Here is a 57,671-nt window from a genome sequence, read left to right as displayed (position 1 = left end):
ACGCGCTCCCTGCGCAACATTATGGACAGAGAATGAATGCGTGCGTCGTTAACCGCCTTTAAGCCCTTTCAGCCCGACAGGCCCCTGCGAAACGCTGGCGGAATTTTTATGCTGACCACGCTCTTTTATTTTATCGGGGCAGAGCTGCGGCTGGTGGAAGCTCTCTCGCTCTTCTGGCCGCTCAACGGGGTAATGGCCGGACTCTTTGCCCGTTACCCCTGGCTGAACCGGCTGCGCTATTACGCGGTCTGCTATGTCGCCATGCTGATGTATGACGCGGTCACCACCAGTTGGGGACTGGCCTCGCTGCTGATTAATCTCTCCAATATGGTCTTTATTGTCACGGTGGGGCTGCTGGTGGCGCGCGATCGTCGCGCAGGAAGGAAAAGACCCGACCCGCTTAACGCCTTTCGTCTCTTTAACTACTGTCTGGTGGCCTCCTTGCTTTGTGCTGTGGTGGGGGCGATCGGCTCGGTGGGTATCGACAGTCACTCTTTCTGGCCGCTCTTTGCCGACTGGTTCGGCGAGCAGTTTTCTACAGGGGTGTTGATTGTTCCCTGTATGCTGACGGTGACGATGCCCGTCTTTACCCGCGCCGTGCGTCCTGAAGATCTGATGCCGGTGGCGGCGCTGGCGGTTTCGGTGCTTGCCTCGGTGGTCATTGGCGGCGCGGGGAGCCTGGCGTTTCCGCTGCCGGCGCTGATCTGGTGTGCGGTACGCTATTCGCTGCCGGCGACCTGTCTTTTGACCTTTATCACCGGCGGGGTGGAGATCATTCTGGTGGCGAACTCCATTATCAATATCGCCGTGGCGACGCCCCTCTCCACGCCGCTGATGTTCTCCGCCCGTCTGGGGATTGCCACTATGGCTATCTGCCCGGTGATGGTGTCGGTGAGTATGGTGGCGATCAACTCGCTCATGCATCAGCTCTCGTTGCGCGCCGACTACGATTTTCTTACCCACGTCTACTCCCGCTCCGGTCTGTACGAAGCGCTCCAGCGCGAGAAGGCGCCTCGCCGGCATCGCTTTCTGACGGTTATGCTGCTCGATATTGATTACTTCAAGAGCATCAATGATAACTATGGTCACGAATGCGGGGATACCGTTCTGGCCGCCTTCGCCCGTAAGGTGCAGGAGGAGGTAGGCGAAGAGGGGCTGGTGGCGCGTATGGGGGGCGAGGAGTTTGCGGTGGTGGTGCAGGCGGATAATGCGCTGCAGGGGATAGCGCTGGCCGAGCGGATCCGGCGGGCAATCGAACTCCATCCTTTTTCCTGGCGCAACCAGTCGCTCTTCCTGACGGTGAGTATTGGGCTGGGTAGCAGTAAGCTGGACGCCTCGCCGCTTATCGAGATCGTCAACAGGCTGATGACCGAGGCGGATGACTATCTCTATCGTTCGAAAAAAGCAGGGCGAAACCGCACCACGGCCCGTCATGAGCGCGCGGATATGCCCCAGGGACATGACACCCGTCCTGAAGAAGTATAAGGCGACGCGCAAGGCAAAAACCGTATCTACGCCACTGACATCTCATGCTTTTAGGCTACGCTTTTAAAATGTCTGGCGTCAGGAGTCATTATGAAAACTCCCGCAACTCCCCCTAATGAAGCAGAACGTTTGCTGTCACTCAGGCAATCGGGCTTACTGGAATTTGATAATCGCCAGCCTTATGACCGTCTCACGCGCCTGGCGAAACGGCTTTTTAACGTGTCGGTCGCGATGGTTAACCTGATCGATGAGCGTACCCAGATTGCCAAATCGGTCGACGGGGCGGTGCCGGCGGTGTTGCCCAGGTCGGTCTCTTTTTGTGGACATACCATTCTTCAGCCGGAGCCGCTGGTGGTTAACGACGCCCGGGACGATTCCCGCTTTGCCGATAATCCGCTGGTGGCCCATGAGAACGGCGTTCGCTTTTACGCGGGCATCCCTCTGCGGCTGCCTGACGGGGCGGTAGTGGGATCGCTTTGCGTGGTGGATCAGACGCCGCGTGACTTCAGCGCGCAGGATCTGGCTGCGCTCAGCGATCTGGCGGCGCTGGCGGAAGATGAGTTCGCCGCCTCCTGTGCGGCAACCACCGATGAGTTGACCGGACTGATCAACCGCCGTGGCTTTAACCAGTTTGCCGCCTTCGCCCTCTCCGGCGCGCGGCGGCGCGCGGAACCGCTGACGCTTGCATGGATGGATCTTGACCGTTTCAAACAGATCAACGATCGCTTCGGTCACAGCGAGGGGGATGAAGCGCTGAAGGCGATGGCCCATCTGCTGCGCGGCGCCTTTCGTGAGACCGATCTGCTGGTGCGTTATGGCGGCGACGAGTTTGCCGTGCTGTTTGCGGATACCGACGAGCAGGGCGCTTGGATTGCGATGCAATATCTGACGGAGCAGGTGGCCAAATTCAACCAGACCGGAAGCCATCCCTGGACGCTGACCTTCTCATGGGGGATTTGTGAGTTTGACCATCATCATGGCGACCTGGAAGAGTGGCTGAAGGAAGCCGATCGCAAGATGTTTTCCATGAAGCAAAAAAATAGCGCTGCCCATTAATATAGGAAAAGCCTATGGCGTGGCGCTTGCGTTAACGAAATGTTAAATGCAATGTGAAGGGGTTGACTGATAAAGGAATCATCATGACCCCCTCAAACTCTGTTGAAACTCTCTCCCCGGAAGCGATTATTACCCATCTTGACGCGCTAAGCGCCATTCTTGAGGACTGCGTGACGGGCGGCGCGTCGGTAAGCTTTATGCTGCCGTTCAGCCGCCATACGGCACACCAGTTCTGGCAGGATATGGCTGAAAGCGTCAGTCGTGAGGAGCGCACGGTTCTGGCCTGCCGCGACGCGCAGGGCGACTATGTCGGTACCGTACAGCTGATCACCAGCCAGCCGGAAAACCAGCCGCACCGGGCCGACGTCGCCAAGCTGCTGGTCCATAGCAAGGCGCGTCGGCAGGGTATCGCTATGCAGTTGATGCAGGCGCTGGAAGCGACGGCCCGCACGCAGGGCAAAACGGTGCTGGTACTCGATACCGCCACCGGCAGCGGCGCGGAGAGCTTCTATCAGCAAGCGGGCTGGCAGAAGGCGGGCGAGATCCCGCGCTACGCCCTGATGCCGGACGGAACGATGACGGGTACCTCGCTTTTCTATAAGTTCCTCTGAAATTGTCGCCTCATTTGATCAAAACAGGGGTTCGTGGTCGAAATGTTTGATAAGTTATTAGACCAATCTTATCAGGCTGTATGACTAATTAAAAAGGAACCCACTGTGAACAAACTTAACCGCCAGGATTTCCCTGGCGCACTTTATCCGGAACGTATTATTCAGTTCGGGGAAGGTAACTTTCTGCGTGCGTTTGTTGACTGGCAAATCGATCTGCTCAACGAGCATACCGATCTCAACGCGGGCGTGGTGATTGTCCGTCCGATTGAGAGCGATTTCCCCCCCTCGTTAAGTACCCAGGACGGGCTTTACACAACCATTATTCGCGGCCTGAACGAGAAGGGCGAGCAGGTGAGCGACGCCCGGTTGATTCGTTCCGTGAACCGTGAGATCAGCGTCTACAGCCACTACGATGAGTTCCTGAAACTGGCGCATAATCCGGATATGCGTTTTGTCTTTTCCAATACTACCGAGGCGGGCATTAGCTATCATGCCGGAGATAAATTTGACGACGCCCCGGCGGTTAGTTATCCCGCTAAACTGACGCGCCTGCTCTATGAGCGTTACAGCCATTTCAACGGCGCCGCGGATAAAGGCTGGGTCATCATCCCTTGCGAGCTTATCGATTATAACGGCGACGCGCTGCGTGAGCTGGTACTGCGCTATGCGCAGGAGTGGGCGCTGCCTGCTGAGTTCAGCCAGTGGCTTGCAGAGGCGAATACCTTCTGCTCAACCCTGGTTGACCGGATCGTGACCGGCTACCCGCGTGACGAAGCCGCCGCGCTTGAGGCTGAACTTGGCTACCACGACGCCTTCCTCGATACCGCGGAACACTTCTATCTCTTTGTGATTCAGGGGCCGAAAAGCCTGGCACGGGAGCTGCGTCTGGATAAACTGCCGCTCAACGTTTTAATCGTTGATGACATCAAACCTTATAAAGAGCGTAAGGTGGCCATTCTCAACGGCGCCCATACCGCTCTGGTGCCGGTGGCGTATCAGGCCGGGATTGATACGGTCGGGGAGGCGATGAACGACGAGGCGATTTGTGGTTTTGTTGAAAAGGCGATCCACCAGGAGATTATCCCGGTGCTCGATCTGCCGAAAGACGAGCTGGAATCCTTCGCCAGCGCCGTGACGGGACGTTTCCGTAACCCGTTCATCAGGCATCAGCTGCTGTCGATTGCCCTCAACGGTATGACCAAATACCGCACCCGTATTTTGCCGCAGCTGCTGGCAGGGGTGAGTGCCACCGGGAAACTGCCGGCCCGTCTGACTTTTGCTCTGGCGGCGCTAATCGCCTTTTATCGCGCAGAGCGCAACGGGGAATCTTATCCGGTGCAGGATGATGCCTCCTGGCTGGAGCGCTACCAGCAGCTCTGGGCGCTGCATCACGATAAACAGATCTCCACCCGCCAGCTGGTTGATGGGGTGTTGAGCGTAAGCGAGCACTGGGAACAGGATCTGACCCGGGTTCCGGGCCTGGCCGAACAGGTAACGCAGGATCTCGACGCCATTCTGCAACGTGGCATGCGTGACGCGGTGAAACCGCTCTGCTAATGGTGTAAACCCTTCTCCCGCAACGGGAGAGGGGTCGTTATTCGTGCATGGCTGTTTTAACTTTTCATTAGTTACAACATACAATATACCACGCTCTTAAATTACACATCTCAACCATCGTGCCACACTCGCTAATCAGGAAGAAAATGCAATGTCCCGTTAACAGACTTGCAACCGTGACGACGATCACGTTAAATAGTCGCGCTCTTTACTTTCACGAAGCTGACTATGATTGTTCGTCCTCAACAGCACTGGCTACGCATGATTTTTGTCTGGCATGGCTCGGTGTTACCCAAAATCTTCACCCGGCTGCTGCTCAACTTTTTGCTCTCCATCGCCGTCATTATCATGCTGCCGTGGTACACCTCGCTGGGAATCAAACTTACCGTGGCGCCGTTCAGTATTCTCGGTGTCGCCATCGCCATCTTTCTGGGGTTCCGGAATAACGCCTGTTATGCACGCTATGTAGAGGCTCGCCAGCTTTGGGGGCAACTGATGATAGCGTCGCGCTCGCTGTTTCGCGAGGTAAAAAACACGCTTCCTGATGACCCGCACCTGGGGGAGTTTGTCCGCCTGCAGATCGCTTTCGCCCACTGTCTGCGCATGACGTTGCGCCGTCAGCCGCAGGTCAACCAGCTGGCGCGTTACCTTACCGAGACGCAGCTGCGCGAGACGATGGATTCAGGCTCACCGGCTAACCGGATCCTGCTGATTATGGGAGAGTGGCTGGCGACGAGAAGGCGGGAAGGGCACTTATCCGACATTTTGTTCCATAGCCTCAATAACCGGCTTAACGACATGTCCGTCGTGCTCGCCGGCTGCGAGCGCATCGCTAATACGCCGGTGCCCTTTGCCTATACCTTGATTTTGCACCGTACCGTCTATCTCTTCTGCATTATGCTGCCGTTCGCCCTGGTAGTGGATCTGCATTACATGACGCCGTTTATCTCTGTGCTTATCTCCTATACCTTTATCTCCCTCGACGCGCTGGCGGAGGAACTGGAGGAGCCGTTCGGCGTGGAGAATAACGATCTGCCGCTGGACGCCATCTGTAACGCTATTGAGATCGATCTGCTGCAGATGAATGATGAGAAGGTGCTGCCGTCACGCATCCTGCCGGATAAGTACTACCAGCTTACCTGAGTTCAGGAACGCCGCAGGGCGTTCCACTTCTCCCGGGTGATCTCCCACAGCTCTGAATCGAGTATCCCGCTGACGTACGCTTTTTTCTCCGTTCGGACCAGACGCATGCCGCTGCTAAGGGAGATCTGCCGGGAGCGCGCGTTCACCGCCGCTTTAGGCGCGCGCAGCACCGGTTTATCGAGCGTATTGAACCAGTAATCGGTGACAGCATTGCACGCTTCCCGCATATAGCCCTGGCCCTGAAACTCGGGCGATAACCAGAAACCACGGTTGTTATCCTCGAGGTCGTAGAGGCAGATAAGCCCCATAAGCTCGTCGGGGTTTTCCTTGTGACGGATGGACCAGAACCAGGCGATCCCTTTTTCCATATCCGGCAGCGCCACCTGATTAACATAAAATTCAGCGCCATCTGGCGGATAGGGCCACGGTACGCTCGCTACCATATAGCGCACAATTTCCCACTGCGGATAACGTTTCTGTATCTGTTCAGCATCGGCGGGCTCGAGCGGTTTAAGCAGCAATCTTTCAGTGGTCAGGATCGGAACAGTCATGGCGCCTCCTTTTTAGTCGTCGTTATCTCGCTGAATAACTTCTGCTATTTTCATGCGGGTCACAACCGCTATTTTTTGCACCGGTAGCCTGTTTTGCAGGAAGGCACCTTGATAACGGCACTGGTTTGCAAGATATCTATATGACTGATGTCGCGCGTGGCGCCGGAGCAGGGAAGGCGGGAAGGGTGGTCAAAGTTTATTATCGTAAGGATAACCTGCGTATGACCAGGCTGGCGAGGCGGATGATTACGTGCGTTACGCCTCGCCCTTCATCATTAAGGCAGCCTTCGGGCCACCATAAATAAACGAGGAAACGCCAGCAGTATCTCGCCATTCTCCTGAAGCGGATATTGCTGCGTCAGCAGCTCAAGGTATCGCGCCAGATAACGCCTGCGCTCGTTTTCGTTAAGATCCTCTAACCAGGGGCGCAGACCCGTCGCGCTTACCCAGTCGATAATCGCCTGGTGGGAGGTCATCGTGTGGTAATAGGTGGTACGCCAGATATCCACCTCACAGCCCGCTTCGGTGAGGATATCGAAACAGGCATAGACCCCGGGCAGCGGATCGCGACCGCGGGCGGGATAACCTTGCTCCTCAGCCACTTCGCGCATCAATACATGCGTCGGCTCTTCAAGATTATCAGGCACCTGGGCCGCCAGTATGCCGTTGATTCTGAGCTGTGAAACGAGATGTGGCAGCAGCTGATAGTGATCGGGGATCCATTGTAACGAGGCGTTGGCGTATATCAGGTCGAGCGGCTGCGTCGGGCGAAAACAGCGAATATCGGCCTCGATAAACCGACAGTCCGGCAGATTTTTCCGCGCTTCCTCCAGCATGGAGGGAGAGTTATCCACGCCTGTGATCTGCGCTGTGGGCCAGCGCTGGCGCAGCAGTGCGGTACTGTTACCCGGGCCACAGCCTAAATCCACGATATGGTTGAGATCGTTATCCCGGATCCTGGCCAGCAGATCGGCTGCAGGGCGCGTACGTTCATTCTCGAACTGTAAGTAGAGAGAGGGATCCCAGTCGGCCATTGTGATGCTCCTTTTTACTTTTTTAAAAGTATAGGTGTAAGCACGTTCAGGCTGCAAAACAGTTCCGGAAGTGGTATACTGTATATATTTACAGTACCAGGAGTAGATTATGGCTGTTGAAACACATTATGTTGTTGTAAGAAAAGGTGAAAAGAAAATGACATTTGCCAGTAAGAAAGAGGCTGACAGCTACGACAAAATGCTGGACCTGGCAGAAGCGTTCACCGACTGGCTGTTACAAAGCGGAATGCAGATGGATGAAACGCAGGCAGAGAACCTTGGGCTCTATCTTGCCGAGCAGAAAGAGGCCGTGCAGCATATTCTGCGTACCAGCAAGCTTCCCGATCCTGATGCTATAGCCGCAACAGATAAAGCCGAAGCAGGTGAGGCGGGTAGTAAAAAAATCAGAGCCGTTAAAGCTGCCTGATAGCCAGAACCGGTCGTCACTACTTTTATAGCCGTAAGCGGGAAACTGCTTGCGGCGTTTTTTTCACGTCATGCGCTGATGGTAAAGAAACTTACCCTATATCTACGTTAAGGGACCAGAACGTCGGAAATCCGCTGGCTCGTTAAAAATGTCCTGATGTTGAAAAGTCCGCTTAGTGCCAGAAGCGGACATATGTGCAGGGGTTACGCGTTTTAATTACTTATAGTCCCGAATTGAACAAGTTTACTGGCAGTTTTTGATGCATCTGGCAGAACGAAGCTGAACGTGAGACCAACGTGCTTTCATCAACTTCTTTCAAAATCGAACCCGATAAGGTTATGGTAGAAATTCTCCTTCAACTGGAAACAGGTGTCACGCATGTCGGCTCCACAATCGAATAAAGACTGGGTCAGAGTTGCACACACGCCGGGAAAAATTGAACGCCTGGAGGCTTACTTCAGTGGATATGGTTATGAACCTCATCGGCATGATACTTATGCGATCGGCAGGACACTGTCAGGTGTGCAAAGCTTTCGTTACCGCAATAGTAAACAACACAGTTTACCCGGCGGGACAATAGTCCTGCATCCGGATGAAATTCATGATGGTGAGGCAGGAACGACAGAAGGATTTCAGTACCGGATGCTGTATATCGAGCCGGCGTTAATTCAGAAAATTTTGGGCGGAAAACCACTACCCTTTATTCCAAGTGGATTATCAGCAGATCCCCGGCTTTTTGCCGCTACCGGACCGCTGTTAAAAGCGTCAGAAGATTCTATTGATGTCCTTGAAGAGGAGGACGCACTTTATGATCTTGCCCAGACTTTGGCCGTCGTAGGAGGGCAACGCTTTCGTCGCTGCCTTGTGGATTATCAGTCTGCAGAGCGCGCGCGCGAATATATACAATCTGAATTCAGCCAAAACATTACGCTGGAAACCTTATCCATCGTCTGTGGTAAAGATCGCTGGAGCCTAAGCCGGGATTTTCGGACGCTTTTCGGTACGAGTCCTTATCGCTATGTAACAATGCGCCGTCTTGCATACTGCAGACAGCTGATTCAGACAGGTCTGTCACTTGCAGAATCTGCTTTAGAGGCAGGGTTCTCAGATCAAAGCCATATGACACGGCAGTTTATAAAAGCATACGGTATTTCTCCGGGCCGTTGGCAAACCTTCATTCACCCCCACCGTGTCTGAGTTGCACGATCGTTCAAGACCGTCACAGCCACTTTATTTATCCTCGACGTTTCTTAAACATTAAGGAATGTCATCATGTCTTCACCGGTAAATCTGGAACAAAAATTTTCTCTTTTCGACACCCATTGGCAGCCAAAAGTCATTGCGCAGATGAACGATTACCAGTTCAAAATCGTGAAAATAGCGGGCGACTTCATCTGGCACTCACATCCTGAAACCGACGAGGCCTTTATAGTAGTGGAGGGCATATTGCGTATCGATTTTCGCGACGGCCACGTCCTCGTTAATCCGGGAGAAATCTACGTTGTACCAAAAGGTGTAGAACATAAAACGTCAGCCCAAACGACGGTAAAAATGATGATGATAGAACCCTGTGGTGTGCTGAATACCGGACATGAGGGTGGGGAACGCACCGCTGAAAGCGATGTCTGGATCTAGCTGAGTTGTATCAGACAGCCCGGCTGGCTGGTCTGTCTGATATATCGTTTGATAAATTCAAGTGTACGCCCAAGGCGCTTGTTGTCCACGATAGCACCCTGGTCGATTTCCTGAAGGCGATCATCGGTGGAGTACAAGCTAATCACGAGCACAATCCCTCGAACGTAGGGCTGTCGAAGACAGCAAAGTGAGAGCTTAGCTGGAGACTTCCTCAATCTGAACCTGAGGGCGCAAGACAATCCAACTGTTATGCGAACTAACTACTGCACCAATCTGGCTACAATCCTCGTTATCTGACGTTTGTCAAAGCTCAGTGAAAATGTCTAATTACTGGCTCGTTAGAAATGTCCTGATGTTGAAAAGTCCGCTTAGTGCCAGAAGCGGACAGAGCTGATCAATGGTTAGCTGAAAGCGAACCTGCTAAAATTGGTCTCTATAGAGACCAGTTAAATGATGTTACGGGTGAACTGCTGCTCAGTGATGGTACTGCCCCACTGATCTCCCTGCCACTCTTTCGTTAATTCAAATCCAAATGATTCGTACAACCATCTTGCCGCTGTAAGCTTATTAAATGTCCATAACTGAACCGCGGAGAATTTCTGCTCTTCGCAAAAGCTCATCGCCTTTTGAATAAGCTTTCTGCCTAATCCGCTGCCACGGCAGCCATCATCTAGGATAAACCAGCGTAAATGCGCTTCATTATTCCCCAGATCCTCACCATCTATTGCCACTGAGCCTACAATGCGATCATTCACCGTTGCCAGCCAAATCTGATTACATGGCTTATCAAGACGGTTGGTAAAATCAGCGAGCCCCTGAGCGACTTTACCTTCAAAAAAACCTCCAAAATTATGTTCTCTCGCGTAATAACTGCCATGCATTTCTGTAATGCGGCCAATCATGCCCGCATGGTAACCGGAAATAATTTTTACACAGCTCAGCCCATTGAGTTCCATATCATTGCGGCAGGCTTTCAGAGCGTCGGCATACGAAGAAATACCTTGATAGACAGATTGTTGATGAAAGTGATCCAGTTTTTGTAATGCGGCGACCACTCGTTCGTCACCGTAATTATTGATGGCTATTACAGTCTTTTGGCCTTTTCCTGTAAGGCAAAGACGCTTTACCCTGGCGTCTTCAGAGGAGGGGGTTTCTGCCAGTTCTCCAGCATCGACAAGTTTCGCAAGCATTCGGCTGACGCTCGACTTTTCAAGCCCCAGTATCTGCACCAGTTGGGCTGCAGTCAGTGAACCCTGCGCCTCAATCTCAAGGAGGGCATGGACAGCTGAGGGTGGGTAATCTGTTGCAGCCAGTGTGGTGTTCATAAAGCCCAGTTCTCGTACCATAGCACGAGAGGCGACGCGTATACCTTGAACAACTGATGATTCTGGATTCATAAACAGTCTCCGGCAAAATAGTTGTGCAATACAACCATTTTGCCGACGGCAATGTCAATGACTATTTGCGGTCCGCTCTTCGCTCAAAGCGGACCTTAAGCTCTCTTGCATTGCAGCTCTATGAAGATGGGATTATGTCTGCCATCATCTCCATGTCATTTCCTTGTACCGAAAATCTCGTCAGAACGTGATTGTAATGTCTTCAGCGCATTGAGCATATCGTCTTCGTCCAGAGATCGCTGGGATTTCTTCTCTGTGGGTTTCCTGCGTCGGCGCGAGGGGCCATCTCCGGCAGGGAGAGCCTGTGACCGGTTTTTGTCGCGTTTGTCCTGTACCAGTTTGATAAATTCAAGAGTACGCCCGAGGCGCTTGTTGTCCACGATAGCCCCCTGGTCGATTTCCTGAAGGCGATCATAGGTGGAGTAGGGAAGGACAACCCCGTTTAGCCGGAGCTCTTTCCGGCCATCCGGGTAATGCCAGACCTCAATGTACTTGCCAATAGCCCTTCGGCTTAACTCATTGTCTTCAATCAGATAGAGCACTTTGTCATACTGCACCGTCAGGGATTTTGAAACACGGCGCGGTTCCCGCCATGTGAAAAATGCGGTCAGATCATCATCAGTTTCAAGTGGCCGGTGAACACCAAAGTCATGCCGGGGTGCTTTGCCAAAGCGCCGGTTGTAATCGGTCATAAACTCATCAACAAAATCATTGGCTGCATCCACTGAGGAAATGCCCCTGAGCCGGAGCTCCTTTACCAGGCGATCCTGAAGCGTCAGATGGGCCCGTTCCACACGGCCTTTGGCTGAGCTGGTATTGGCGCAGATAGTCTGGATGTTCAGTTCGTGCATCGCACGGCCAAACTGGGTATAACCATCGCCACCGGTAGCGTTTTTATTGTTGATTCTGAAGACGCTGGCTTTATCGCTGTACAGCGCCAGGGGTTTGCCATGCTTCTCCAGATAGCCCCGCGTGGCTTCAAAATAGGTGAAAGTCGATTCCGATTTCACGAAACGGAGTTGCATCAGGCGGCTCGTCGCATCATCAACGTAGACCAGGGCAGTACAGGCAGGCGCACGGTTCTCGAACCAGTGATGGTCGCAACCATCAATCTGGATCAGTTCGCCGCAGCAAGCCCGGCGATAGCGTGGCTGCTGAATTTTTGGCGCACGTTGCTTGCGGGGAATCCAGAGCCCGGTTTTTATCATAAGCCGTCTGAGCGTTTCCTTACCAAGAACAATACCGTGATTTTCAGCGAGCTTTTCCCGCGCCAGTGTGGGGCCAAAATCGGCATAGCGTTCACGGATGATATTCAGGGCCTGATCAGTCAATGATGCGGGAAGCAGGCGATTTCCGGTGCGACCACGACTCTGGTTATTCATGCCCAGTGGCCCGGACTGACGATAACGTTTCAGCAGACGGCTGCAATGGCGCGGCGTGATACCGAGCATTTCGGCTGCCTGACCAGGACGCAGGTTGCGGTCGATGACATCCTGAAGGATTTTGAGGCGGTTGATTTCTTTCACGGTGAACATCCCGGTGTCATGTATAGCCACAGAAAACTCCTCATCAGGAAAAGTGAGTTGTTGACTAGGCATACAGGTCTGAGAACTATAGCCTGGACATTCCTAATGAGCCACAAATAGACATTATCATTGAGCCCCTACAACGTTAGTACGCATAATGTATATTATGTTAAATTAACTAATATGGCTCACGCAGCACATCCACGAACTGGCGCCTTCACTTCAAGCACAGGTTTATCCATTTCCCGCCCCTCTTCGCCCAGCGTTTTGCAGAATGGCCGCGATGATCTTGTTCTGGTTGATCGCGACATGCTAAAAAAGAACTCATCTCATGGTTAGCGACGTGATTACCCTGCAGACATGCTCGCTATTTTTTGAAAGAAGTGATCTGGCAGTCGATAACGGTTCCCGGGAGATAACAAAGCTAACCTCTTCTCTTCTGATAAACATCATCATGATCGTCATCAGTACAGTGCTAAAACTTTCTGTTGCGGAAACTGGAATACATCATCAGATATCTTTTCAGATTACGCAGTGTCAGCAGCGCGATTAGCGTACGTGAACTCATTCTTTTGTTGCGTATGTAGTACAAGGTAAAAAGCTGGTATTTTCTACTCGATGCGTCCAGTTTGGATTTATGCTTCCGATAGAAATCCAGATACCCTGCAAACTTGCGTCCCGAGCACGTTATTCGGGCTTCACCATGGTTGACATACAGCACTTGCGTGAAGTCATCCAGTTTGAAAGGATCACCATACGTTTCGGCCAGTCGGTAGAATGCATCATAATCCTGAGCAGCACTCAACTTCTCATCGAACAAAATTTTTCGCATCCTGTCCGTTAATGTAAACATCTGATTGCCAACGATATTTCTCTTATCAAACAGACTCTTTTTATACGCTGGCTTTGGGTAGTTCTTTAATTCACTTAAAGAGTCATAACCGCTACTGTCGCAAAGGTAATCATTGGCATACAAAAACGCATGGTGCTCAAGCTTATGTCGGCATGCAAGGAAGGAAGAAAGCCGGGTCGGTAACCATTCATCATCATCATCCAGGCCCGTAATCAAATAACCTCTGGCCATTTGTATTGCCTGATTTCTTACAGCACAGGCACCTGAATTAAATTCATTACGAATGTACGTAATCCTTGGATCATTGAGAACAGTAATAAACGTCTGTAACTGTTGAAAGGAAGACGAAAAATCATCAATGATAATCAGTTCCCAGTTCGTATAATCTTGTTTAAGGACCGACTCTATGGCTCGTATTGTCAGCTTTTCACGGTTCCATGTCGGCATATAGACAGTAACAAGTGGCTGAGAAGACTGCGTAGCTACACCGGCGTACTTATCCTCCATAAGCGCACCAGTAAAACTGGCGGCATCGACATTACTTCCCGAAAAGTCCACGCCCGTACAGACCGCACGATCGAAAACAGCCCCTTCTAATCTGCAATGACTGAGGTTTGCTCCCTGGAGGTTTGCTAAAGAGAAATTAGCGCCCCGCAGATCGCTAAACGAAAGGTCACTTCCGGTTAAATTGATATTTTGCAAATTAAGTCTCCGGAGATCCATGAATCGTAGGTCAGTGCCTGATAGATCCGACTGAAAGCGAGAATTTTTTCGAGAATTACTGTGATGTTTCAGTAGCTTTCTTTGCGCTATTTTTCTGTTCATGTGTTAGCTTTACTAAATGTAAGCATATACAACAAACCTGAGGCGCAGTTAATCACTCTTGCTCTTCTCCAGCAATAACACCCATCAATTTTAAGAAATATGCCATAAGTGCTGATGATAAGTGGCTGCTTTAACTCACCCAGCAAATATTCCTGGCGGGGCAGACGAATGGCACGGTTGTATAATCGACTAATAGCCCGGATAAACTTAAAGCTTAACAGTGACCACAGGCTGAGATGATATCCACCCTCTCATCACCCCAGCCGACATATCCGCCCCCTCGCCTCGTCAAGGTGCCTGCGCAACGCCGCAAGACAGGGTTCAAAGCTCGCGGAAAAGCGGTCGCTATCGCAGGCTAGCGAATAAAAACGCTCCGCCAGCTCCAGCGCTTCCCGCCAGGTTTCCCCGCCTATCGCTTCCGGGAGTATCGCCGGTCGCAGCATATTGACGATTTCCCCTCCTGACTTAGGCGCAAATCCCATCGGCAGAACGTCGTAAGCGGGCGCAAGCTGGTATGGCCGACCATGACTGCTGATGAAAGAGAGATTGCCGTGATGCATATCGGTATTGCCAATGAGCATCCCAAAAGCCCAGCGCCGGGCGGCTTCAGCGGCAGCGTCAGGATGAACATGGCCCTGTTTAATCAACTCGTTAACCAGTATGGGCCAGGTCTCTCTTGCCCGGCCAACAAACTCAGCTTCCAGCGCCCGCAGGGAAAACAGACCGATACGGCCCAGCGGGCCTGTGCGATCGAACCGCGGGATCTCCAGAAAGCGCTGCCCGCCAATGTCAAACACCTCGGTTTCAACGCCCAGCACCTTTAACGCCAGATGTTCCGCCAGCAACAGGTCGCGCCAGCGTTCACTTATGGGGTTATCATCCAGCGCCGAGAATTTAACCAGCACATGGCCCCGCTCTGTAAAGGTACAAAATTTTGGCTGTTCGCCACCGGCTGATGACCCCGGCACTTCCCCGGAGCTGACGGCCAACGCCAGCGCCGGAAACGCAGCGTCGCGTGAAACGGGCGTTGGTAATGGCATCTCAAGGAACTGATTTCTTGCCTGCTCCCCTATAAGCAAATTCCCTACCGCATCGTGCCCGTGGTTCAGCAAGGCCCTGATCACTTCCGCATCACTCCACTCTTCTGGATTAGAGGACAAGCCCAGCCCGGCTGAATAGGTTGATGCATACGCCCGCCCGAGGTACCCCTGCGGGCGCATATCAAATAACCACCACGGCAGCCCGTCGCTATGGAGGCAGACGCTGTCCGCCTGCTCCATCACAAATCCGTCCGGATGAACCGGAATGAGCTGGCCGAGTGGCTTTATCTGGCCCTCTTCGCTGATGCGATAGACAGGCGCAGAATGAAAGCCGCGATATGTATCGCGTAACGCATAGTGAATAGATGGTCCCGAACCAATGCGCACAATATCCTCCCCCAGCGCCTTTAAGGCACGGGAGACTGTAGGCTGGCTAATACCAATACTATCAGCCAGTTGCCTCGCATTTACTGGCCCCTGACGTAGCAGCTGGCGTAGTGTATCAGAGCGGTTGTCCATCTTTATGAATCGCTTTATGAATAGGTAGATGAATAGATAATTTACCATCTGCGTTGCGGCATGTCATCTCTGCAAGCGGCTTCTGTTGACTGTCTGTTATCAGAAAAATCGACATGCGCCATGCAAGGAACCAGGCGTAATGACGCGCTGATTTATGATTTGTATGCATAAGTGCAATCGCATTATCCCCTCTAACCCCGGCGAGGGTTTTATCCTAGAATCAGATCTTTACCGCACGGGAGGAACGCGACAGTGCAATATTCACAATTAAGTAATGGCTTAAAGATGCCGATGGTCGGTTTTGGCGTATTTCAGGTCACCGATAAAGAAGAGTGCAAACAGTCTGTATTGAGCGCGATCCGCACCGGCTATCGTCTTATCGATACCGCGGCGGTCTACGGTAATGAGGATGCCGTGGGCGACGCCGTACGGGAAGCGATCGCCGAAGGTCTGTGTACCCGTGACGAACTGTTTATTACCTCGAAACTGTGGGTGCAGGATATGACCAGCTACGCGACGGCGAAAGCCGGGATAGAGGCGTCGCTGGAAAAATCAGGCCTGGAATACTTTGACCTCTATTTACTGCACCAGGCGATGCGTGACTATTTCAGCGCCTGGCGTGCGCTGGAGGAGGCTTACGAGGCCGACAAGCTGAAGGCGATCGGGGTGTCTAATTTCTATGCTCATGTGCTGACGAACTTCTGCGAAACCGTCAGAATTAAGCCGATGGTCAATCAGGTCGAGCTGCATCCCTGGTTCGCCCAGCCTGCTGCGCTGGAAACCATGAAGCACTATAACGTGCAGCCGGAAGCCTGGGCGCCTCTGGGCGGCGGCAGGCATAAGCCTTATGAAAATGAGATGCTTAAGAAAATTGCCGACGCGCATAACAAAACCGTTGCTCAGGTTATCCTGCGCTGGAACGTGCAGCGTGGCGTCACGGTGATTCCAAAATCAACCCACCAGGCGCGTATCGAAGAGAATTTTGCTGTCTGGGATTTTGCGCTGACGGACGCGGAGATGGCGCAAATCGGCTCGCTTGATTTAGGCTACGTGGGCGATGCGGTAAAACATTTTAATCCTGAGTTTGTTCGCGGCTGTCTTGGGAAAACTATCCACGACTAATCCTCTTCCCTGCCCCTGCTTTCGCGCCGTTTGCTGCCCCTTTACGCGAGCGTGCGTAAAGGGGCATGTGTTTTACGGTCGGGTAAAGAGTGCGATGCTACGGCCCGGCAGTTCAAAATCGACCGGTTCGGTGATAACCGTACCGGTTTCAACATTGCTGGCCGTGATCAGCTCCAGCGCCCAGCCGCCTTCACCAAACTGCGGGATCTGGAACTGAACGCTGCACTCGAACGGGTTGAACAGCATCAGCATATCGTGCCAGATGCCCTCTTCGTGGATCAGATCGGGGCGGCTGATCGCGACGCCGATGGTAGAACCCTCGTCCCACTGCTCCGGCTGCTGATCCCCGCCACCAGCATTGAACCAGCGGATCTCCAGGCCATCGCGCCAGCTCTCGCGACGCAGCAGCGGCTGTTGCGCCCGCAGAGCAATCAGCTGGCGGGTAAATTCCCGCAGCGCCTGCCCTTGCTCTGACTGGCATTCCCCCTCCCAGTCCACCCAGGAGATTTCGCTGTCCTGGCAATAACCGTTGTTATTACCCCCCTGCGTGCGCCCGAACTCATCCCCGGCCAGCAGCATCGGCGTACCGTGGGAGAAAAAGAGCGTCGTCAGGAAGTTGCGCTTCTGCTGTTCGCGAATGGCGATGATATCCGGGTTTTCGGTCGGCCCCTCTTCGCCATAATTATATGACCGGTTATCGTTATGCCCGTCGTTATTATCCTCGCCGTTATCCTCGTTATGTTTCTCGTTATACGAGACCAGATCGTTGAGGGTGAAGCCGTCGTGAGCGGTGATAAAGTTCACGCTGGCCCATGGGCGACGCCCGCGTAAATCATAGAGATCGCCGGAGCCGAGCAGACGGGCGGCAAAATCGGTGGTCACGTTATCGCCCTTCCAGTACTCGCGCACCGTATCGCGGTATTTATCGTTCCACTCGCCCCAGCCCGGCGGGAACCCCCCCACCTGATAGCCACCAGGGCCGATATCCCACGGCTCACCGATAAGCTTCAGCTTAGAGAGAACAGGATCCTGGGTCACGGCGTCGAAAAAGCCGCCGCGCGGATCGAACCCTTTCGGTTCACGTCCGAGAATGGTGCCGAGGTCAAAACGGAAACCGTCGATATGCATCGCTTCCGCCCAGTAGCGCAGGGAGTCCATCACCATCTGCAACACGCGCGGATGGGAGGTGTTGAGCGTGTTACCCGTCCCGGTATCGTTAATATAGTAGCGATGCTGATCGGGCATGGTGCGGTAATAGCTGAAGTTGTCTATTCCCTTAAAGGAGAGCGTCGGGCCGAGTTCATTACCTTCCGCCGTATGGTTATAGACCACATCAAGGATCACTTCGATACCGGCGTCATGATAGGCACGCACCATCTCGCGGAATCCTTTCAGGCCAGCGGGACCATAGTACCGGGAGGCGGGAGCGAAAAAGGCCAGCGAGTTATATCCCCAGAAGTTCTTCAGCCCCCGGTCGAGAAGATGCTGATCGTCCGGGAACCAGTGGACGGGCAGCAGTTCAACGGCGGTAATACCGAGGCTTTTGATGTAATCAACCGACGCCTGATGCCCCATCCCTTCAAAGGTGCCGCGCAGCTCGGGCGGGATCGCCGGATTAAGCTGGGTAAAGCCTTTGACATGGCTCTCATAAACAACCGTGTGCGGCCACGCAATAGCGGGTCGCTGATTGTCATGCCAGTCGTAATTCGGGTCGATTACTTTGCATTTTGGCGTAAAAGGCGCGCTGTCACGTTCATCAAAACTTAAATCTTTCTCCTCATGCAGCAGCTCGTAGCCAAAATGGGCGTCGTTCCACTCGATGTCGCCCACCAGCTCGCGGGCATAGGGATCAATCAGCAGCTTGTTAGGGTTAAAACGGTGACCATTTTCAGGATCGTAAGGGCCATACACCCGATAGCCATAGAGCGCGCCGGGCTTCAGACCGGGCACATAGCCGTGCCAGATTTCATGGGTATATTCCGGCAGTTCCAGACGGGCAATCTCGTGTTGTCCCGTTTCGTCAAACAGGCAGAGCTCTACCCGTTCCGCATGGGCGGAAAAGAGCGCAAAATTCACCCCCTCTCCGTCAAAGTTAGCGCCGAGCTCCTGGTAATTTCCGGGCTTGATTTCGAACGTGTTTTCCTTTGGCATAGACTTTCTCCACATATTATTCGACGGTGAGCAGGATCTTCAGGCATCCTGCTGCGCCTGCCAGTTCAAGCGTTTCATTCAGTTGGGTCTCTTCTGCGCTAAACAGATCGCGCCATGTTCGGCCCGCCAGGCTCTCAGGGAGCGCGACGGTCGTATCTCCCCAGAGCTGGTCATAGCCGGAAGTCAGGCTCTCTGCCGTGATGTCAAAAACCAGGCGCGGAACGGCCACGATCAGCGCCATGTTCTCTTCCACACGGGCATAAACGATAAGGTTATCTTCCCGGTTACCGCTAACCTTCAGCGGCAGCCAGTCGCCATAGCGGAACAGCGTCGGATAGTGCTGGCGCAGGCGTAACAGCGTGGCGGTGACATACTGTTTCACCCTGCCGTTTCGCCAGTGCTGCTCGTCCTGAAAGAGCGTCGGTCCGGCGGTCTGCAGATCCCGGGCAAGGGTGGCAAAATCGGGTTCCCGTCGGTTGTCCGGATCGACCAGACTAAAGTTCAGCCCTTCGCTCCCCTGGTAAATATCAGGTACGCCTGGCGCCGTCAGCTTAATGACCGTCTGGGTAAGACTGTTCATCAGCCCCGCACGCACGAAAGGCTGCAGGTTCTCGTTGAAATCATCCAGAAAGAGCCGGTTATCGGCGGACAGCAGATGGCGGGCATACTTCAGGACTACGCTCTCGTAACTTTCATTACTGTCGATCCAGTCGGTACGCTGCTTGGCCTCGCGCAGCGCCTTCTCGACAAAGCCAAGAAAACGCTCTTCCAGCTCCAGCAGGCCGTCGCGATCGTCGGGGGTTAAGGTCGCCGGCCAGACGCCCGCCAGCGCCTGGTAGAGCATCCAGGTGTCGGCCGCGTCCGGGGCGGTACCGTCATTAAGGAAGCGGACATGGGTCTGATTCACCTGACGCCAGCGGGCAAGCGATTCAGCCCAACGTTCCGGCGCTTCGGTAAGGGTATAGAGGCGCGCCCGGGCATCCTCGCCGCGTTTGGTGTCATGCGTGGAAGTGCCGAGCAGCGCATCGGGCTGGCTGGCAAGACGAATACGCATCTCCTGGTGAAAGCGTGCCAGAGAGAAAGCGCGTGGATTGGGATCTCCCCCCACCTCGTTTAAGGCAAGCCCCATGTTGTGGCGGAAGAAGAGCGTATCCTCTACCGATTTCGCCATCAGCGGCCCGGTAAGCTGCTGGAAGCGCGTCCTGAACAGCCCCGCCTTTTCAAGACTCTCCGCGATCAGTTCGCCGGTCAGAATATGAATGATCAGGTTCAGCGCCGCGGGTTCAGGGGGCGTCTCCTGGGCGTTAACTTTGCCGATAACCCGGTGCAGCAAGGTGATATCCGCCGCGGTCACACCATCCGGCGTACCGTAGGTGCGATAGACAGGAAAGGCGATCAACAGCTCCCGGAGGGCGTGGTGCAGCGCCTCCCTGTCACTCTCCACGCCGTTCTCCCCGGCAAGCTGCTCCGCCAGATTAAGCAGGGTGGTAAATTCGCCCTCGAAATTGCGATCGACCATCAGCCCTTTGGCATCCCGCAGTTCGTTTTGCTTATCTGCCGTGGTGCCGAGCACCTCGTCATGGATGCGCTCCAGGGTGTCGAACCGGTCGTCATCCACCAGTACTTCGGCCAGCGAGGCGATAAATTCATAGCCCGTGGTGCCGGAGATGGGCCACTCTTCCGGGAGCTGTTCCCCCTTCGCGAGGATCTTCTCCACGGTAATGTAGCAGTCCGGCCCGGCAGCCTGGCGCAGCCGTTGCAGATAGCCCAGCGGATCGGCGAGCCCATCAACATGATCGATACGCAGGCCGTCCACCACGCCGCTATGCACCAGCGAGAGGATCAGCCGGTGCGTGGCATCAAATACCGCCTCATCCTCCACCCGCACGCCCACCAGCCCGGTGATCTCAAAGAAACGTCGCCAGGAGAGCTGTTTCGGCGCCTCCCGCCAGGACATCAGCCGCCAGCTTTGCGCCTCGTGCAGTCGGGTCAGGGTATCAACATCGGGATTCGCCAGCAGCGCCTCTTCCTGGCCGGCAACGCTCTCCGGGTTCAGGGGATAGCGCGTCTCATAGTAGTCAAAGACCAGCCCGTCGTCAGGATCCCGGGCGAGCGTGATGGCGCCCTTCTCCAGCTCCGCCTCAAAGGTGTCCCCCAGAAAAGGCAGCGTAAGCGGACGCGACCAGTCGATATCGAAGTAACGCGCGTAAGGGCTTTTCTGCCCGTTCTTGATTACATCCCGCCACCAGCGATTTTCCAGCGAGGTGGACATATGGTTAGGAACAATATCCAGGATCAGCCCGATTCCCGCCTGACGTAGGGCCGCGGACATACGGTCAAACCCTTCCCGGCCGCCTATCGCCGGATCGATTTCGTCGGGGTCGACGACGTCATAGCCGTGCGTGGAGCCCGAGGCCGCCGTAAAGATGGGCGAGGCGTACAGATGGCTGATACCCAATGATTTCATATAGGGCACCAGCGCCGCGGCACGATCGAAGGTCATGCCGTTGCGAAACTGAATACGGTAGGTAGCGGAAGGTATCATGACAATGCTTCTCCATCAGCAAAGCGGACGATAATCGTGTTCGGCGTCAGCGTATCCTGCTGCTCCGGCCAGGCGAAAAGCACCTCGCCGGGCATGGCGGGTAGCGCCTGCGTATCGGTGCCGATATTCAGCGCCAGCGAAAGCGTTCCCGCGGCAAAGCGCCAGCTAACCGCCACCATTCCAGGGGCGGTGTGCAGCACCTGACTCTCCACACGGCTGACCGGGGTCAGCAGCGGCACAATATGACGATGACGCAATTCAATCAGGGTACGTGTAAACCTTAGCCAGGATTTTCCCTCTTCGCTTGCCACCTTTTTCCAGTCCAGCTTCGCGCGGGTAAAGGTGGTCAACGCGTTGGGATCCGGGACAGTTTCATCATGCCCCGCATGACCGGAAAACTCCCGGGCGCGCCCTTCGCGTACCGCTTTCGCCAGCTCGCCATGAAAATCGGTGAAAAAGAGGAAAGGATGCGTCTCGCCATACTCCTCACCCATAAACAGCAGCGGGATATGGGGCGACAGGAGCAGCGCGGCGAGCAGCACGCGCGTTTTTTCCGGTCCGGCGAGGGTAATCAGCCTGTCGCCCTGGGCGCGGTTACCGGTCTGATCGTGATTCTGGATAAAATCGACAAACGCCTGCGGCGGCTGGTCGACGCTGCTCACCCCGCGCGGCTCACCGGTCTGAGGGGAGATCTCTCCCTGATAGGAGAACCCTTCCGCCAGCGCCCGGGCAAAATGTTTCTCCGGCTGGTCAGCGAAATCCTGATAGTAGGCGTGGGTTTCACCGGTTGCCAGCACGTGCGCGGCGTTATGAAAGTCGTCGTTCCACTCGGCGGTAAAAAGCGGCGTGTTACCCGCTTCGTCGCGTGGATGAAGGAAGATGACGTTACGGCTGTCCTCGGTGGTGAGATGAATATGCCGGTCGGGGATCGCGGTACGAATACGCTCCGCGATATCCTCCAGCAGCGGCTTTTCGGCGCTGTCCTCGATCCAGTCGATGGCGTCAAAGCGCAGTCCGTCGAGCCGGTATTCGGTCAGCCAGAAGAGCGGCGCGTCGATAATATACTGCCGGACGGCCGCATTCTCGTAGGCGATGCCGTGTCCCCAGGGGGTCATGCGATCCTTATGGAAGAAATCTGGCGAGAGCAATGGAAGGTAGTTACCTTCCGGGCCGAAGTGGTTCAGTACGATATCCAGCACCACGGAGAGCCCCAGACCGTGAGCGGCATCGATAAAGGCGTGGAAATCTTCCGGCGTACCATAGGCGGAGTGCGGAGCGTAGAGCAGTACGCCATCATAGCCCCAGCCACGCGAGCCGCCAAACTGGGAGACGGGCATAACCTCTATCTGGGTTATCCCCAGCTCCACCAGGTAGGGCAGTTTTTCAATCGCCGCCCGGAAGGTTCCCTCCTCGGTAAAGGTACCGATATGCAGTTCATAAATAACCGTCTCTTCCCAGGGGCGTCCTTTCCAGTCGTTATTTTCATGGTGATAACGACCAGGGTCGATTGTCAGGGAGGGACCGTTCACCTCGCCCTTTTGCGCCCGGGAGCCTGGATCGGGAATACGCATCCCGTCAGCCAGCTCATACTGATATTCGGTGCCGTGAGGTACATCCGGCACCGTAATCTGATACCAGCCATCCTCCGCCTGCTCCATTGGAAGCGCTTTATCACCGAGACGTAACGTGACCGACTGCTGTCCGGTCGCCCAGAGACGAAAGCGGACGCTGTTATCAGAAAGGTATTCCGCACCCCAGTGCTTATGAAAGATTCTGGATTCCATTCATTGCCCTCATCTGTCGTAAAGTTAATGCGATACGAAAAATAGCTTAGACCAGCCTGCAAGGAATGATGTGACACTGTCACGTTTATTCGTTGTCGGCTATGGCTTTGGCCGCGCTGATCAGCGCCAGATGGCTTAGCCCCTGGGGCATATTTCCCCGCCACTCGCCGGTTCGGATATCAAACATCTCGTTAAAGGTCTCCACATTCCCGCGGTTGCAGAGCTTATGAAGAATCTCATCCATGCTCTCGCGGGCCAGCGCGACTTCCCCCAGCGAGGCCCAGGCTTCCACTAGCCAGAAAGAGCAGGCGACAAACGTGCTCTCTTCTTTCTCCACGCCGCTGTAGCGATAGAGCATGGCACTACCCGCCCCCAGCTCCTGACGGATAGCGTGGCAGGTGGATTTCATTCTGGCGGGGTTAACGCGATTACCATAGCGGGAGACCAGCCCCAGAGAGGCGTCCAGATAGTGATCGTCCCCGGCATAAAAGCGGTAAGCCTGACGGCTCTCCGACCAGCAGTGCTCCTCTATCCAGTCGCGGATGCGGTCCCGCTCCCGTACCCAGCGCCCTTTCCATGTGGGCTCGATATGCTTGTCCTCCGCCAGCACGATGGCGCAATCCAGCGCCAGCCAGCAGCACATTTTGGAGTGGGTATAGTGCCGCTCTTCCGGTAGCTCCCAGATGCCGGAGTCCTTCATTCGCCAGCGGTCGGCACACTGGTTAGCCAGCTGGCCCAGCAGCCGGGAGGTATTAAGGTCAAGAATATGACCCGCCTCGATAAACAGCTTCGCCACCCCCAGCATATCGCCATACATGCTGAGCTGGCGCTGGTCCCGGGCGTTATTGCCGATGCGTACCGGGCGCGACCCTTTGTAGCCCTCCAGTTCGGGATAGCGTTCCCGCGGCACCAGCTCTCCGTCCAGGGTGTAACAGGTGCGCATCTCGGTACCATGCTTCATGATAGTTTGCGACAGCCATGAGAAAGCCGCTTTACACTCCTCCAGCACCCCCAGGATCGTAAAGGATTTGATGATAAGGCAGGCATCGCGCACCCAGGCGTAGCGGTAGTCATAGTTTTTCGCACCGCCAATGCCTTCCGGCAGCGAGGTGGTCGCCGCCGCGGCCAGGGCGCCGGTCGGGGAGTACCAGAGAAACTTCAGCGCCAGGGCGGAGCGCACCACATGTTTTTTATAGCAGCCTTCCCACGTCAGCCCGTCCGCCCATTCGGTCCAGGCCTTGTGACTGGTTTCGATGCGCCTGTCAATCGCGGTGATATCGGGTACCGCCAGCGGCTCGTTTTTGGTGATGACCAGTCCCACCACCGCCTGCTCCCCCGCCTGCAGCACCATCTCCGCCTCGATCTTTTCATCACAGGCATGACTGATTGTGACGTTGTCACTGTGGAGCAGTATCGCCATCAAATCGCCGATATGGTAAACGCCCCCCTGCTCTGTTTCTGAACGCCAGGGGGAGAGCGTTTCACCCACCGTCCCGAAAAGGAGATCCAGCCTGACGCTGACCTCTCCCTCTGTGCATTCGACGCGTCTTGCCAGCTCGCTCCAGGGCAACCGGCCCGCCAGCGTACTGTTGATCGACTCGGTTATTCGCACCGTGCCGCGCGCGGTTTCAAAACAGGTTTCCAGCACATTACTCGCGTCCCGGTAGGCGCGACTCACGGTATAGGGCTCCGTGGGGGTTAAAGCGAAATAGCCGCCTGTCCGGGTATCGAGCAGGCGGTCAAAGAGCGGCGGAGAGTCAAGGTTCGGGGCGCACCACCAGTCAATCGCCCCGTCCGGCGCAATCAGCGCCACGGAGCGTCCTTCTCCGATTGCGGCGTACTCTCCCAGCCCCATAAATCCTTTTACCCGTTCGGGCGTATGAACAACGGCGTTTTTCATGGATTTATCCTTGCTGGTTAATAACCTCTCTTCCTGCGGGGCGTCAGAGCGTGCCGTTACCGCCGTCTGAACACCAGACCTGACCCGTGGTATAACTGCTGCTCTGCATGGAGGCGAGCGTGACGTAGAGCGAGGCGATCTCCGCCGGCTGGCCGGGGCGCCCCAGCGGCGTCTGCGCGCCAAGCGAAGTTATCTTCTCCTGCGGCTGTCCGCCGGAGATCTGCAGCGGCGTCCAGTACGGCCCCGGCGCGACGGCGTTGACGCGGATCCCCTTGCTGCCAAGCTGTTTGGCCAGCGATTTGGTGAAGGCGACAATGGCAGCTTTGGTCTGGGCGTAGTCGAGGACGATGGCGTCAGGATCGAACGCCTGCACCGACGAGGTGTTGATAATCGCGCCGCCTTCAGGCAGATGCGGTACCGCCGCGCGGGTGATCCAGAACATCGCGTAGACGTTAGTTTTGAAGGTGGCGTCAAAATCCGCGGTGGTGAGATCGAGAATGGAGTTACAGTACTGCTGACGTCCGGCGTTATTGACCAGAATATCCAGCCCGCCCAGCTCCGCCACCGCGCGCTCCACCAGCGTATCGCAGAACGACTCCACACGAATATCGCCTGGAATGGCGCAGCCTTTACGTCCTTCCGCCTTAATCAGACGGATGACTTCTACCGCGTCCTCCTCCTCTTCGGGGAGGTAGTTGATCGCCACGTCGGCCCCTTCCCGGGCAAAGGCGATCGCGACGGCGCGTCCTATCCCGGAATCGCCGCCGGTAATCAGCGCTTTTTTACCGATCAGCCGGCCGGTCCCCTGATAGGAGGTTTCGCCATGATCCGGCAGCGGTTTCATTTTGCTGGCAAGGCCAGGAAAAGGCTGGAGCTGTTCGGAAAAGGGAGGAAAAACAAACGAACGTTGGGTGATTTCTTGCGTCATGGCGGCTCCTTGCGATGGGTAAGTGAACATTAAGCATGGCACAAATGTGATGAATATCTCGTTTGTCCAAAAATAAAGCCTGCCGTGGTCGTCGCTTGCCACCTGGCCGCCTCGCGCCCTATTATTCTTCACGGATACTTTTACTAATGGACGATATATGACAGCTCACACCTCCAGGGACCCTTTGCACGGCGTAACGCTTGAGATGCAGGTCAATGCCCTGGTTGCCCACTTCGGATGGAATCAGCTGGGCAAACGCATCACCATCAACTGCTTCAATAACGATCCCAGCGTCAAATCGAGCCTGAAGTTTCTGCGCCGGACCCCGTGGGCGCGCGCGCAGGTAGAGGCGCTTTATCTGGAGATGCTGCAAGACCAGGCGGAGCCGGCGCCCGCGTCGCCCTGGTCCACCCACCGCCAGCAGAAGGGGTAGCCGCCCGATGAGATCTTTTACTCGCTCCGGCGCGCTGGTAGCCTGCGCGCTGTTACTCGCCAGCTGCGCCTCAAAGCCGCCAAAATCGCTGGTCACCCCCCTGCCGCCGGTGGCCAGAGAGCCGCAGCCCACTCAGCCTCAGCATCCCGGGGAGCCAATGCGCGGCATCTGGCTGGCCACCGTATCCCGGCTCGACTGGCCGCCCCTGGCCTCGGTTAACGGAGTGGATAGCGCAACCCGCATCGCCATGCAGAAAAAGGCGCTGACCGATAAGCTCGACAAACTCCGCCGTCTGGGGATTAACACGGTTTTCTTCCAGGTCAAACCGGACGGCACGGCGCTCTGGCCTTCGCGCATTTTACCGTGGTCCGATACGCTCACCGGCACCATCGGCCAGGACCCTGGCTATGATCCGCTGCAGTTTATGCTGGATGAGGCCCACCGGCGCGGCATGCAGGTTCATGCCTGGTTTAACCCCTATCGGGTCTCCACCAATATCAAACCCTCTACCGTGGCGGAGCTGAACCGGACGGTTTCTCTCAATCCGGCCAGCGTCTTTGTGTTGCACCGGGAGTGGGTCCGTACCGCCGGGGACCGCTATGTACTTGACCCCGGTATTCCGGAGGTGCGCGACTGGATCACCAGCATCGTGGCGGAAGTGGTTTCCCGTTACCCGGTAGACGGGGTGCAGTTTGACGACTATTTCTATACCGAGACGCCCGGCTCGCGCCTACAGGATGAGCAGACCTTCCGCCGTTACGGGCAGGGCTTTGCCTCCAAAGCGGACTGGCGTCGGCACAATACGCAGCTGCTGATCGAGAATGTCTCCCGCACCATCAAACAGATCAACCCGAACGTGGCGTTTGGCGTCAGCCCCGCCGGGGTGTGGCGTAACCGCTCTCACGATCCGGCGGGTTCGCAGACCTCAGGCGCCGCCGCTTACGACGAATCGTTTGCCGATACCCGCCTGTGGGTGCAGAAAGGCTACCTTGATTACATTGCGCCGCAAATTTACTGGCCCTTTACGCGCAAGGCTGCCCGCTATGATGTGCTGGCCCGCTGGTGGGCCGACGTGGTGAAATCGACGCATACCCGTCTCTATATCGGGGTCGCGCTCTATAAGGTCGGCGAACCGTCGCGTATTGAGCCGGAATGGATGGTCAACGGCGGGGTGCCGGAGCTGAAGAAACAGTTGGATCTGAACGAGTCGGTGCCGCATATCGACGGCACTATTCTCTTCAGGGAAGATTATCTCAATAAACCGCAGGCTCAGCAGGCGGTGAACTACCTGCAACGCCGCTGGGGAAGTTAAGCGGAAAGCGCGGGAGCATGGATGGCGACGGCGTAACCCTGCCGTCGCCAGTGTTCAAGCCGCTGCGCCTGGTCAGGTGAAAGGGGTTTACCGGTCCAGACGATAATCTGCTGTCCCGGGAAAAACTCCGGGTGCAGTTCTTCGAGAGGTTCAGCCAGCACGTCAACGCGCCAGCCCGTATGGGAAAGACGCCACGCCTCCAGCCACAGGCTGGTGCGATCGTCAATTCCCCAGCCAATCAGCAGCGCATCTTTACCCGCTTTACGGCGCACCTCGCCTAAATGGATCACCGCCTGTTCAATCAACGCGCCATCAAGCAGGCTAAGCATCACGCGGGCGGTATTGAGATCCAGACTCAGGCGTTCACGTACTGGCTGATAAACATGATCGATTAATGCATCAACCGGATGTTCCCGCCCCAGCAGGGCAAGGCGGGTACGCAGTCTGGCCGGGCTGACCTGCCGCAGGGTTGACATCATCTCTTCCTGCAGCGCTGTCCAGTCCCCCGCTGCGGGGATTTTACCCTTGTCCAGCAACGCTTTGACCTTTCCCACCGGCACGCCGCTTTCGATCCAGCGCTTAATTTCCTGGATGCGCAGAATATCATCCTCGTCAAACTGCCGGTGCCCCCCCTCACTACGCTGGGGTTTCAGCAAACCATACCGCCGCTGCCATGCGCGCAGCGTGACGGGATTAATTCCACATCGCTCTGCCACATCGCCGATGCTGTAAAAGGTCATTGATATCCTCGTGCTCACAACGGGTACTCAACTGTTACGCTAACCCATCCTGAAAGCCTGTACAACCTTTGAATGTTGTACAATTGTGAAACGTTTGATATCAGTTTTCCAAAATAGCGACAATAAATCAACCCCTTCCCTGCTGTACAACCTCTGCGTCAGGCGGATTACAGCTCCTCTCGCTTTTCCGGCCAGGCGACCGCCGGAATGGCGCCAAAGCCTGGAGGCGCAAAGAGATAGCCCTGAAATTGCGAAATACCCGCCGCTTCCAGCCACATCCACTCTTCCGGCTTTTCAACGCCAACCGCGGAGATCAAGATTTCCAGAGTTGTACAACATTGAATGATCGCCTGGATAATCGCCTGCCTTGGGCCGCTTTTATGCACGTCGGAGATCAGCTCCCGATTGATTTTGATTCGGTCCGGCTGGAACTGTGCCAGCAGCAGCAGCCCGGCGAACCCCGCCCCGAAGTGATCGATAGCGATACCAATCCCGGATGCCTTAAGCTGCCTGGCCGCACCGGTAAACTCATCCAGACGCGAGATAACCTCACTCTCGGTAAATTCGATGACGACCTGCTCAGGAACAAAGCCGTTATCCGCGATAGCCTGCAACAGAAAATCGACCGCATCAGGAACTTTCACCAGCGTCATCGGCAGCAGATTGATCGACAGACTCTGCTCGCGCAGCCCCAGTTTCGCCGCCATCGCCAGGGCAACTTTTTTACTCTGCAGGTCAGCCTGGTAAATGTCGTCGCCGCTGAGTCCGGCAAAGTAATGTTCCGGCGAATGGCCACCCGGGGAGCGGAGCAGCGCCTCGCAGGAGATAATCTCCTGCGCCAGCGGGTCAATAATGGGCTGGAAGGCGAAGTGGCAGTCGGCAGTTTCATCGGGGTGTAAAGGAGGCTCCGACGGCGTATCGGCGTCCGGAACAAAGCTCCAGCTATCTGCAGGAGGAATTTCAAAGTAGTTCTCCTTCTCCCGCTCCTCCACAAACGTGCGAAAAAATTGCAGCGCGCGGTCGTTGTAGAGCAGCTGGTATTTAGTGGTCCCCTTATCCAGCACGGTTTGCAGCACCTCCTCCCTGTCGTGTTCGCGTAAATCGAACAGCTCCATGCCGGTTCTGCCAAAACGGCGCGCGGGCGCGTAATCGCGCAGCAGCTCCACGACGTTGTAGTGACGGCGATCCTCGCAAATATGTTCGTATATCGCCCTGACCTTCTGCTCCGGGCCCTCAAGCAACTGGAAAAAGTGTTTGCCGTTAAACAGCAAAATTCCCGTTACGTCAGCGCGACTGTTGATCTCATTTGCTTTAGCGACCATAGCTTCCAGTTCCTGCGACGGAACGTTGTCAAGAATATGGCTACGGTAAATGATGGTGGTAAGCATATGGGGTCCGAAAGGATATAAGTGAAACGTCACACTATCAGAGACAGGGCAAAGCGTCGCCTTGTTTCTAAAAGGTTAAATCATGTCTGAACGTGCAACTATTTACGCTATGCATAGTAAATATTTAACAAAGTTAGCGAATTGTTATAGCTGATTAACCATTAAGTTATTGAATTAAATGGATAACACTAAAAATTTCAAAATTTATTTGTTAAATTGTACAGTTTTTGTGTACAGTATTTTCAAGCTTGTATAACGTTTTCGCTTATACATAATTAACTTTTACAGGAGCCCCCATGCGCCAGAACAGTTATCTACCGGATGCAGCGAGTGCCATTACCCGCTATTTTAATAAAGCGGCCTTACCCACTCAGCAGGAGACGCTTGGCCAGATTGTGGTGGAAATTCTGCGTGAGGGCAAAATTCTGAATCGTAAGTCACTCTGTACCAAGCTGCTGTCCCGTCTTGAAATGGTGAGTGATAAAGAGGAAGAGACCCACTACCACACGTTGATTGGTCTGCTGTTTGACCGTTGAGATCCTGGCCAGCTACTGAATACCCTTTACGTAGTCAGTTCCGGTGCGTTGCCTTACAAAGAGGTAACTGTTTCGACACCGTACCCGAACTGACTGTATGCCGCGTTTTGCACAGCAGAGTGAGGCAATCAGAGATGCAGTTATGAAGAGAAGTGAACTAGAGCAACTGACCGACGAGCTGATTGGAGAAGCGGTCTTATCTCTTTTAAAAGAGAAAGGTCCGATCAGCATTAAGACACTTATCGCGCGGTTGAGGGTGATGAAAACCCATGAGCAGGATGAAGAGCGGCGCGAAGCGTTGCAGTGCGTGATTACGGAGATCGCCAGCAGCGACGTCGGTTCGTTGAGAAACAACAAGGAAGAGGAAAGAAACGAGCGTGAAAGGAACAGACGCAGCAGTAATGATAACGTTTACCCGTTGTTTGGCGTCAGCCAGCAAGGTACCGACAGCAAAAAACATTAACGCTAACCATCAACTTTACATTTTAACCGGTGTGACATCATGAGCCAGGCTACGCTATCGAAACCCGATCTCTTTGCAGATTTACCCGACCCGGCCCTTTCTAATTATCTTCGTAACGCCGGAGAGCTGCTGGCCGACGAGTCTGCCCTGCTTAAAGCAGTGACTGGCGAAATCCTCGCCGCGCAAGGCCATTTGACCCACAAAGCGATCATTCTGCGCCTGATCCAGGAGCTGGAGTGCACCCGCGACGTGGTTAAAGCTGATGTGATTCGCAAAGCGCTGGAGATTATTGTCGACCATACCATGGACGATCTTTAATTCTGGCCGCTGGCGGTTACCCGCCGCCAGCCCCCCTTCCTTTTTCTCCTCCTGTGCTACCCTTTCTTTTCCCTCTCTCTGACAGGATGATTCATGCTGATAAGAAAAGGCACTGCTGCAGATCTTCTCCCGCTGGAAAAATGCGATTTCTCCTTTAATGTTAACCATATCGCCCGCGGCCCGTTTATCGACAGCGAATTGCGCATCGAGTCGCTCTCCGAACCCTTTATCAAAACCTATGAACTCGATCTCCAGACCCTGGAGGATCACTGCGTTAAGCCGGACGCCCTTTTCCTGCTGGCCGAAACCGGGGAGCGCGACATCGCCGGGTTTATCACCGCCTCGCTGCACAACAGCCATATTGTCTCTATTGACTATCTTGCAACCGACAGCGCCCTGCGCAGGCATGGCGCCGCCCGCAAGCTCATGAGCGCCGTTCACCGCTGGGCAGAGGAGAAAAAGGCCGCCGGGCTGCGTCTGGAGACACAAAACGTCAACGTTCCCGCCTGTCTCTTCTATCGTCAGTACGGCTTTGAGCTGGCCGGCTACGATCGCTATCTCTACGATGCCCTGCCGCAACCGGAAAAAGATGAAGTGGCGCTCTTCTGGTACTACCGCATGAACAATTAACGCGCTTTCCGCCGGATATATCTGACATTGCCCCCGCTTTCTGTAGTGCTTTCTATACTGTTAGCCGGAGGTAATTGATGAAAAAGATGATTCGCGCGTTATTCGCCAGTCCCGATGCCCTGCTACAGGTTATGAGCCACAGTGAAATCCAGGATGCCATCGACGATGGCGAGCGCATTGTAATTGATGCCGACGGCAACCCCTCGGTGAACATCCATTGCAAACATGTACAGGATGATTTCCGTCGCCATGTCGATGCGCTGAAGAGGGCCTGAGATGGGAACGGCAATCTTTATGGTCCTGATGGTCTGCGGCTACTGGTACACCAGCCACGACCTTTCCACCCGCTTTAAATTCAAACGCAGCTTCGGCTGGGATGTCTATTTTCTCGTGGCGCTCTACGGCTGCGTCTTTGTGTTGCAGGGGATCCTGGCCACCGCGCTGCTCTGGATTGTGCTTTTTGTTATATCCGCGGCGTTAAACGCCTTTCCTGAACTTTCCGGGGCAGATCATTACCACTATCAGATGAGCTTTATGAACTGGACCTTTCTTGGCATCCAGGCTCCGGTGGTTATTATGCTGGCCTTCGCCGTGCTCTTCTGTCTTTGGCGCTCCAACTGGGCGCGGAGCGCGCGGCTGGATATCAACGGGCGACGGGAGCTCTATAAGCATCTGTCGCGGGCTAACGGCGTGGAGGGGTTACTTTATCAGTGCATGGAGAAAGGCGACCTCGCCTGGGTCACCCTTAAATCACAGCGCATCTACATTGGAATGGTCCACACCGCCACCTTCGACGGCGGCGAAGCGAACAATATCGTTATCGTGCCGATGCTGAGCGGCTATCGCGATAAAAAAACGCTGGATCTGCATATCGAGCATAACTACAGCGCCTGGTATGACGCGAAAGGGATCGATCTGATCTCGGAGCCGCAGTCGGCGCTCGATTTTCGTAAGGTCATTCTCCTCTCCCAGGTCGAAAGTCTCTCCCTCTTCGATCCGGCACAGGTAATCGCCATGGGTATTCACCGCTCGCAGGAGGCGGAGTAGCCTCCCTTCGTTCGCCCGGCGGGCGAGCGGGTGAAGTGGAAACTGAATCTGGACACCTGAACAGAGTTGATATGCTCACCTCAAAAAAACTCAGGTGCTCCAATGAAAAAAAGAAATTTTGGTAGTTTATCGGTACTGAACACCGGCACTACAGCTTCAGGATGTGCTCCGGGAATGGATGTCATTCCCGATAAGGTCAGTGGCGCGATGGCGTAAGTCTGCTGTCGAAGCGGAACGGAATGGTCTGCGCTTTCTGGATGATGCTGAAGAAGTCCGGGTGCTCCGGGTTCAGGAGGAAATTATACTCGACGGGTGACAGGGCGCTGGGTACGCGTAACGCAACGGAACCAGCTGAAAAGCACCAGGCATCACCATATGCAGCCAGTTCCGGGGGAGCGTCTTCATCAGCCCAATTATCCGGCAGTTCATCCATACTGGCGGTCTGAATCTGCTCATCTGGAACATCGATACGCAGCAGCGTGAAAGAATCCAGAATATGTGCAGCATGCAGATGCACGAGCGTCTCCAGCATTGTCAGTGAGGCCGTTTCTGAGACATAAACCATCGAGACGCCCGGGCTGTTCCAGCGGCCTCCGGCCTGCCGGGCGCCAAATCCTGTCCAGGCTGTGGAAAGGTATTTGGTTTTGGTCAGCCGGTAGAGGATCACGAGTAAACCCCATGTTCAAGACGCGTGATCAGCTTCATGACCTCATATGCACCGGTTTCGGATGCCATGAGCTCCGCAGGCACTTTCCAGCTGAGCGCCCTGTTCGGCTCATTCAGCCATTTCTGGGCCTCGTCCTTGTTACCTTCAAAGAGGTCTACCGCCCGGTCGATGACGCGAATGACGCGCACCAGCCGTTCGCTCTGCTCGGCAGTAAAACGTGCTTTCCGGCTGCGGCTGAATGTCGTGGAGGGGATACCGGACATCTTCCGCAGGTCGTTTTGGGTTATTTTTGCCCAGTCGATAATGACATCTGCAACGTTGCCATCGAGACCTTCGTGAATCTGGCCCAGCAACGCCACACCATCGGAACTATTTAACCCGGCAACCTGCCATAAGCGCGGCGGCCGGGCTTGGGTTGACGACAAGCTAAAAGTTTTCATAACTGACCTCCCATTTGGTGTTTTAATTATACCCAAATGGTTATAAAACGGCAAATAAACCCCTTGTGCCGCAAGCGGGCTGTTTGGATATCGAAATACACAGCAGGTATAATCTCACCATTGAAAGTACGGGTAATCTCGATCAATAGCAAAAGCCACACATCCCAATATGGACATAATAACTGCCGCAACATCCACTTTTATCTCAATTTTCAGATCGATAAAGACAGGACTGCCATTAACCACACTTAATTTCTGAAAATGCCCTTTATCACTACCACCCCTTTGGATAGCACAGCCAGGCATCTATCATACGGGTTTCGCTGACAGCCGCTGCTTATATACCGGTTTCCGGAAAAAAAGACGGAGTGAGCACTGTTCACATGCTTTTACCCACCGGCCAGAGAGTCGATCACCTCTGTTCAGGTAGTCAAATTCATTATTCCACTTCAGGGCAAGGCTGGTATGAAGGCATACCAGGAAAGTTTTAAAGAGGGGAAAATAAAACCGGGCAGCTATGCTGCCCGGCGGGAGAGTTAGTTCAGCGTATAATCCAGCGTGATTTCAGCGTTAAGCAGCTGCGAAACTGGGCAGCCCGCTTTGGCTTTCTGAATAACACCGTCAAACTGCTGCGGATCGATGCCCGGGACGGTCACTTTGCTCTGCAGAGCGACTTTAGTGATGGCAAAACCTCCCTCTTTTTTATCCAGCGACACGTCAGCAGTGGTGTCGATGGAATCGGCGGTATACCCCGCTTCGCCGAGCATGAGGGATAGCGCCATAGAGAAGCAGGCCGCATGTGCAGCGCCAATCAGCTCCTCGGGATTGGTCCCCTTTTCACCCTCAAAACGGGTATTAAAGCCGTAGGGTTGCTGGTTCAGCACACCACTTTCTGTCGAAACCGTACCTTTGCCCTTTTTGATATCACCTGACCAGTGTGCAGAACCGTGTTTATGAATTGTCATTGTTGCTCTCCTTTTGGCTTGCAAAGGGATAAGTATAGAACGTTCGACACATTCTGCAGGGGAAGCAGGAGAACTCTTAAAAGACCCGACGCGAGGAGCGGCTGCTATAGTTGCCTTAAAACAGAGGAGAAAAAGATGACTTCACCGGTACGCGGAATAGACCATATTGGCATTACGGTGCCTGATATCGAGCAGGCAACCTATTTTTTTGAAAATGCACTGGGGGCAAAAGTGCTTTACCGGTCAGCAGAAAAGGGAGATGGAAATATCGATAATAAATCCCAGAGAGAGACGCTACGTTTATATCCGGGGACAGAAATAACCGCTATTCGGATGCTGATATTACCCCGCGGACCGGGAATAGAATTATTTGAAATGCACGCTCCAGAACAGCAACAGGCCGCCCGCGCCAGCGATTTTGGCTTACAGCATTTCGCGGTCTATGTGGATGATTTCGCGGAAACTATCTCCCGCTTCACCGCCGCTGGTGGAGAGATGTTTACTGAACCTAAGCCTTTATCCTTTCCCGCTGAACGCGGCGAAGGCAATGCGTTTTGTTACGGTAAAACCCCCTGGGGCAGCGTAGTGGAATTGATATCCTGGCCCTCGCCCATGCCCTATGAAAAATATTCTTCAGCGCGTCGCTGGAAGCCGTAATTAATTAATACAGGATATATCCTCGTGAATATTTTGTTTCCAGGACGAATCTGAGCCACAGCGGCAAGAATATTTGCCATTCTGAATGTGAATTAAGTTTTGCGAGCCGTACCATTAAACAGATAACGACACGGAGGCACCATGTTTACTTATTACTCAGCAAATACTTCATCTGCACAGCCGGAACTGGTCAACGCCATTGCGCAGGGTCTGCGCGCCGAAATGGGGGCGGTCACTGAAGATGACATTTTAATGGAGCTGACCAAATGGGTCGAAGCGTCCGACAATGACATCCTCAGTGATATTTACCAGCAGACGATCAACTACGTCGTTAGCGGCCAACACGCCCCGCTCTGAAAACCTGCTATGCTGGATCTGCAACCTAAGGGGTTACATTTCGTTCGCTACAGCGAACCTGTCCTTAAAACTATCAACAGGATTGAGGAGTAAGCATGAAATCGAACCGTCAGGCACGCCACATTCTTGGGCTGAACTACAAACTCTCTAACCACAAAAAAGTGGTAATTGAAGAGAACAATGAGACCGTCGTTAACAACGGTAGCGGCAGAAAACGCCACTCAGAGAAGTAAGCCAGGCCTTTAACAGCCAGCAGACACCATCGGTCACCCCGATGGTGTTTTTGTTTTCAGGGGCGGAAATTCCGCCCCGGCTCCTTTATACTACCCGCCGACCGCAGCCCTGATGACCAACACCGCGACAAGAAATGGCACGACCAGGGACGTATATTCAAACAGCGAGTGAGAAATATGGACAACAAAGCCACAAAACATCGTTCCCTCTACATTCCCTATGCAGGCCCGGTGTTGCTGGAGTTTCCCCTGCTGAACAAAGGCAGCGCCTTCAGCATGGAGGAGCGCAGCAGCTTTAACCTCCTCGGCCTGCTGCCAGAGGTCGTGGAAACCATCGAAGAGCAGGCAGAGCGCGCCTGGATCCAGTATCAAGGCTTCAAAACCGAAATCGATAAACATATCTACCTGCGCAACATTCAGGACACCAACGAAACGCTTTTCTACCGCCTGGTTCAGAACCACCTCGATGAGATGATGCCAGTGATCTACACCCCGACGGTGGGAGCGGCCTGCGAACGTTTCTCTGAAATTTACCGCCGCTCCCGCGGAGTCTTTATCTCCTGGCCGAACCGGCACAACATGGACGATATCCTGCAGAACGTGCCGAACCACAATATTAAAGTAATCGTGGTCACCGACGGCGAACGTATTCTGGGGCTGGGCGATCAGGGGATCGGCGGGATGGGGATCCCGATCGGTAAGCTCTCGCTCTATACCGCCTGCGGCGGTATCAGCCCGGCCTATACCCTGCCGGTGGTGCTGGATGTGGGCACCAACAACCAGCAGTTGCTTAACGACCCGCTCTATATGGGCTGGCGCCATTCGCGTATCACCGATGACGAGTACTATCAGTTTGTGGATGACTTTATCCAGGCGGTCAAACAGCGCTGGCCGAACGTGCTGCTGCAGTTTGAAGATTTCGCCCAGAAAAACGCCATGCCGCTGCTTAACCGCTACCGGGATGAGATCTGTTCTTTCAATGACGATATTCAGGGTACGGCGGCGGTCACCGTCGGCACGCTGATCGCTGCCAGCCGTGCGGCGGGCAGCCAGCTCAGCGAGCAAAAAATCGTTTTCCTCGGGGCGGGCTCCGCCGGTTGCGGTATCGCCGAGCAGATCATCGCCCAGACCCAGCGCGAGGGGTTAAGCGAAGAGCTGGCGCGCTCCCGTGTCTTTATGGTGGATCGCTTCGGCCTCTTAACCGACGGGATGCCAAATCTGCTGCCGTTCCAGACGAAGCTGGTACAGAAGCGCGATAACCTCCGCAGCTGGGATACCGATAACGAGGTGCTCTCCCTGCTCGACGTGGTGCGCAACGTCAAGCCCGATATCCTGATCGGCGTCTCCGGCCAGACGGGACTGTTCACGGAAGAGATCATCCGGGAGATGCACAAGCACTGCCCGCGTCCGATCGTGATGCCGCTCTCTAACCCGACCTCCCGCGTTGAGGCGACGCCGCAGGACATTATCGCCTGGACCGAAGGCAACGCGCTGGTCGCCACCGGCAGCCCGTTCGCGCCGGTGGTCTGGAAGGATACGACCTACCCCATCGCCCAGTGCAATAACTCCTATATCTTCCCGGGGATCGGTCTGGGGGTGATCGCCTCCGGCGCGTCGCGCATCACCGACGAGATGCTGATGTCCGCGAGCGAAACGCTGGCCAAGCACTCGCCGCTGGTCAATAACGGCGAGGGGCTGGTGCTGCCGGAGCTGAAGGATATTCACACCGTCTCCCGTGCCATCGCCTTTGCTGTCGGCAAAATGGCCCAGCAGCAGGGCGTGGCGGTTAAAACCTCTGCCGATGCGCTGCAGCAGGCCATTGACGAAAACTTCTGGCAACCGGAATACCGCAGCTATCGCCGCACCTCCATCTGATGTCAAACTGCCCTCTCCTTTTTACTGTGAGAGGGCAATTTTACTTGTCCATTCTTTTCTCCCGCGCCCCGCTTTGTTAAGCGAAATTAATCGATACCGCACGCATTTATCGCGCATATCCCCCTCAAAGTATTACCGCATGTTTCATGGCCCTTGCATCCATGTGGCTAAAACATTAATCCTTAGGGGGTAGAGCACTTTTTTTCCTGCTACGCAGAAACTCATCATGCAAAGGAGAAACACATGAAGGCTGCTGTTGTTACTCACGATCATCAGGTAGAAGTGACTGAAAAAACGTTACGCCCGCTGCGTCACGGTGAAGCGTTGCTGAAAATGGAGTGCTGTGGCGTCTGCCACACCGATTTGCACGTTAAAAACGGCGATTTTGGCGATAAAACCGGGGTGACGCTGGGGCATGAAGGGATCGGTGTCGTCACAGAGATTGGGCCGGGCGTTACCTCCCTGAAGCCGGGCGATCGCGCCAGCGTGGCGTGGTTCTTTGAAGGCTGCGGCCACTGCGAATATTGTAACAGCGGCAACGAAACCCTCTGCCGCAACGTGAAGAACGCCGGCTACTCGGTGGATGGCGGCATGGCGGAAGAGTGCATCGTCACCGCCGACTACGCGGTCAAAGTGCCGGACGGCCTCGACTCCGCCGCTGCCAGCAGCATTACCTGTGCGGGGGTCACCACCTATAAAGCGGTGAAAGTCTCGGAGATCAAACCGGGCCAGTGGGTTGCCATCTATGGCCTTGGCGGGCTGGGTAACCTGGCGCTGCAGTATGCGAAAAACGTCTTTAACGCCAAAGTCATCGCGGTTGATGTGAATGACGAGCAGCTGAAGCTGGCCGCCAGCATGGGCGCCGATCTGACGGTTAACTCCCGCAGCGATGACGCGGCGAAGTTTATTCAGGAGAAAACCGGCGGCGCGCATACGGCAGTGGTGACAGCCGTGGCGAAAGCGGCCTTCAACTCCGCCGTTGACGCCGTGCGCGCGGGCGGGCGCGTGGTGGCGGTGGGTCTGCCGCCGGAAGCGATGAGCCTCGATATTCCGCGCCTGGTGCTAGACGGCATTCAGGTAGTCGGCTCCCTGGTGGGCACCCGTCAGGATCTGACCGAAGCGTTCCAGTTTGCCGCCGAGGGCAAAGTGGTGCCGAAAGTGGCGCTGCGTCCTATCGAGGATATCAACGCTATTTTTAAAGAGATGGAACAGGGGCAAATTCGCGGACGTATGGTGATCGACCTGCGCTCCTGATTTAAATCTTTTTCTCCGCCCTCTTCAACCGGAGGGTGTTATCTACGGGGCGCGCTTTCGCCCCGTACTCCTGTATCAGGCTAACGCCGTCTGGGCCCGTTTTGCTTTGGTATGCCCGTAGAACAACAGCGAAGACATCGCGGCGAACGACAGCAGCGCCGCAGGCAGCGTAACGTAGCTCCAGCTAAAGCCCAGCGTAATCATCATCCCGCCGAAGTACGCGCCGATGGCGCTGCCGAGATTAAACGCCATCTGCCCGCCTGCGGCCCCCAGCATTTCCCCGCCCTTCGCATTCTGCAGCAGCAGAATCTGCAATGGCGCTGAAAGGGCAAACAGCCCGGCACAGCAGATAAAGCCCATCGCCAGCGACGCTCCCTGATGCTCGCCAAAGGCAAAGAGCAATAACAGGGACAAGACGATCACCAGATCGGTGGTCGCCGCAATACGCAGCGGGCTGAAGCGCCCGGAAAGCCGCCCGCTGACGATGTTGCCCAGCACCATCCCGAGCCCCATCAGCATCATGATGGCGGTCATAAACCCTTCGGAAAAGCCGGAGACGTTCAGCATAAACGGCTTAACAAAGCTGAACCAGGCAAATACCCCGGCGTTGCCAAACATGGTGGCGGCGAAGATAAGCCACGGCTCGGGCTTTTTCAGGAAATGGAACTGCTCGGCGAGACGGGTCTCGCTTCTGTCAGACAGGGGCGGCACCCAGAGCAGCACCGAGAGGATTACCAGCGCGTCAAAGGCGGCAATCAGGAAAAAGGTGTAGCGCCAGCTGTAAGTATGCCCCAACCAGGTGCCCAGCGGCACGCCGATGAGGTTCGCCACCGTCATGCCGGAGACCATCCCCGCCACCGCCAGGGTGACTTTACCCGGCGGGGCGATTTTCGAGAGGATAATCGCCCCGACGCCAAAAAAAGCGCCGTGCGGAAAGCCTGATATCAGCCGGGCAAGCGCCAGCATCGGATAGGAGGAGGAGAAAGTAAAAAGCGCGTTGCCAGTCACACAGAGCGTGACCAGAAACAGCAGGATATGCTTAAGGGAAAACCTACCGGAGAAGAGCGCCATAATGGGCGCGCCAATCACCACCCCGAAGGCATAGAACGAGATCATGTTTCCGGCGGAGGGGATAGAGATGCCGGTGTCATGCGCCAGCTCGGTCAGAACACCCATGATGCCAAACTCGGCCATCCCGAGCCCGAAGGTGCCCAGCGCCAGCGAGAAAACGGTTTTTTTCATACAGCAAACCTGTTTCAAAGTGGAATGGCAGGCATTATTGATGATTCTGTCAGGGTGAGCCAGCGCAAAGCCTGCGCCTGACACGTTCATCCATTAAAACAGGTTGGGTTGTGAATATGAGAGGAAATAACGGGCGACATTGCGCCGCCCGTGTTGACGTTTACTTCAGGCCCTGCGCGTTTTCCTGCTTCGCTTCCATGCGCTCGACATCCTGATACCAGCGCGGGTGGTGTTTCTTCGCCCAGCGGCGGCTCACCTTCCCTTCGATCATGCCCTTAATCGACCCTTTCACCCAGAAAGCCATATACATATGGATCAGGATGGCGTGGATCAGAATAATGGCCGCCGTCGCGTGGATCAGCAGGCTGTAGCGAATCACCTGGATCGGGAAGTACTGCGCAAAGTAAGGACGCCAGATAATGACGCCGGTCACCAGCAGAACAAAGATCATGCTCATAATCGACCAGAACATCATCTTCTGTCCGGCATTGTACTTGCCCACCCGGGCGACCTTGTGTTCGTTGCCCTTCAGTACTTCGACAATCCCTTTCACCCACGGAATGTCTTGCTTATCCGGAATGTTATGGTGCACGAAGCGCACGAACATAAACATCAGCGCCACGAAAATCAGCACGCCGAAGAACGGGTGCAGGATGCGTCCCATCTGCGGCGTCCCGAAGGTTTCAGTGAGCCATTGCAGAGTCGGGAAGAAGAACGAAATCCCCGACAGCGCCACCAGGAAGAAGCAGATCACCACCGTCCAGTGACAGGCGCGGTCGATGAACTTTGTACGCACGATCATCTTACTCATGATGCTCCTCCTCGTCCTCATCCACCTCTTTGTTGGGACCAATGCCGATATAGTGATAAATCAGCCCGGCGAAGGTGGCGATAAAGCCCGCCGCCGAGAGCGGCTTCAGCACCCCTTTCCACAGGTTGACGGAGGTGTCGATCGCCGGATCTTTCGGCAGATTGTGATACAGCTCCGGCTGGTCGTTGTGGTGCAGCACGTACATCACGTGCGTACCGCCCACCCCCGGCGGGTTGTAGATGCCCGCATTCTGATAGCCTCGCGCTTTGAGCTTGTCCACCCGCTGCTGCGCCACCTCCAGCATCTCTTTCTTGGTGCCAAAGTGAATCGCCCCGGTTGGGCAGGTCTTAACGCAGGCAGGCTCCTGGCCGACGCTGACGCGGTCGACGCAAAGCGTGCATTTGTAGACCCGGTTATCCTCTTTGTTGAGACGCGGGATGTTAAACGGACAGCCTGCGATGCAGTAGCCGCAGCCGATGCAGTTATCCTGCTGAAAATCGACAATACCGTTAGCGTACTGAATAATTGCCCCGGCAGAGGGGCATGCCTTCAGGCAGCCCGGATCTTCGCAGTGCATACAGCCATCTTTACGAATCAGCCACTCCAGCTTGCCGTTCTGCTCGGTTTCGCTAAAACGCATCACCGTCCAGGATTTAGCGCTCAGATCCGCCGGGTTATCGTAAACCCCCACGCAGTGCCCCACCTCATCGCGGATATCGTTCCACTCCGAGCAGGCCACCTGGCAGGCTTTACAGCCCACGCAGGAGGAGACATCGATAAGCTTGGCCACTTCCGCTTTGTAGTCCCGCGCGCGCGGCGCGGGAGTAATCGGGTTGGTGGCGGAGCGTTTAATAATGTCCTGTGTTTCCATTGCCATTTAATCGCCCCTTACGCTTTCTCGATGTTAACTAAAAACGCTTTATATTCCGGCGTCTGCGAGTTGGAGTCGCCGACGTTAGGGGTCAGGGTGTTGGCGATATAGCCCTTCTGCGCCACCCCTTCAAAGCCCCAGTGCAGCGGGATACCGACGGTTTCCACCTGCTGGCCGTGGACGTTCAGCGTCTGCAGACGGCGGGTCACCACCGCCACCGCGCGAATAAAGCCGCGCTTGCTGCTCACCTTCACGCGATCGCCGTTAGCAATCCCTTTCGCCTTCGCCAGCGTTTCGCTTATCTCCACAAACTGTTCCGGCTGGGCGATGGCGTTAAGCCGCGCGTGCTTGGTCCAGGTGTGGAAATGTTCGGTCAGGCGGTAGGTGGTCCCCACGTAAGGGAACTTGTCCTTCTTGCCTAAGCGCAGCACATCGTCCTCGTAGATACGCACCACCGGACTGGAGACCACGTTCGGGTGCAGCGGGTTGGTGCCCAGCGGCGTTTCCATCGGCTCGTAGTGTTCCGGGAAAGGCCCTTCCGCCAGCTTGTCGAGGGCGAAGAGGCGTCCCATCCCTTCCGGCTGCATGATAAACGGCCCGGTTTCGCTGCCCGGCGGGGCGGTATTGAAGTCAGGGATATCGTTACCTGTCCACTTCGCGCCGTTCCACTGGATTAACATCCGCTTCGGATCCCACGGCTTACCGTTGATATCCGCCGAAGCGCGGTTATAGAGCACGCGGCGGTTCAGCGGCCACGCCCACGCCCAGCCGAGCGTATTGCCAAGGCCCGACGGATCGGCGTTGTCGCGGTTCGCCATCTGGTTGCCCTGCTCGGTCCAGCTCCCAGCGTAGATCCAGCAGGCGGAGGAGGTGGTGCCGTCATCGCGCAGCAGCGCAAAGCTGTTCAGCAGCTGGCCCTTCTTCGCCACCAGGTTGCCGTCGGCGTCATAGAGATCCGCCAGCGCGTAGCCGTTGTTCTCTTTCGCCACCTCTTCCGATTCCGGACGATCGGGCTGTTTGTAGCTCCAGCGCATTTTCAGCAGCGGCTCGGCCCCCTTGCCGCCTTCGCTGCGGTACATCTCCCGCAGGCGGTGGTAGATACCGGCCAGGATCTCGCCGTCGTTGAGCGCTTCGCCCGGCGCGTCCTGCCCTTTCCAGTGCCACTGCAGCCAGCGGCCGGAGTTGGAAATAGAGCCATCCTCTTCGGCAAAGCAGGTGGAGGGCAGACGGAACACTTCAGTCTGAATGGATGCCGGATCGACATCGTTCGATTCGCCGTGGTTCTGCCAGAAGGTGGAGGTCTCAGTCACCAGAGGATCGATAACCACCATGTACTTCAGCTTGCTCAGGCTGCGCACTACCTTGTTCTTATCCGGGAAGGAGGCGACCGGGTTAAAGCCCTGGCAGATATAGCCCGTAACCTCGCCCTTATCCATCATGTTGAAATACTTGATGACGTCGTAGGCCTGGTCCCATTTCGGCAGCCAGTCGAAACCCCAGTTGTTCTCTTTTTGCGCCGCGTCGCCATAGAACGCTTTCATCAGGCTGACGGCAAATTTCGGATAGTTACTCCAGTAGTTCACCTGCCCGTCCCGCAGCGCCTTCGGCGTATTAGCGGCAAGCCAGCTTTGCAGATCGCTCTGCTGCTCTGAGGGCAGCGTCAGATAGCCCGGCAGGCTGGTGGAGAGCAGCCCAAGATCGGTCAGCCCCTGGATATTGGAGTGACCGCGCAGGGCGTTGACGCCGCCGCCCGCCATGCCCATGTTGCCCAGCAGCAGCTGGATCATCGCCATGGTGCGGATGTTCTGGGCACCGACGGTGTGCTGGGTCCAGCCGAGCGCATAGAGGAAGGTGGTGGTCCGATCGGCGGCGCTGGTAGAGGCCAGCACGTCGCAGACCCGCAGGAAGTCCGCCTTCGGCGTACCGCAGATATTTTCCACCACGTCCGGCGTATAGCGGGAGACGTGCTGTTTCAGCAGGTTCCAGACGCAGCGCGGATGGCTCAGGGTTTCGTCACGACGGGCGTAGCCATTCTCATCCAGCTGGTAGTGCCAGGAGGATTTATCGTACTGGCGTTTTTCAGCGTCATAGCCGCTGAACAGCCCGTCTTCAAAGGCGAAATCGTCCCGCACCAGCAGGCTGGCGTTGGTGTAGTGTTTTACATATTCCGCGTTGATTTTGTTGTTTTCGATCAGGTAAAGCAGCACGCCGGAGAGGAACGTAATATCCGTCCCGGAGCGAATCGGCGCATAGATATCCGCCACCGATGCCGTACGCGTAAAGCGCGGATCGACCACGATCAGCGTGGCGTCGTTATTGTTCTTCGCCTCCATCGCCCAGCGGAATCCGACCGGGTGGGCTTCTGCGGCGTTGCCGCCCATCACCATCACGACGTTGGCGTTTTTAATATCCACCCAGTGGTTGGTCATCGCACCGCGACCAAATGTTGGAGCAAGACTTGCTACCGTTGGTCCGTGTCAGACGCGCGCCTGGTTGTCTACCGCCAGCATGCCGAGGGAGCGCGCAAATTTTTGCGTCAGCATGCCGGTCTCATTGCTTGCCGCCGAGGCGCAGAGCATACCGGTGGAGATCCAGCGGTTGACCGTCACACCCTGCTCGTTCTTCTCAATAAAGTTGGCATCGCGGTCGGTTTTCATCAGCTGGGCGATACGGGTGAACGCCTCGTTCCAGCTGATGCGCTGCCATTTGTCCGAACCCGGTGCCCGGTATTCCGGGTAGCGCAGGCGGTTGTCGCTGTGTACGTAGTCCAGCAGGCCTGCCCCTTTCGGGCAGAGAGCGCCGCGGCTCACCGGATGATCCGGGTCCCCTTCAATATGGTAAATCGCTTCTTTCGCGTTTTTAGCACCATCCCCCAGGCTATACATCAATAGCCCGCAACCCACGGAGCAGTATGTGCAGGTGTTACGGATCTCTTTCGCGCGCAGCAGTTTGAAGTTACGCGCCTGAGCCAGCGCCATTTTCGGGGCGAACCCTAAAACAGCCGCTGTTGTTCCTGCCATACCGCCCGCGCAGATTTTAAAAAATTGTCTGCGACTGACGTCCATCGTTGTCCTCATTATTCAATGGCGATTTCGGCGCGCAAACTAACAGTTCATCCCCAGGGACTTTTTGAGTCAAATCAATAACGCCCGTGGTGACCTCCTTAATTGTTATCACTGGCGATCAAATTAATCCTTTCGGATTAGGAAAGCTGACCGTAACTGCCCCGGCCCCGCTATTTAATGCTATAACTCTCCCCCCGGCATTTTTAAGTCAGTGAAAAGATAATGGATAAAAAAAGAGCAACCCTGACAGGCCTTGTCGCCATTCTCTTATGGAGCACGATGGTGGGCTTAATTCGCGGCGTCAGCGAGGGATTAGGCCCGGTTGGCGGAGCGGCGATGATCTACACCCTGAGCGGGCTGCTCTGCCTGGTTACCGTCGGCTTCCCTGCGATACGGCGCTTTTCGCCGCGCTATCTGATAGCCGGCAGTATCCTTTTCGTCAGCTATGAGATCTGTCTCGCCCTTTCGCTTGGCTATGCCCATACCCGCCACCAGGCGATCGAGGTGGGGATGGTCAACTATCTCTGGCCAAGCCTGACTATCCTGTTTGCTATTTTTTTCACCCGCCAGAAAGCGAACCTTTGGGTGGTGCCGGGGCTGCTGCTGGCGCTGACGGGCGTGGGATGGGTGCTCGGCGGCGAGCGCGGCCTGCACGTGGCGGAGATCGCAGCTAATGTGGTTTCAAACCCGCTCAGCTACGGGCTGGCCTTTGCCGGTGCCTTTATCTGGGCCGGTTACTGTACGGTCACCCGCCTTTACGCCAACGGCCAGAATGGAATTACGCTCTTTGTCCTGCTGACGGCGCTGAGCCTGTGGGTGAAATATCTCACCGGCGATCGGGCAGAGATGCATTTCAGCGTGCCGGTGGTAACGCAGCTGCTGCTCTGCAGCGCGGCGCTGGGGCTGGGCTATGCCGCCTGGAACGTCGGCATCCTGCACGGCAACGTCACCCTGCTGGCGACCGTCTCCTACTTCACGCCGGTTCTCTCCTCGGCGCTGGCGGCGTTTTTGCTGGCCGCCCCGCTCTCCTTCGCCTTCTGGCAGGGGGCGCTGATGGTCTGCGCCGGATCGCTGCTCTGCTGGTATGCGACCCGGCCATAACAGCTATCGCTGCCGGTCGACCTGCGCCAGGCTAACCCCGATGCCTGCGGCGAGGAGCAGTAACATCACCCCCGCGCTGCTCAGCGCGACGCTGTGGGAGGTAAGAAAGGCCTCCCTCGCGGCTTCCACCACCTGGCCTGCCAGCCGGGGAGGCAGCGACTCCGCGACCTTCATCGCCTCGCCTGGCGAAGAGGCTGCCAGCTGGCCGAGCGGCGCGCTCAGCTCTTTCGGCAATACGATGGCGCTGGAGAAACTGCGGGTCAGCAGCAGGCCGAAAATGGCAATTCCCAGACCCGCCCCCAGTTCGTAGGAGAGGGTTTCAATCGCCCCCGCGGCGGCAGCTTTCTTCTTCGGCGCGGCGGCCATGATCGCGGCGGTAGAGGCCAGCAGCGCGCTGGCGGCGCTAAAGCCGAGCAGCGCCATAAGCCCCCAGGCCTGCCACTGCTGGGTGCTGAAATCGAGGGTGGAGAGACCCAGAAAGCTGATACCGCTTAACGCCATCCCGCCCGCCGCCACTGCGCGCAACCCCAGACGACTCACCAGCAGCCCGGCAACCGGCCCGCTACAGCCGCTGGCGACCATCACCGGCAGCATAAAAACGCCCGCCTCGAACGGGCTAAAACCATGCACAAACTGCAGCTCCTGGGCCATCAGCAGCTCGAAGCCCACCAGCGCGATCATGGCGGTCATCGCCATGATCACCCCGCTTAAAATCACCCGGTGACTGAAAAGGCGCAGATCGATCATCGGCCTGCTGGCCTGAAGCTGAATACGAATAAAGAGCAGTAACAGCAGCGCACCGGTGAGAAAAGCGCCCCCCACCATCCAGGAAGAAAGGCTCTCCTTGAGGGCGGTTTTAGCGCCATAAACCAGCAGCAGAATGGCGGCAATCAGCATCAGCGCATGACGCAGGGTCAGCGGCTGGTCTGTCCGTCCCTGCTGGGGCGGGATCGCTTTTGCGGCCAGAGCGACCACCACGATGACAATCGGCACGTTGATCAAAAAAATCGAGCCCCAGTAGTAGTGCTCCAGCAGCATGCCGCCGATAAGCGGGCCGCAGGCGGCGCCGCCTGACCCCACCGCCGCCCAGACGCCGAGGGCGATATGCCGCTGGCGGGCTTCGGTAAACAAGGTACGGATACCCGCGAGCGTCGCCGGAATTATCATCGCCGCGCCGATGGCGAGCGACGCCCGGGCGGCGATAAGCCACCCTGCGGTGGGGGCAAACGCCGCCGCCAGGGAGGAGAGACCAAACAGCATACTCCCCGTCAGCAGCAGTCGCTTAAAGCCGATGCGATCGCCAAGCGCTCCCATCGGCAGCACCATCCCGGCCATCACCAGGGAGTAGATATCCATAATCCAGAGCAGCGCATTGCCGCTGGCGCCAAGCGTCGTACTCAGCGTCGGCGCAGCCACGTGCAGCACCGTGGCGTCAATCGCGACCGGTATATAGACCAGCACGATAATCACTAAGGCTAACCACTGACGAAACATAACTTCCCTCAATTTGAACGCACGTCCAGTTTGCGATCCTACTTAAAGTTGAACGAATGTCCAACTTTTTGTTAAGCTGTATCTCCTTTCTTAGGAGTGAAAAAAGATGAGTTATCTAAGCCGGGATGAACGGCGGGAAGCGATCCTGCAGGCCGCCATGCGCGTCGCCCTGGACGAAGGCTTTACCGCCATGACGGTAAGACGCATCGCTACCGAGGCGAGCGTGGCAACCGGGCAGGTTCACCACCATTTCAGCAGCGCCGGTGAACTGAAGGCGCAGGCGTTTATCCGCCTTATCCGCACGCTGCTTGATGCGGAACCGGTGCCGGCAGGCGCAAGCTGGCGGGAGCGGCTGCGGGCCATGCTGGGCAGCGATGAGGGGAGCTTTGAACCCTATCTCCGTCTGTGGCGCGAAGCACAAATACTGGCCTGGCGCGACGACGACATAAAAGCGGCGTTTTTACTGACCATGGAGATGTGGCATCTGAAAACGGTCGCAATGATTAATGACGGTGCGGCGGCGCAGGAATTTATTTTGCGCGACAGCGCAGAGAATATCGCCTGGCGGTTAATTGCCCTTGTCTGCGGACTGGATGGCATGTATTTGTTAACGATGCCGGGAATGGATAATGATGTTTTTTATCGCCATCTGGATCATCAGATTACCCTTGAACTTAGTGATTACTCCTGAATGAGTACGCTTTTTCTTTCCGTTACAATTAGTAACACTTAAAGCGAACCCCCGTTACCCTCCTCTCCGCAGGGGTTCATTTTTTTATCTATCCTTCAGATATATCCCAATAAACTCATATAAATTCCAGCACAGGCAAGTTGTTAACAGCCTGTATTTTCTACGCATTTCTCTTTACTGGTGCATACGAGGGCGATATGTCACAACAAAATGAGAAGGGTAATCATTATCTTTTAAATAACTGGAAACCGGAGAATCCGGCCTTTTGGGAAAATAAAGGAAAACACATTGCGCGGAGGAATTTGTGGATCTCAGTCGCCTGTCTGTTACTGGCTTTCTGCGTCTGGATGTTATTTAGCGCTGTTGCGGTAAATCTTAATAAGGTGGGTTTTCATTTTACCACTGACCAGCTTTTTTTATTAACTGCCCTGCCATCGCTCTCCGGTGCGATTTTACGCGTGCCCTACTCGTTTATGGTGCCAATATTTGGCGGCCGCCTCTGGACGGTATTAAGCACGGTGATCCTTATCGTTCCCTGCGTCTGGCTCGGTATCGCGGTACAAAACCCCGCCACCTCTTTTACCACCTTTATCATCATCGCCCTGCTGTGCGGTTTTGCCGGAGCTAACTTCGCCTCCAGCATGGGCAATATCAGCTTCTTCTTTCCTAAATCCCGGCAGGGCAGCGCCCTGGGGATAAACGGCGGATTAGGCAACCTGGGCGTCAGCGTAATGCAGATGGCCGCCCCGGTGGTTATCTTTCTGCCGATGTTTACCTTCCTCGGCGTCCATGGCGTGCCGCAGGAGGATGGCTCTGCCCTTTATCTGGCGAACGCCGCCTGGATCTGGGCGCCGCTGCTGCTGCTGGCGACGCTGGCCGCCTTTTTCGGCATGAACGATATCGCCAGCTCTAAAGCGTCGATTGCTGAACAGCTGCCGGTGCTGAAGCGCTTTCACCTCTGGCTGTTAAGTCTGCTTTACCTCGCCACTTTCGGCTCGTTTATCGGCTTCTCGGCGGGCTTTGCGATGCTCTCCAAAACCCAGTTCCCTGACGTCAATATTCTCCATCTCGCCTTTTTCGGCCCGCTGATCGGCGCCCTGGCGCGTTCGGCAGGCGGCGCCATCTCCGACAGGCTGGGCGGCATACGGGTAACGTTGCTGAACTTTGTCTTTATGGCGCTCTTTACCGCGCTGCTCTTTCTTACCCTCCCCGGCTCGGGTGCGGGCAGCTTTATCGCCTTCTATATCGTCTTTATGGGGCTTTTTCTCACCGCCGGGCTGGGCAGCGGCTCCACGTTCCAGATGATTGCCGTCATCTTCCGCCAGATCACCCTCGAGCGGGTGAAGCTGCGCGGCGGCAGCGATGAAGAGGCGCAGCGGGAAGCGGTGACCGACACCGCGGCGGCGCTCGGCTTTATCTCCGCTATCGGCGCGGTGGGCGGTTTTTTTATCCCGAAAGCTTTCGGTACCTCCCTGGCGATGACCGGCTCCCCCGTCGGGGCGATGAAGGTGTTTCTGGTCTTCTATATCGCCTGCGTCTTTATCACCTGGCTGGTTTATGGCCGAAAATCACAACAAAAATAATAACTTATACGCCGTCACGCGAACGGAAAAATTACTGAAGCAGGAGAAACGTCATGAGTAAACTGTTGGATCGCTTTCGGTATTTTAAATATAAAGGCGACAGCTTCGCCAACGGCCACGGTCAGGTCATGCACACCAACCGCGACTGGGAGGACAGCTACCGGCAGCGCTGGCAGTTCGACAAAATTGTCCGCTCCACCCACGGCGTAAACTGCACCGGCTCGTGCAGCTGGAAGATTTACGTCAAAAATGGGCTGGTGACCTGGGAGACGCAGCAGACCGACTATCCCCGCACCCGCCCTGACCTGCCAAACCACGAGCCGCGCGGCTGCCCGCGCGGGGCGAGCTACTCCTGGTATCTCTACAGCGCTAACCGCCTGAAATATCCGCTGGTGCGCAAGGCGCTGATCGAACTCTGGCGCGAAGCGCTCGCCACCCACAGCGATCCGGTTCTGGCCTGGGACGCCATCATGAGCGATCCGCAGAAAAGCAAACGCTATAAGCAGGTGCGCGGGAAAGGCGGCTTTATCCGCTCGAACTGGCAGGAGCTGAATCAGCTGATTGCGGCCGCCAACGTCTGGACCATCAAAAAGTATGGCCCGGACCGCGTGGCGGGCTTTTCCCCTATTCCGGCGATGTCGATGGTCTCCTATGCCGCCGGGACGCGCTACCTCTCCCTGATAGGTGGCACCTGCCTGAGCTTTTACGACTGGTATTGCGACCTGCCGCCCGCCTCGCCAATGACCTGGGGGGAGCAGACCGACGTGCCGGAGTCCGCCGACTGGTATAACTCCGCCTATATTATCGCCTGGGGCTCTAACGTACCGCAAACCCGCACCCCGGATGCCCACTTCTTTACCGAGGTGCGCTATAAGGGAACCAAAACTATCGCCATCACCCCCGACTTCTCGGAGGTCGCCAAGCTGAGCGACCAGTGGCTGGCGCCCAAACAGGGCACCGACAGCGCGCTGGCCATGGCGATGGGCCACGTCATCTTGAAAGAGTTTCACCTCGATAACCCCAGCGATTACTTCCTCAACTACTGTCGCCGCTATACCGATATGCCGATGCTGGTATTGCTCGAACCGCGTGAGGATGGCAGCTTCGCCCCCGGCAGAATGGTGCGCGCCTCCGATCTGGCGGACGGGCTGGGAGAGGCCAATAACCCGGAGTGGAAAACCGTCGCCTTTAACCTCGCCGGAGATCTGGTGGTGCCGAACGGCTCTATCGGCTTTCGCTGGGGTGAAAAAGGTAAATGGAACCTTGAACCGCTGGCGGCAGGCCAGGAGACCGAATTGACTCTCTCCCTGCTGGGGATGCATGACGATCTTGCCAGCGTGGCTTTCCCCTACTTTGGCGGCAACGAAAATCCCCATTTCCGCAGCGTGAAGCAGGAGCCGCTGCTGATCCATACCCTTCCCGCCAGAACCCTGACGCTGGCCGACGGCACGCAGCGACAGGTGGTGAGCGTCTACGATCTGGTACTGGCGAATTACGGGCTGGATCGCGGGCTGGACGATGTTAACGTCGCGAAAGATTATGGGGATATCAAGGCTTATACCCCGGCCTGGGGGGAGCAGATCACCGGCGTGCCGCGCCAGCATATCGAGCAGATCGCCCGGGAGTTTGCCGACACGGCGCATAAAACCCACGGCCGCTCGATGATTATCCTCGGCGCGGGGGTCAACCACTGGTATCACATGGATATGAACTACCGGGGGATGATTAACATGCTGGTCTTCTGCGGCTGCGTTGGCCAGAGCGGCGGCGGCTGGTCGCACTATGTGGGTCAGGAGAAGCTGCGCCCGCAGACCGGCTGGCTGCCGCTGGCCTTCGCGCTGGACTGGAACCGCCCGCCGCGCCAGATGAACAGCACCTCTTTCTTCTATAACCACGCCAGCCAGTGGCGCTACGAAAAGCTCACCGCGCAGGAGCTGCTCTCGCCGCTCGCCGACCCGGCCCGGTTCAGCGGCCACCTGATCGACTTTAACGTTCGCGCCGAGCGGATGGGCTGGCTCCCCTCCGCCCCGCAGCTTAATCTCAACCCGCTGCACATTAAGGCGCAGGCCGACGCCGCCGGCGCGTCACCGCAGGAGTACACTGCGCAGGCGCTGAAGGCGGGCGATATCCGCTTTGCCTGCGAACAGCCGGACAGCGGTAACAACCATCCGCGTAACCTCTTTGTCTGGCGCTCCAATCTGCTTGGCTCCTCGGGCAAGGGCCACGAGTATATGCTGAAATATCTGCTCGGCACCGAGAGCGGCATTCAGGGGGAGGATCTCGGCTCCACCGATGACGTGAAGCCGGAAGAGGTGGAGTGGCAAACCGCCGCCATCGAGGGCAAGCTCGACCTGCTGGTGACGCTCGATTTCCGCATGTCCAGCACCTGCCTCTTCTCAGACATCGTACTGCCGACGGCCACCTGGTACGAGAAAGACGATATGAATACGTCGGATATGCATCCGTTTATTCATCCGCTTTCCGCCGCGGTCGATCCGGCGTGGGAGTCGCGCAGCGACTGGGAGATCTATAAAGGGATCGCCAAAGCCTTCTCTCAGGTCTGCGTGGGGCACCTCGGTAACGAAACCGACGTGGTACTGACGCCGCTCCAGCATGACTCCCCTTCTGAGCTGGCCCAGCCGTTTGAGATCCAGGACTGGCGCAAAGGAGAATGCGATCTTATTCCCGGCAAAACCGCCCCCGGCATCGCCGTGGTGGAGCGCCGCTACCCGGAGACTTACGAACGCTTTACCTCCCTCGGCCCGCTGCTCGATAAGCTCGGTAACGGCGGCAAGGGAATTAACTGGAAAACGGAAAGCGAGGTCGAATTTCTCGGCAAGCTCAACTACGTCAAGCTCGACGGCCCGGCGAAAGGTCGACCGCGTATCGAGACCGCCATTGATGCCTCGGAGGTGATCCTGGCGCTGGCCCCGGAAACCAACGGCCAGGTGGCGGTAAAAGCCTGGGAAGCGCTGGGCGAGATAACCGGGCGCGATCACACCCATCTGGCGATCAATAAAGAGGATGAGAAGATCCGCTTTCGCGATATCCAGGCGCAGCCGCGCAAGATTATCTCCAGCCCCACCTGGTCCGGCATCGAGAGCGAGCATGTCTCCTATAACGCCGGGTATACCAACGTCCACGAGCTGATCCCGTGGCGCACCCTCTCGGGTCGCCAGCAGCTTTATCAGGATCATCTCTGGATGCGCGCCTTTGGCGAAAGTCTGGTGGTCTACCGCCCGCCGGTGGATACCCGCAGCGTCAGCCATATGCGCGAGATTCCCCCCAACGGCTTCCCGGAAAAAGCGCTCAACTTCCTGACGCCGCACCAGAAATGGGGCATCCACTCCACCTACAGCGAAAACCTGCTGATGCAAACCCTCTCGCGCGGCGGGCCAATCGTCTGGATGAGCGAAACCGACGCCCGGGAGCTCGGTATTGAGGATAACGACTGGATCGAGGCGTTCAATGCCAACGGCGCCCTCACCGCCCGCGCGGTAGTCAGCCAGCGCGTGCCGCCGGGCATGACCATGATGTACCACGCTCAGGAGCGCATTCTGAATATTCCCGGCTCAGAAGTGACCGGGCGGCGCGGCGGTATCCATAACTCCGTTACCCGCGTCTGCCCGAAACCAACCCACATGATTGGCGGCTACGCCCAGCTCGCTTACGGCTTCAACTACTACGGCACCGTCGGCTCTAACCGCGACGAGTTCATTATGATCCGCAAAATGAAAAACATTAACTGGCTGGATGGCGAAGGTACCGACCAGGTACAGGAGGCGAAAAAATGAAAATACGCTCACAGGTCGGGATGGTTTTAAACCTCGATAAATGTATTGGCTGTCATACCTGCTCGGTCACCTGCAAGAACGTCTGGACCGGACGCGAAGGGATGGAGTACGCCTGGTTTAACAACGTGGAGACCAAGCCGGGTATCGGCTACCCGAAAAACTGGGAGGATCAGGATGAGTGGCAAGGGGGCTGGATCCGCGGTATCTCCGGCAAGCTAACGCCCCGCCTCGGCGGCAAGCTCGGCGTGCTGTCGAAAATTTTCGCCAACCCCGTAGTGCCGCAGATTGACGACTATTACGAGCCGTTTACCTTCGACTACCAGGATCTGCACCGCGCCAAAGAGGGGGAACATCTCCCCACCGCCCGTCCGCGCTCCCTGATTGACGGCAAGCGGATGGATAAGATCAAGTGGGGGCCGAACTGGGAGGAGCTACTCGGCGGCGAGTTTGAGAAGCGCGCCCGCGATCGCAACTTTGACCGGATGCAGAAAGAGATGTACGGCCAGTTCGAGAACACCTTTATGATGTATCTCCCGCGCCTGTGCGAACACTGCCTCAACCCGAGCTGCGTCGCCACCTGCCCGAGCGGCGCTATCTACAAGCGCGAAGAGGATGGCATCGTCCTCATCGACCAGGACAAATGCCGCGGCTGGCGCTTATGCATCAGCGGTTGTCCGTACAAAAAAATCTACTTCAACTGGAAGAGCGGTAAGTCGGAAAAATGCATTTTCTGCTATCCGCGCATCGAATCTGGCCAGCCCACCGTCTGCTCAGAAACATGCGTCGGCCGTATCCGCTATCTCGGGGTGCTGCTCTACGACGCGGACCGCATTGAAGAGGCGGCCAGCACCGAGCATGAAACCGATCTCTACGAGCGTCAGTGTGACGTTTTCCTCAACCCGCACGATCCGGCGGTCATCGAAGAGGCGCTGAAACAGGGTATTCCGCAGAACGTTATCGACGCCGCCCAGCGCTCCCCGGTCTATAAAATGGCGATGGACTGGAAGCTGGCGCTGCCGCTGCACCCGGAATACCGCACCCTGCCGATGGTCTGGTATGTACCGCCCCTGTCGCCGATCCAGTCCTATGCCGACGCGGGCGGTCTGCCGAAAAGCGACGGCGTACTGCCTGCGGTGGAGAGCCTGCGCATTCCGGTGCAATACCTGGCGAATATGCTGAGCGCGGGCGATACCGGCCCGGTGCTGCGCGCCCTCAAACGTATGATGGCGATGCGCCACTACAAACGCTCTCAGACCGTTGAAGGGGTGACCGACACCCGCGCGATTGAAGAGGTAGGGCTCACCGTAGAGCAGGTGGAGGAGATGTATCGCTATCTCGCTATCGCCAACTACGAGGATCGCTTCGTCATCCCGACCAGCCACCGTGAAATGGCCCGCGACGCCTTCCCGGAGCGCAACGGCTGCGGCTTTACCTTTGGTGACGGCTGCCACGGCTCCGACACCAAATTCAACCTCTTCAACAGCAGCCGCATCGACGCCATTAACATCACCGAGGTGCGCGATCACGGGGAGGGAGAGTAATGCAGATCCTGAAAATCATCGCGCTGCTGATCGAATACCCTGACGAGACGCTGTGGGAGAGCAGCGAGGAGGCGCTCTCCCTGGTTGAGCGGGACGCGCCGATGCTGCTCCCCTTCGCCCGCCAGCATCTCGGCGCCCCGCTGCTGGAGAGGCAGGCGGAGTGGTGCGAGGTGTTCGAGCGCGGGCGCGCCACCTCCCTGCTGCTCTTTGAACATGTCCACGCCGAGTCGCGCGATCGCGGTCAGGCGATGGTCGATTTGATGAGCCAGTATGAAAAGGCGGGGTTGCAGCTCGACTGCCGAGAGCTGCCGGACTATCTGCCGCTCTATCTGGAGTATCTGAGCATCCTCTCTGCTGAGGAGGCGCGAGAGGGATTACAGAACGTCGCGCCAATCCTGGCGCTGATTGGCGGGCGGCTCAAACAGCGCGATGTCGCCCACTATCAGCTCTTTGACGCCCTGCTCACCCTGGCGGGGAGTCGCCTGACAAGTGACAGTGTCACGATGCAGGTTTCAAAGGAGAAGCGCGACGACACCCGCCAGGCGCTTGACGCGGTGTGGGAAGAGGAGCAGGTGAAGTTTATTGAAGATAACGCAACGGCGTGCGACAGCTCACCGATGCAGCAATATCAACGACGCTTTAGCCAGGACGTCGCCCCGCAGTATGTCGACGTCGGCGCGGGAGGCCCTAAATGACACATTATCTGAGCGTGATCTTTTTCGACATCTATCCCTACATCTGCGCCACGGTCTTTTTTATCGGCAGCTGGCTGCGCTACGACTATGGCCAGTACACCTGGCGTGCCTCCTCCAGTCAGATGCTGAGCAAACGCGGCATGAACTGGGCCTCCAACCTCTTCCACATCGGGATTCTGGGGATCTTCTTCGGACATCTTTTCGGGATGCTGACGCCGCACTGGGTCTACGCCTGGTTCCTGCCCATCGCCGTGAAGCAGCAGCTGGCGATGGTACTGGGAGGCGTTTGCGGCATACTGACCCTGATCGGCGGCGCCATGCTGCTCTACCGCCGCCTCTTCAACCAGCGTGTACGGGCCACCTCCACCACGCCTGACATCATTATCATGAGCATACTGCTGATCCAGTGCATTCTTGGGCTGTCGACCATTCCCTTCTCGGCCCGCTACCCGGACGGTAGCGAAATGATGAAGCTGGTCGGCTGGGCGCAGGGTATCGTCACCTTCCGCGGCGGCTCGTCAGAGATGCTGCGCGGCGTGGATCCGATTTTCCGCCTCCATCTGGTGCTGGGGATGACCATCTTCCTCATCTTCCCCTTTACCCGTCTGGTGCATGTCTGGAGCGCACCGTTCGAGTACTTCACCCGCCGCTATCAGCTGGTACGCTCGCGCCGCTGAATAAAAGCAGAACGGCAGCGTCCGGCTGCCGTTCTCTTCTCCCGTATCAACAATGTTGACACCTTCTCTCTTCTCCGCCATCATGGATAAACATTGTATCAACACCCGGAGCTGTTTTATGCCGCAGGTCACCGTTAAAAAATGGGGCAATAGCCCATCCGTCAGGCTTCCCGTTGCTGTAATGCGAGACGCCGGGCTACACGTTGACGATGTGGTCAATGTCAACGTGGACGAAGAAGGACGTATTATTTTGTCACCTGTCAGGAAAGAGGAACCGTCGCTGGAGACGCTGCTCTCAGCGATCACCGACGACAATCTGCACCACGAAATCACCTTTGGCGAGCCGCAGGGCAAGGAGCAACTTTAATGGATTACATACCGGAATCCGGAGATATTGTCTGGCTGGATTTTGATCCGCAGTCGGGGCATGAACAGGCCGGGCACCGGCCCGCACTGGTGCTCTCGCCCGCTGCCTACAACGGGCGCACCGGCCTGATGCTCTGCTGCCCGCTTACCACGCAAAGCAAAGGCTATCCTTTCGAAGTCAACATCAGTGACGCAAGGCGCAGCGTGGCCCTCGCCGACCAGATTAAAAGCCTGGACTGGCGGGCGCGCAACGCCGTGAAAAAGGGAAACGCCACAGCCGACGAGCTGAACGCCGTGAGAGCGCGCGCAAAAGTTCTGCTCGGTTAACGAAAGGGG

At 56.1% G+C, this 57,671-nt stretch carries 52 protein-coding genes and 1 pseudogene; 31 read left to right on the top strand and 22 right to left on the bottom strand.

Annotation, left to right across the window (positions count from 1 at the left end):
• The first annotated feature begins 36 nt into the window (after positions 1–36).
• The 5 genes from BN3796_RS14995 (at position 37) to BN3796_RS14975 (ending at position 5,852) form a co-directional block, all read left to right on the top strand.
• Entirely contained in the window at positions 37–1,485 is a 1,449-nt protein-coding gene (locus BN3796_RS14995) for a GGDEF domain-containing protein (protein WP_061709154.1), read from the top strand.
• A gap of 90 nt (positions 1,486–1,575) precedes the next feature.
• Positions 1,576–2,541 (top strand): sensor domain-containing diguanylate cyclase, encoded by a 966-nt coding sequence (locus tag BN3796_RS14990; RefSeq protein ID WP_061709153.1) that lies wholly within the window; start codon positions 1,576–1,578, stop codon positions 2,539–2,541.
• A gap of 83 nt (positions 2,542–2,624) precedes the next feature.
• Positions 2,625–3,152: a GNAT family N-acetyltransferase gene (locus BN3796_RS14985; protein ID WP_061709152.1), complete on the top strand. Its 528-nt coding sequence runs from the start codon at positions 2,625–2,627 to the stop codon at positions 3,150–3,152.
• Positions 3,153–3,257: 105 nt separating this feature from the next.
• A complete protein-coding gene (locus BN3796_RS14980) occupies positions 3,258–4,709 on the top strand; it encodes a tagaturonate reductase (protein WP_061709151.1) in 1,452 nt (483 codons plus the stop codon).
• Between the two features lie 228 nt (positions 4,710–4,937).
• Complete coding sequence (locus BN3796_RS14975; RefSeq protein WP_061709150.1) at positions 4,938–5,852, top strand: bestrophin family protein; 915 nt, start codon at positions 4,938–4,940, stop codon at positions 5,850–5,852.
• Positions 5,853–5,854: 2 nt separating this feature from the next.
• Here the strand turns inward: BN3796_RS14975 and BN3796_RS14970 are convergent, their stop codons facing one another.
• Positions 5,855–6,403, bottom strand: a complete 549-nt coding sequence (locus BN3796_RS14970) for a GNAT family N-acetyltransferase (RefSeq protein WP_061709149.1) — start codon at positions 6,401–6,403, stop codon at positions 5,855–5,857.
• Positions 6,404–6,678: 275 nt separating this feature from the next.
• Complete coding sequence (tam, locus tag BN3796_RS14965) at positions 6,679–7,437, bottom strand: trans-aconitate 2-methyltransferase (protein ID WP_061709148.1); 759 nt, start codon at positions 7,435–7,437, stop codon at positions 6,679–6,681.
• Positions 7,438–7,546: 109 nt separating this feature from the next.
• Here tam and BN3796_RS14960 point away from each other — a divergent pair, with 109 nt between their 5' ends.
• From BN3796_RS14960 to BN3796_RS14955, 3 genes are all read left to right on the top strand, one after another.
• The gene (locus tag BN3796_RS14960; protein WP_061709147.1) at positions 7,547–7,864 is read left to right on the top strand and encodes a YebG family protein; all 318 of its coding nucleotides are present in this window, start codon (positions 7,547–7,549) and stop codon (positions 7,862–7,864) included.
• A 378-nt stretch (positions 7,865–8,242) separates the two neighbouring features.
• A complete protein-coding gene (locus BN3796_RS20290; RefSeq protein ID WP_073885237.1) occupies positions 8,243–9,061 on the top strand; it encodes an AraC family transcriptional regulator in 819 nt (272 codons plus the stop codon).
• Between the two features lie 75 nt (positions 9,062–9,136).
• Positions 9,137–9,499, top strand: a complete 363-nt coding sequence (locus BN3796_RS14955; RefSeq protein ID WP_061709146.1) for a cupin domain-containing protein — start codon at positions 9,137–9,139, stop codon at positions 9,497–9,499.
• A gap of 446 nt (positions 9,500–9,945) precedes the next feature.
• On the opposite strand, the gene BN3796_RS14950 is transcribed toward BN3796_RS14955, so the two are convergent.
• From BN3796_RS14950 to yjjJ, 5 genes and pseudogenes are all read right to left on the bottom strand, one after another.
• Positions 9,946–10,896: a bifunctional helix-turn-helix transcriptional regulator/GNAT family N-acetyltransferase gene (locus BN3796_RS14950; protein WP_061709145.1), complete on the bottom strand. Its 951-nt coding sequence runs from the start codon at positions 10,894–10,896 to the stop codon at positions 9,946–9,948.
• Positions 10,897–11,051: 155 nt separating this feature from the next.
• On the bottom strand, positions 11,052–12,431 hold the full coding sequence (locus BN3796_RS14945; protein ID WP_407681208.1) for an ISNCY family transposase: 1,380 nt from the start codon (positions 12,429–12,431) through the stop codon (positions 11,052–11,054).
• 466 nt (positions 12,432–12,897) lie between these two features.
• Entirely contained in the window at positions 12,898–13,782 is an 885-nt protein-coding gene (gene wcaA, locus BN3796_RS14940) for a colanic acid biosynthesis glycosyltransferase WcaA (protein WP_061709250.1), read from the bottom strand.
• Positions 13,783–13,824: 42 nt separating this feature from the next.
• Positions 13,825–14,100, bottom strand: a pseudogene (locus BN3796_RS21090) (pentapeptide repeat-containing protein); the annotation flags it as partial.
• A gap of 254 nt (positions 14,101–14,354) precedes the next feature.
• Positions 14,355–15,659, bottom strand: coding sequence for a type II toxin-antitoxin system HipA family toxin YjjJ (yjjJ, locus tag BN3796_RS14935; RefSeq protein ID WP_061709249.1), 1,305 nt, complete (start codon positions 15,657–15,659; stop codon positions 14,355–14,357).
• Between the two features lie 252 nt (positions 15,660–15,911).
• Here yjjJ and BN3796_RS14930 point away from each other — a divergent pair, with 252 nt between their 5' ends.
• Positions 15,912–16,781 carry an aldo/keto reductase gene (locus BN3796_RS14930; RefSeq protein ID WP_061709143.1) on the top strand — a complete coding sequence of 290 codons (870 nt, stop codon included), beginning with the start codon at positions 15,912–15,914 and terminating at the stop codon, positions 16,779–16,781.
• Between the two features lie 72 nt (positions 16,782–16,853).
• Here BN3796_RS14930 and glgX read toward each other — a convergent pair whose 3' ends face one another.
• From glgX to BN3796_RS14905, 5 genes are all read right to left on the bottom strand, one after another.
• A complete protein-coding gene (gene glgX / locus BN3796_RS14925; protein ID WP_061709142.1) occupies positions 16,854–18,932 on the bottom strand; it encodes a glycogen debranching protein GlgX in 2,079 nt (692 codons plus the stop codon).
• Positions 18,933–18,948: 16 nt separating this feature from the next.
• Positions 18,949–21,477: a malto-oligosyltrehalose synthase gene (treY, locus tag BN3796_RS14920; RefSeq protein ID WP_061709141.1), complete on the bottom strand. Its 2,529-nt coding sequence runs from the start codon at positions 21,475–21,477 to the stop codon at positions 18,949–18,951.
• Complete coding sequence (gene treZ, locus BN3796_RS14915) at positions 21,474–23,261, bottom strand: malto-oligosyltrehalose trehalohydrolase (protein ID WP_061709140.1); 1,788 nt, start codon at positions 23,259–23,261, stop codon at positions 21,474–21,476. Before treZ ends, treY begins: the two co-directional genes overlap by 4 nt.
• Before the next feature lie 85 nt (positions 23,262–23,346).
• The gene (locus BN3796_RS14910; protein ID WP_061709139.1) at positions 23,347–25,161 is read right to left on the bottom strand and encodes a glycoside hydrolase family 15 protein; all 1,815 of its coding nucleotides are present in this window, start codon (positions 25,159–25,161) and stop codon (positions 23,347–23,349) included.
• Positions 25,162–25,204: 43 nt separating this feature from the next.
• Positions 25,205–26,089, bottom strand: coding sequence for an SDR family oxidoreductase (locus tag BN3796_RS14905; protein WP_061709138.1), 885 nt, complete (start codon positions 26,087–26,089; stop codon positions 25,205–25,207).
• Between the two features lie 157 nt (positions 26,090–26,246).
• Between BN3796_RS14905 and BN3796_RS14900 the strand changes: the two genes are divergently transcribed.
• Together BN3796_RS14900 and BN3796_RS14895 are read left to right on the top strand one after the other, a co-directional pair.
• Complete coding sequence (locus tag BN3796_RS14900) at positions 26,247–26,522, top strand: VF530 family protein (protein ID WP_061709137.1); 276 nt, start codon at positions 26,247–26,249, stop codon at positions 26,520–26,522.
• A gap of 7 nt (positions 26,523–26,529) precedes the next feature.
• A complete protein-coding gene (locus BN3796_RS14895) occupies positions 26,530–27,834 on the top strand; it encodes a glycoside hydrolase family 10 protein (protein WP_061709136.1) in 1,305 nt (434 codons plus the stop codon).
• On the opposite strand, the gene BN3796_RS14890 is transcribed toward BN3796_RS14895, so the two are convergent.
• Positions 27,831–28,574: a MerR family transcriptional regulator gene (locus BN3796_RS14890; protein WP_061709135.1), complete on the bottom strand. Its 744-nt coding sequence runs from the start codon at positions 28,572–28,574 to the stop codon at positions 27,831–27,833. The two genes, BN3796_RS14895 and BN3796_RS14890, sit on opposite strands and share 4 nt — an antisense overlap.
• A 167-nt stretch (positions 28,575–28,741) precedes the next feature.
• Positions 28,742–29,962: a diguanylate phosphodiesterase gene (locus tag BN3796_RS14885; protein WP_061709134.1), complete on the bottom strand. Its 1,221-nt coding sequence runs from the start codon at positions 29,960–29,962 to the stop codon at positions 28,742–28,744.
• Positions 29,963–30,258: 296 nt separating this feature from the next.
• Between BN3796_RS14885 and ycgZ the strand changes: the two genes are divergently transcribed.
• From ycgZ to BN3796_RS14855, 6 genes are all read left to right on the top strand, one after another.
• The gene (gene ycgZ / locus BN3796_RS14880; protein WP_061709133.1) at positions 30,259–30,498 is read left to right on the top strand and encodes a regulatory protein YcgZ; all 240 of its coding nucleotides are present in this window, start codon (positions 30,259–30,261) and stop codon (positions 30,496–30,498) included.
• 97 nt (positions 30,499–30,595) lie between these two features.
• A complete protein-coding gene (locus tag BN3796_RS14875; protein WP_407681206.1) occupies positions 30,596–30,961 on the top strand; it encodes a hypothetical protein in 366 nt (121 codons plus the stop codon).
• A 39-nt stretch (positions 30,962–31,000) separates the two neighbouring features.
• Complete coding sequence (locus tag BN3796_RS14870; protein ID WP_061709132.1) at positions 31,001–31,279, top strand: biofilm development regulator YmgB/AriR family protein; 279 nt, start codon at positions 31,001–31,003, stop codon at positions 31,277–31,279.
• Positions 31,280–31,372: 93 nt separating this feature from the next.
• Positions 31,373–31,909, top strand: coding sequence for a GNAT family N-acetyltransferase (locus BN3796_RS14865; protein WP_061709131.1), 537 nt, complete (start codon positions 31,373–31,375; stop codon positions 31,907–31,909).
• 77 nt (positions 31,910–31,986) lie between these two features.
• Positions 31,987–32,184: a hypothetical protein gene (locus BN3796_RS14860; protein WP_061709130.1), complete on the top strand. Its 198-nt coding sequence runs from the start codon at positions 31,987–31,989 to the stop codon at positions 32,182–32,184.
• A gap of 1 nt (position 32,185) precedes the next feature.
• A complete protein-coding gene (locus tag BN3796_RS14855) occupies positions 32,186–32,956 on the top strand; it encodes a hypothetical protein (RefSeq protein WP_061709129.1) in 771 nt (256 codons plus the stop codon).
• Between the two features lie 196 nt (positions 32,957–33,152).
• On the opposite strand, the gene BN3796_RS14850 is transcribed toward BN3796_RS14855, so the two are convergent.
• The 3 genes from BN3796_RS14850 to BN3796_RS14840 form a co-directional block, all read right to left on the bottom strand.
• Positions 33,153–33,623 (bottom strand): RES family NAD+ phosphorylase, encoded by a 471-nt coding sequence (locus tag BN3796_RS14850; protein ID WP_061709128.1) that lies wholly within the window; start codon positions 33,621–33,623, stop codon positions 33,153–33,155.
• Positions 33,620–34,063 (bottom strand): type II RES/Xre toxin-antitoxin system antitoxin, encoded by a 444-nt coding sequence (parS, locus tag BN3796_RS14845; RefSeq protein ID WP_061709127.1) that lies wholly within the window; start codon positions 34,061–34,063, stop codon positions 33,620–33,622. The genes BN3796_RS14850 and parS overlap by 4 nt, the downstream gene beginning before the upstream one ends.
• 536 nt (positions 34,064–34,599) lie before the next feature.
• On the bottom strand, positions 34,600–35,028 hold the full coding sequence (locus tag BN3796_RS14840; protein ID WP_061709126.1) for an OsmC family protein: 429 nt from the start codon (positions 35,026–35,028) through the stop codon (positions 34,600–34,602).
• A gap of 135 nt (positions 35,029–35,163) precedes the next feature.
• Between BN3796_RS14840 and BN3796_RS14835 the strand changes: the two genes are divergently transcribed.
• The 5 genes from BN3796_RS14835 to adhP all read left to right on the top strand — a co-directional run bounded on the left by BN3796_RS14835 (position 35,164) and on the right by adhP (position 39,404).
• Positions 35,164–35,685: a VOC family protein gene (locus tag BN3796_RS14835; RefSeq protein WP_061709125.1), complete on the top strand. Its 522-nt coding sequence runs from the start codon at positions 35,164–35,166 to the stop codon at positions 35,683–35,685.
• Positions 35,686–35,826: 141 nt separating this feature from the next.
• Positions 35,827–36,042, top strand: a complete 216-nt coding sequence (gene bdm, locus BN3796_RS14830) for a biofilm-dependent modulation protein (protein WP_061709124.1) — start codon at positions 35,827–35,829, stop codon at positions 36,040–36,042.
• A 95-nt stretch (positions 36,043–36,137) separates the two neighbouring features.
• The gene (gene sra / locus BN3796_RS14825; protein ID WP_061709123.1) at positions 36,138–36,275 is read left to right on the top strand and encodes a stationary-phase-induced ribosome-associated protein; all 138 of its coding nucleotides are present in this window, start codon (positions 36,138–36,140) and stop codon (positions 36,273–36,275) included.
• 177 nt (positions 36,276–36,452) lie between these two features.
• The gene (locus BN3796_RS14820) at positions 36,453–38,150 is read left to right on the top strand and encodes an NAD-dependent malic enzyme (protein ID WP_061709122.1); all 1,698 of its coding nucleotides are present in this window, start codon (positions 36,453–36,455) and stop codon (positions 38,148–38,150) included.
• Between the two features lie 243 nt (positions 38,151–38,393).
• On the top strand, positions 38,394–39,404 hold the full coding sequence (gene adhP, locus BN3796_RS14815; RefSeq protein WP_061709121.1) for an alcohol dehydrogenase AdhP: 1,011 nt from the start codon (positions 38,394–38,396) through the stop codon (positions 39,402–39,404).
• A 75-nt stretch (positions 39,405–39,479) separates the two neighbouring features.
• Here adhP and araJ read toward each other — a convergent pair whose 3' ends face one another.
• From araJ to fdnG, 4 genes are all read right to left on the bottom strand, one after another.
• On the bottom strand, positions 39,480–40,646 hold the full coding sequence (gene araJ, locus BN3796_RS14810; protein ID WP_061709120.1) for an MFS transporter AraJ: 1,167 nt from the start codon (positions 40,644–40,646) through the stop codon (positions 39,480–39,482).
• A 160-nt stretch (positions 40,647–40,806) separates the two neighbouring features.
• Positions 40,807–41,457: a formate dehydrogenase-N subunit gamma gene (fdnI, locus tag BN3796_RS14805; protein ID WP_061709119.1), complete on the bottom strand. Its 651-nt coding sequence runs from the start codon at positions 41,455–41,457 to the stop codon at positions 40,807–40,809.
• On the bottom strand, positions 41,450–42,334 hold the full coding sequence (fdxH, locus tag BN3796_RS14800) for a formate dehydrogenase subunit beta (RefSeq protein ID WP_061709118.1): 885 nt from the start codon (positions 42,332–42,334) through the stop codon (positions 41,450–41,452). Before fdxH ends, fdnI begins: the two co-directional genes overlap by 8 nt.
• A gap of 11 nt (positions 42,335–42,345) precedes the next feature.
• Entirely contained in the window at positions 42,346–45,393 is a 3,048-nt protein-coding gene (fdnG, locus tag BN3796_RS14795) for a formate dehydrogenase-N subunit alpha (RefSeq protein WP_148381808.1), read from the bottom strand.
• Between the two features lie 222 nt (positions 45,394–45,615).
• On the opposite strand from fdnG, the gene yddG reads away from it, so the two are divergent.
• Positions 45,616–46,494 (top strand): aromatic amino acid DMT transporter YddG, encoded by an 879-nt coding sequence (yddG, locus tag BN3796_RS14785; protein WP_061709115.1) that lies wholly within the window; start codon positions 45,616–45,618, stop codon positions 46,492–46,494.
• A 3-nt stretch (positions 46,495–46,497) separates the two neighbouring features.
• Here the strand turns inward: yddG and BN3796_RS14780 are convergent, their stop codons facing one another.
• Positions 46,498–47,988, bottom strand: coding sequence for a SmvA family efflux MFS transporter (locus BN3796_RS14780; RefSeq protein WP_061709114.1), 1,491 nt, complete (start codon positions 47,986–47,988; stop codon positions 46,498–46,500).
• Between the two features lie 106 nt (positions 47,989–48,094).
• Between BN3796_RS14780 and BN3796_RS14775 the strand changes: the two genes are divergently transcribed.
• From BN3796_RS14775 to mazF, 8 genes are all read left to right on the top strand, one after another.
• On the top strand, positions 48,095–48,679 hold the full coding sequence (locus BN3796_RS14775) for a TetR family transcriptional regulator (RefSeq protein ID WP_061709113.1): 585 nt from the start codon (positions 48,095–48,097) through the stop codon (positions 48,677–48,679).
• Positions 48,680–48,876: 197 nt separating this feature from the next.
• On the top strand, positions 48,877–50,262 hold the full coding sequence (locus tag BN3796_RS14770) for a NarK family nitrate/nitrite MFS transporter (protein WP_061709112.1): 1,386 nt from the start codon (positions 48,877–48,879) through the stop codon (positions 50,260–50,262).
• 53 nt (positions 50,263–50,315) lie between these two features.
• Positions 50,316–54,056 (top strand): nitrate reductase subunit alpha, encoded by a 3,741-nt coding sequence (locus BN3796_RS14765; protein WP_061709111.1) that lies wholly within the window; start codon positions 50,316–50,318, stop codon positions 54,054–54,056.
• Positions 54,053–55,597 (top strand): nitrate reductase subunit beta, encoded by a 1,545-nt coding sequence (narH, locus tag BN3796_RS14760; RefSeq protein WP_061709110.1) that lies wholly within the window; start codon positions 54,053–54,055, stop codon positions 55,595–55,597. Before BN3796_RS14765 ends, narH begins: the two co-directional genes overlap by 4 nt.
• The gene (gene narW, locus BN3796_RS14755) at positions 55,597–56,292 is read left to right on the top strand and encodes a nitrate reductase molybdenum cofactor assembly chaperone (protein ID WP_061709109.1); all 696 of its coding nucleotides are present in this window, start codon (positions 55,597–55,599) and stop codon (positions 56,290–56,292) included. Before narH ends, narW begins: the two co-directional genes overlap by 1 nt.
• Positions 56,289–56,969 (top strand): respiratory nitrate reductase subunit gamma, encoded by a 681-nt coding sequence (gene narI, locus BN3796_RS14750; RefSeq protein WP_061709108.1) that lies wholly within the window; start codon positions 56,289–56,291, stop codon positions 56,967–56,969. The genes narW and narI overlap by 4 nt, the downstream gene beginning before the upstream one ends.
• A 52-nt stretch (positions 56,970–57,021) precedes the next feature.
• Positions 57,022–57,336, top strand: coding sequence for an AbrB/MazE/SpoVT family DNA-binding domain-containing protein (locus tag BN3796_RS14745; RefSeq protein ID WP_321572443.1), 315 nt, complete (start codon positions 57,022–57,024; stop codon positions 57,334–57,336).
• Positions 57,336–57,662: an endoribonuclease MazF gene (mazF, locus tag BN3796_RS14740; RefSeq protein ID WP_061709106.1), complete on the top strand. Its 327-nt coding sequence runs from the start codon at positions 57,336–57,338 to the stop codon at positions 57,660–57,662. The genes BN3796_RS14745 and mazF overlap by 1 nt, the downstream gene beginning before the upstream one ends.
• Positions 57,663–57,671 lie beyond the last annotated feature (9 nt).

Origin of the sequence: Pseudenterobacter timonensis (genome assembly GCF_900021175.1) — a bacterium.
Taxonomy (GTDB): Bacteria; Pseudomonadota; Gammaproteobacteria; order Enterobacterales; family Enterobacteriaceae; genus Enterobacter; species Enterobacter timonensis.
The sequence above is the reverse complement of the archived record's forward strand: the minus strand, read 5'-3'. Positions and strand labels throughout refer to the sequence as shown.

What these genes read in the sequence shown, in the direction of transcription:
- BN3796_RS14995 (WP_061709154.1), top strand. Translation starts at nt 37, where the DNA reads ATGCGTGCGTCGTTAACCGCCTTTAAGCCCTTTCAGCCCGACAGGCCC.
- BN3796_RS14990 (WP_061709153.1), top strand. Translation starts at nt 1,576, where the DNA reads ATGAAAACTCCCGCAACTCCCCCTAATGAAGCAGAACGTTTGCTGTCA.
- BN3796_RS14985 (WP_061709152.1), top strand. Translation starts at nt 2,625, where the DNA reads ATGACCCCCTCAAACTCTGTTGAAACTCTCTCCCCGGAAGCGATTATT.
- BN3796_RS14975 (WP_061709150.1), top strand. Translation starts at nt 4,938, where the DNA reads ATGATTGTTCGTCCTCAACAGCACTGGCTACGCATGATTTTTGTCTGG.
- BN3796_RS14970 (WP_061709149.1), bottom strand. Translation starts at nt 6,403, where the DNA reads ATGACTGTTCCGATCCTGACCACTGAAAGATTGCTGCTTAAACCGCTC.
- tam (WP_061709148.1), bottom strand. Translation starts at nt 7,437, where the DNA reads ATGGCCGACTGGGATCCCTCTCTCTACTTACAGTTCGAGAATGAACGT.
- BN3796_RS14960 (WP_061709147.1), top strand. Translation starts at nt 7,547, where the DNA reads ATGGCTGTTGAAACACATTATGTTGTTGTAAGAAAAGGTGAAAAGAAA.
- BN3796_RS20290 (WP_073885237.1), top strand. Translation starts at nt 8,243, where the DNA reads ATGTCGGCTCCACAATCGAATAAAGACTGGGTCAGAGTTGCACACACG.
- BN3796_RS14955 (WP_061709146.1), top strand. Translation starts at nt 9,137, where the DNA reads ATGTCTTCACCGGTAAATCTGGAACAAAAATTTTCTCTTTTCGACACC.
- BN3796_RS14950 (WP_061709145.1), bottom strand. Translation starts at nt 10,896, where the DNA reads ATGAATCCAGAATCATCAGTTGTTCAAGGTATACGCGTCGCCTCTCGT.
- BN3796_RS14945 (WP_407681208.1), bottom strand. Translation starts at nt 12,431, where the DNA reads ATGTTCACCGTGAAAGAAATCAACCGCCTCAAAATCCTTCAGGATGTC.
- wcaA (WP_061709250.1), bottom strand. Translation starts at nt 13,782, where the DNA reads ATGGAGGATAAGTACGCCGGTGTAGCTACGCAGTCTTCTCAGCCACTT.
- yjjJ (WP_061709249.1), bottom strand. Translation starts at nt 15,659, where the DNA reads ATGGACAACCGCTCTGATACACTACGCCAGCTGCTACGTCAGGGGCCA.
- glgX (WP_061709142.1), bottom strand. Translation starts at nt 18,932, where the DNA reads ATGCCAAAGGAAAACACGTTCGAAATCAAGCCCGGAAATTACCAGGAG.
- treY (WP_061709141.1), bottom strand. Translation starts at nt 21,477, where the DNA reads ATGATACCTTCCGCTACCTACCGTATTCAGTTTCGCAACGGCATGACC.
- treZ (WP_061709140.1), bottom strand. Translation starts at nt 23,261, where the DNA reads ATGGAATCCAGAATCTTTCATAAGCACTGGGGTGCGGAATACCTTTCT.
- BN3796_RS14910 (WP_061709139.1), bottom strand. Translation starts at nt 25,161, where the DNA reads ATGAAAAACGCCGTTGTTCATACGCCCGAACGGGTAAAAGGATTTATG.
- BN3796_RS14905 (WP_061709138.1), bottom strand. Translation starts at nt 26,089, where the DNA reads ATGACGCAAGAAATCACCCAACGTTCGTTTGTTTTTCCTCCCTTTTCC.
- BN3796_RS14900 (WP_061709137.1), top strand. Translation starts at nt 26,247, where the DNA reads ATGACAGCTCACACCTCCAGGGACCCTTTGCACGGCGTAACGCTTGAG.
- BN3796_RS14895 (WP_061709136.1), top strand. Translation starts at nt 26,530, where the DNA reads ATGAGATCTTTTACTCGCTCCGGCGCGCTGGTAGCCTGCGCGCTGTTA.
- BN3796_RS14890 (WP_061709135.1), bottom strand. Translation starts at nt 28,574, where the DNA reads ATGACCTTTTACAGCATCGGCGATGTGGCAGAGCGATGTGGAATTAAT.
- BN3796_RS14885 (WP_061709134.1), bottom strand. Translation starts at nt 29,962, where the DNA reads ATGCTTACCACCATCATTTACCGTAGCCATATTCTTGACAACGTTCCG.
- ycgZ (WP_061709133.1), top strand. Translation starts at nt 30,259, where the DNA reads ATGCGCCAGAACAGTTATCTACCGGATGCAGCGAGTGCCATTACCCGC.
- BN3796_RS14875 (WP_407681206.1), top strand. Translation starts at nt 30,596, where the DNA reads ATGCCGCGTTTTGCACAGCAGAGTGAGGCAATCAGAGATGCAGTTATG.
- BN3796_RS14870 (WP_061709132.1), top strand. Translation starts at nt 31,001, where the DNA reads ATGAGCCAGGCTACGCTATCGAAACCCGATCTCTTTGCAGATTTACCC.
- BN3796_RS14865 (WP_061709131.1), top strand. Translation starts at nt 31,373, where the DNA reads ATGCTGATAAGAAAAGGCACTGCTGCAGATCTTCTCCCGCTGGAAAAA.
- BN3796_RS14860 (WP_061709130.1), top strand. Translation starts at nt 31,987, where the DNA reads ATGAAAAAGATGATTCGCGCGTTATTCGCCAGTCCCGATGCCCTGCTA.
- BN3796_RS14855 (WP_061709129.1), top strand. Translation starts at nt 32,186, where the DNA reads ATGGGAACGGCAATCTTTATGGTCCTGATGGTCTGCGGCTACTGGTAC.
- parS (WP_061709127.1), bottom strand. Translation starts at nt 34,063, where the DNA reads ATGAAAACTTTTAGCTTGTCGTCAACCCAAGCCCGGCCGCCGCGCTTA.
- BN3796_RS14840 (WP_061709126.1), bottom strand. Translation starts at nt 35,028, where the DNA reads ATGACAATTCATAAACACGGTTCTGCACACTGGTCAGGTGATATCAAA.
- BN3796_RS14835 (WP_061709125.1), top strand. Translation starts at nt 35,164, where the DNA reads ATGACTTCACCGGTACGCGGAATAGACCATATTGGCATTACGGTGCCT.
- bdm (WP_061709124.1), top strand. Translation starts at nt 35,827, where the DNA reads ATGTTTACTTATTACTCAGCAAATACTTCATCTGCACAGCCGGAACTG.
- sra (WP_061709123.1), top strand. Translation starts at nt 36,138, where the DNA reads ATGAAATCGAACCGTCAGGCACGCCACATTCTTGGGCTGAACTACAAA.
- BN3796_RS14820 (WP_061709122.1), top strand. Translation starts at nt 36,453, where the DNA reads ATGGACAACAAAGCCACAAAACATCGTTCCCTCTACATTCCCTATGCA.
- adhP (WP_061709121.1), top strand. Translation starts at nt 38,394, where the DNA reads ATGAAGGCTGCTGTTGTTACTCACGATCATCAGGTAGAAGTGACTGAA.
- araJ (WP_061709120.1), bottom strand. Translation starts at nt 40,646, where the DNA reads ATGAAAAAAACCGTTTTCTCGCTGGCGCTGGGCACCTTCGGGCTCGGG.
- fdnI (WP_061709119.1), bottom strand. Translation starts at nt 41,457, where the DNA reads ATGAGTAAGATGATCGTGCGTACAAAGTTCATCGACCGCGCCTGTCAC.
- fdxH (WP_061709118.1), bottom strand. Translation starts at nt 42,334, where the DNA reads ATGGCAATGGAAACACAGGACATTATTAAACGCTCCGCCACCAACCCG.
- yddG (WP_061709115.1), top strand. Translation starts at nt 45,616, where the DNA reads ATGGATAAAAAAAGAGCAACCCTGACAGGCCTTGTCGCCATTCTCTTA.
- BN3796_RS14780 (WP_061709114.1), bottom strand. Translation starts at nt 47,988, where the DNA reads ATGTTTCGTCAGTGGTTAGCCTTAGTGATTATCGTGCTGGTCTATATA.
- BN3796_RS14775 (WP_061709113.1), top strand. Translation starts at nt 48,095, where the DNA reads ATGAGTTATCTAAGCCGGGATGAACGGCGGGAAGCGATCCTGCAGGCC.
- BN3796_RS14770 (WP_061709112.1), top strand. Translation starts at nt 48,877, where the DNA reads ATGTCACAACAAAATGAGAAGGGTAATCATTATCTTTTAAATAACTGG.
- BN3796_RS14765 (WP_061709111.1), top strand. Translation starts at nt 50,316, where the DNA reads ATGAGTAAACTGTTGGATCGCTTTCGGTATTTTAAATATAAAGGCGAC.
- narH (WP_061709110.1), top strand. Translation starts at nt 54,053, where the DNA reads ATGAAAATACGCTCACAGGTCGGGATGGTTTTAAACCTCGATAAATGT.
- narW (WP_061709109.1), top strand. Translation starts at nt 55,597, where the DNA reads ATGCAGATCCTGAAAATCATCGCGCTGCTGATCGAATACCCTGACGAG.
- narI (WP_061709108.1), top strand. Translation starts at nt 56,289, where the DNA reads ATGACACATTATCTGAGCGTGATCTTTTTCGACATCTATCCCTACATC.
- BN3796_RS14745 (WP_321572443.1), top strand. Translation starts at nt 57,022, where the DNA reads ATGTTGACACCTTCTCTCTTCTCCGCCATCATGGATAAACATTGTATC.
- mazF (WP_061709106.1), top strand. Translation starts at nt 57,336, where the DNA reads ATGGATTACATACCGGAATCCGGAGATATTGTCTGGCTGGATTTTGAT.